The sequence below is a fragment of the Micromonospora sp. NPDC049359 genome (assembly GCF_044466585.1).
Taxonomy (GTDB): domain Bacteria; phylum Actinomycetota; class Actinomycetes; order Mycobacteriales; family Micromonosporaceae; genus Micromonospora.
In genome coordinates this window covers 1-56,687 of the sequence record NZ_JBITMW010000021.1, presented here as the reverse complement: position 1 = coordinate 56,687, position 56,687 = coordinate 1, and the positions used below count along the sequence as shown (strand labels likewise).

Below are 56,687 nucleotides of genomic sequence, written 5' to 3'. Positions count from 1 at the left end.
GGTGCTCGCCGTCGTCCCGGTTCAGCCCCTGCGAGGAAGCCATCAACAACCCGTCGGTGGAGAGCGCGACCGCATGCTCGGCCTGCTTCACCCGGCCCACCAGATCATCCAGCAACCACGTCAGGTCGGCACTCGAAGCCGTCTTCTGGGCCACTTCGTCGTCCTCTTCTCGCCCGGCAGTTGCGCCGTATTCGTCTTGGGCTTGACCGTCACACCACGCGGAACCCGCAGCGAAGGTGCTCGGTCAGGTGGCTTGCGGTTCCTCGTCGGTCGAGTCAGGCGTGGCGCCCGGCGCGCCGCCGAGCAGTCGCGCCGCGTCGGTCCGGCCGCGCCGGGTGCCGGTCTGATAGGAACTCATCATCCGGCGTACCTGCTCGGGTGGCCGTACCACGTCCTCCTCGTCGGACTCGGTCGCCGCCGGGTCGTCGCGCAGCTCGGGCACGATGTTCGCCTGGCGGACGCGGACCGGCAGTCCGGAGCCGGTGCGGTCCGTCTCGGTCCGCGCCGGGACCGGCCCGCCGTCGGTGCTCGGCTCGCTGCCACCGGTGCCGGCCCGCTCCACGGCGGGCAGGCCGGTCGGTACCGTCGGGCCCTCCAGGGCCGGCTGGCCCAGGACACGCCGGGCCCGGGTGGGCAGGTCCGCCGCCGCGGTCCGCTGGCGGGTGGGGAGTACGACGTCCTTGTCGCCCTCGTCCGTCTGCTCGGTGGTGGTACTGCTCTCGGCCAGCGCCGGGGCGACCGGGGTGACCGGCTGCGCCGCGCCGGGGGCGCTGGTGTCCGTCGCCGCGGTGGCGACCGCGACCGTCGAGAGGCTGGCGGGACGACCGCCCTCGACGGGGCCGGCGGCGGTCGGGCCGGCCGGCAGCGCGATGGCCGTCGGGCCGGCCGGGATCGCGCCGGAGTCCTCCGGGGCGGCGCCGTTCGCCGTGATCAGCTCCAGCGGGATGAGGACGACGGCGGTGGTGCCGCCGTACGCCGATTCCTTGAGGCGGACCCGCACGCCGTGCCGCTCGGTCAGCCGGCTCACCACGTAGAGGCCCAGGCGGGCGGCGTTGGCCAGGTTCAGCTCGGACTGGTCGACGATGCGGTGGTTCGCCGCCGCCAGGTCCTCCTCGCTCATGCCGAGGCCCCGGTCCTCGATCTCGATGGCGAAGCCGTTCGCCACGAGCTGGCCACGGACCTCCACGGTGGTGTGCGGTGGCGAGAACGACAGGCCGTTCTCGATCAGCTCGGCGAGCAGGTGGATGATGTCGCCGACCGCCCGGCCGGCGAGTGAGACGGCCCCCAGCGGCAGCACGTTGACCCGGGTGTAGTCCTCCACCTCGGCCACCGCGCCGCGTACGACGTCCACCATGGGGACGTTGCGCCGCCAGGCCCGGCCCGGGGTGGAGCCGGAGAGCACGATCAGGTTCTCCGCGTTGCGCCGCATCCGGGTGGCCAGGTGGTCGACCCGGAACAGGTCCTCCAACTCCTCCGCGTCGTGCTCGCGCCGCTCCATCGCGTCGAGCAGGGTGAGCTGGCGGTGAACCAGCGCCTGGGTTCGTCGGGCCAGGCTGAGGAAGACCTCGCGGACGTTGCGGCGCAGGTCGGCCTGCTCGACGGCGGTGCGCAGGGCGGTCTCCTGGACGGCGTTGAACGCCTTGCCGACCTGGCCGATCTCGTCGGTGCCGAACTCCAGCGGGGGCGCTTCGGTGGCGACGTCGACCTCCTCGCCTCGGCCGAGCCGGTCGACCACGCGGGGCAGCCGCTCGTCGGCGAGCTGCCAGGCGGCCTGCCGCAGCCGGTCGAGCTGGCGCAGGAGGGTGCGGGCCGTGGTGATCGAGACGACGACCGAGGCGATGACGGCGAGCAGACCCAGGCCGGTGGCGAGCACGAGTCGGACGACGACCATCACGGCCACGCCGGTGGCCCGGCCGACGATGTCGTCGCCGCCGTCGACGACGGCGTCGTTCACCTCGGCGAGCGCCGGCTCGACGGTGCCGCGCCACTGTTCGGAGCCGACCGGCAACTGGGTCGCCGGCCGGCCCTCGCGGATGATGCTGTCCTGGACGGCGCGCAGCCGGCTGAAGGCCTCACCCTCGACGAGCTCTTGGTAGCGCCGCTGATCGGCGTCGGCGAGCCGGGCGCGGGTCTCCTCGCCGAGGAACCGCTCGGCGCCGACCAGGCTGACGTAGCGGGCGTACTCGGGGCCGCTGATCCGACCGGTGCCGAAGAGGCCGCTGAGCAGCGCGTCCTCCTGCGAGATCAGCTCCTTCATCCGGTTGAGCTGGATCAGGGCGGCCGCGTCGGCGGCGATCTCCTTGTCGTCGAGGCTGCCGGTGACGTCGTAGATCCGGAAGATCGATTCGATGGCGTCCGTGTAGGCGTCCGCGGCGGAGATCCGGTCGACCTTGCGGCCCAGCACGTCGGCCCGGGTCTGTTTCAACTCGTTGATCTGCGCGATCGTGTCGTCGAGCTGGACGTCGAGGGCGGAGCTGCCGGCCACGTCGACCTGCCAGTTGCGGACCGAGTCGGCGAAGTCGTCCGCCAGTTGGGTGGCCTTGCGCTGCTCGGCCTCCAGGGCCGCGCGCTGCGCGGCGTCGGGGTTGCTGAGGTACGCCTGGGTCAGCCGCCGCTCAAGCTGAAGCTCCTGCAGCAGGGGTTCGCTGGGCGCGTAGACCCTGCTGTTGAGCAGCTGGACACCGAGCAGGTTGAAACCGTCCCGCAGGGTGACCCACGCCGCGAACATCCAGAGCGCGACCAGGGAGAGCAGCAGGGCGACAACCTTGGTGCGGATACTCGTACCGCGAGAACGCATTGAACCGTCCCAGGCAGGGCGTTGACTCAGCTCATCAACGGGTGATCATGGAGGACGACGTCCCGCCACGGCGGGGCGTACGGGGCTGAGGCTCTGCGTACGCTAGCAGTGTCCACACAACCCCTCAAGTCGCTGTTTTTGTTGCCTGGTAACCACAATCCACCACCGAACGGTCGACCCCGCCCAGATGGGCGGAGGCGAGCCGACAGGCAGCCAGGACAGCCGCGCGAACGATCGCGGTAGGACAGTACAGCTCTTTTCCGTACCACAGTGGAGGGTCCGACCGGTCGGACCGTTGGTGGAGATAGGCGTGGCCGCGCGCCACCGCGTCGTCGACCCGGGGCGCTCCGGTCGGCACGGCCACCAGCACCTGCAGGGCGTACGCGGTCTCCTCGACCGTGCCGTCCCACCGCCCCCACGACCCGTCGGCCCGCTGCCCGTCCAGCACCCAACCGGCCGCCCGGTCGAGCGCCTCGGCCGCCACGCCGCCGCGACCGAACTCCGCCAGGGCCAGCACGCAGCAGGCCGTCGCGTAGTACGGCGAGGCGTGCCACCGGTCCTGCCAGCGGCCGTCGGCGAGCTGGTGCGCCGGCAGCACGGCGCTGAGCCGGTCGACCGTCCGGTGGTACCGCGCGTCCGCGCCGGGGTGCCCGGTCACGTACTGGCCGAACGCGTCCAGCACGTGCGCGTTGGTGGTGACCGAGAAGCCGTCCTCACTCCCCGGCCAGGTGCAGAAACCGTCCGCCGTCTCGTACGCCCACAGGCCCGCCGGGTCGGCGAGGTGGCCGAGCCGGGCCAGCGCGTCCAACGTGACCGAGGTGGTGTCGGCGTCGGTCGGCAGCCCCTCGCCGGTGGCGATGCCCTCGGCGGCGGTGGCGGCGGCCAGGGTGCGCAGCACGGCCGCCGGCGGGTTGAGCGCGACACCGGCACGACGCAGGCCGCCGAGCACCCAGGCCCGCTCGAACACGGTGATCGGGGTCGGACAGGGCACCGGACCGTCGCCGTCGCGGATCAGCGTCCGCAGGAACGTGTACGCGGCGGGGCCGGCGTCCGGGCCGGCGGCGCTCAGCCAGGCGGCGGTCGCGGCGGGTGACGCGCCGACCGCGGTGAGGGTCGGCCCGGCGTCGGCCGGCGTCGCGCCCAGCACCTCGTAGAAGTGGGCCAGCTTCGCCGGCAGCGGCGCCCCGGCGGCGACCGCGCCGCGTACCGCCCGCAGCCGGTCGGGGCCGAGCCCGGCGGGCAGCGCGAGCGGCGGACGGGGCAACCGGTCGGCGACCGCCCGACCCAACCGGGTCAACCGCCCGTTGATCGACTCGACCAGGGCGGGAACGATGAGATCCAGCGCCGGGGTGTCGGGCAGCGCCCGCGCGTGCGTGGCGAGCAGGCGGCCGGTGAGCGCGTCCAGCCCGCGCCGCACCGGGGTGAGCAGGTGCGGACCGGCAGACTTTCCGTCGGCCAGCGCCGCGAGCAGGGCGTCGACGGCGCTGAGGGTGGGCACCAGGGCGTACCCCTCGGGTGGGCCCCACGCCCCGTCGGGGCGCTGCCCGCGCAGCAGGAACCCGATCCGCTGGTGGTGCCCCGGCAGCCAGGGCGCGTCGGCGACCAGCCGGCCGCTCTCGTACACCGAGGGGGCTACCTGCCCCCACGGGCGCAGCGCCAGGCCGGCGATCAGCTCGCGCGCGGCGTCGGTGGCGGGTTGGACCAGCACGTGCCCCGGGCCCTCACTCATCGCGTGCTCCCCAGAAGTCCGAGAGCTGGTAGAAGCCACCCGTGAAGGAGATCTGCCGGTGCAGGTAGTCCGCCTGGCGAGGGCAACGCTCGGCGAGGGCGGCGAGGTCGCCGCGGGACCGGGTGGTCAGCTCGGCGAGCCGGGCGTGCACCCGCGCCGGGTCGTCGACCAGCAGCAGGGCGTTCAGGTCGCCCCACTCGGCGTCCCGCTCGTGCGTGGCGAGGTCGTTGACCAGCCGCAGCACCCGCTGCACGCCACGGCCGGCGTCGAGCAGGTCGGTCAACTGGGCGAGGGTCCTGTCGTCGCCGGTGGCGATCCAGTGGGTGACGTTGACGAAGGAGCAGGCGAGGTTGTCGGCGTTGTCCAGGTAGCGGTCCAGGTCCGGCAGGCGCTGCCCGGTGGTCGGGTCGGTGGGCAGGTTCTTCCAGTCCCACTCCCGCGACACGGCGGCGAGCATCCGGGCCAGCTCCTCGCGCCAGATCGGGCGCAGCCGGCGGAACGCCGGCACGGCGGCCAGCTCGTCGCGCAGGTCGGCCAACAGTCGCGCGAGGTGCCGGCCGGGCGGCGGCGCGGCGCCGTCGGCGACCGCCAGGCAGTCGGTCACGATCGCCCGGACGTCGTCCGCCGACCGGGCGAGGTAGTCGACCTGCCAGTCGGCGGCGAAGACCCAGAGCAGGGTACGGGTGGTGAGCCGCAGTTCGGCGGCGGTGTGCCACGGCGCGGTGAACGCGATCGCGGTGGCCACCGAGCTGAGCAGCGCGGCGTCGAACGGCGCGGCGTCGAAGAGTTCCGGGTGGGCGGCGGTGACGCCCTGCAGGTCGCGGACGCCTCGTACGGCGAGCGCGCACACCCGGCCCTGCTCGGCGACGGCGTCGGGCCCGGCCTGCACCGGCCACGGCGCGCCGGTCACGAGACGACCGGGCGTTCGACCGGAGTGACGATCAGCTCGGCCCGCTGCTTGGGTTGCAGCGAGGCGCCGAGCCGGGGTGTCAGGCCGACGGGCTCGCGCAGCCGGAACCGGTAGCGGCTCAGCACGGTGCTGACGATGAGCTGCGCCTCCAGCAGGAACAGGTACTGCCCGAGGCACTGGTGCGGCCCACCACCGAACGGGAAGTACGAGTAGCGGTAGCGCCGGCGGGGCTTCTCCGGCGCGAAGCGCTCCGGATCGAACAGCGTCGGATCGTCCCAGAAGGTCGACATCCGCTGGGTGACGTACGGGCTGACCAGCACGGTGCCACCCGCCTTGATCCGCGCACCGCCCAGCACGTCGTCCGCGACGGCGGTACGGGGGATCATCCAACCGGCCGGGTAGAGCCGCAGCATCTCGTCGAGCACCATCCGGCCGTAGCGCAGTTGCGGCAGGTGCTCGCGGCCGACCCGTTCGGAGCCCACCACCCGCTCGATCTCGTCGGTCATCAGCTCCGCCACGTCGGGCCGGGACGCCAGCACCGGCCACAGCCAGGAGAGCAGCGCGATCGTGGTCTCGGTGGCGGTGGAGAACATCGCGACCACGTCGCCGCGGATCGCGTACTCGTCGGGCTCGCTGCCGTCGGCGCGCGGCCGGCAGAGGGTGGAGATGATGTCGTCGCCGTCGGTGGGCCGGGCGCGGGCCTCCCGGATGATCGGCAGCACCACCTCGTCGATGGTCCGCACCGCCTCGCGGAAGGGCCGGTCGCCGGGCATCGGCACCGCGTACGGCACGAACGGCACCAGCAGACGCGGGAGCATCGCGGTGGTGACGGTGTCCAGCGCGGCGCTGATCCGCAACGCGTCCGGCACCGAGATGCGGTCGGCGAAGAGCACCCGCATCGTGGTCCGCAGCACGATCCGGGTGAGTTCCGCGCCGCCGTCGATCGGGCGGCCGTCGCGGGCCGGCTCCAGCCACTCGTCGACGGCCTCGTTGATCGCCTCGGCCATCCGGTCGACGAGCGTCTCGGCGCGCTTGGCGGTGAACAGGGGTTGCAGCGCGCCGCGGCTGGACTCCCAGATCTCACCCTCGGCGACCAGGATGGCGTCGCCGACGATCCGCCGGACCGGCCGCCACAACAGGCCCTCCCCGTCGCGGGTGTAGTTGGCAACGTTGTCCCTCAGCACTCGTTGCAGGTGCTCGGGATGGCTGACCAGGTAGGGACGGAACGAGCCGAGGTTCAGCCGGACGACGTCGCCACCGGCGGCGTCCGCGAAGCCGACGAGCGCGCCGAGCGGATCGCGGACCAGCGCGGGCAGGGCACGACGGAGTGGGATCATCCGGGGTTCGGTGCTGACGGGGGCGGGGCCGGCATCGGACACCTGGGACATGCGCTGTCTCCTCGTCGCCCCGGCGGCCTGGGCGGTCCACTTCGGCCGGTCGGGACTGTGGAATTTTCACCTTCTGGGCGTCGGAAGCATCTCACCAAATCCGGGACACCTCCAGACCTGTGACCGGTGAGATTCGATCGTTGCCCTAGACGGGCATCGATGTCTGCGCCCTAGTCGGTCCTGAGTGGATTGTCAGGACCCGGCACCGGCGCAGGTCGCGCCCGTAGATCGATCCGCCGCCGCCGTCGGCCGGTCCGGACGACGACGGTTCCGCGGTCGGTCGTCCACCGGACCCGCCGGGGCGGGCCACGTCCGGGCAGTCCCAGAGGGCGGGCAGCGCAGTGAGCAAGGACGCACCGGTACCCCCGAATCCGGGCGATGACGGGCACCCTGTGCCAGGCTCTGTGGCATGGACGACAAGACCATCCTGAACCGGATCTCCGAGCTGGTCGACGAGGAGCACCGGCTGCGCGCGGAGGCCCAGGCCCACGAGTCCGGCACCGAGGGCGAGACCAGCGAGCGGCTGCGCGCCCTGGAGGAATCCCTCGACCAGTGCTGGGACCTGCTGCGCCGCCGCCGGGCCGCCCGATCCAGCCACGGCGACCCCGACTCGCAGGGCGAACGCCCCAAGCCCGAGGTGGAGCGCTACCTGCAGTGATCGACACGGGCGGGTCGGGCGGCCACCCCGGCCACCCGACCCGCTCCGGTCAGCGGATGCCCGCCTCGCGCAGCAACTCCCCCGTCAGCGCGCCGGGATCGGCCTGTTCGGCGCTCAACCCCCGGGCCACGAACCAGGCGCCGACCACCCGTACGTCGCGGGCCAGGAACTCGGGCCCCTGCGGGTTCGCCACCACGTCGACCACCTGCGGCAGATCGATCACGACCAGCCGCCCGGAGTGCACGAGCAGGTTGTACGGCGACAGGTCGCCGTGCGCGTAGCCCGCCCGGGCCAGCACGCGCAGCGCCTCGACCAGCTGGCCCCACAGGTCGCGCAGCTCGGCTGGGCCGGGCCGCAGCTGGGCCAGCCGGGGCGCCGCCAGGCCCGACCCGGCGTCGCCGACGAACTCCAACATCAGCTCGGTGCCCCGCAACTGCACGGGGTACGGCACGGCGATCCGGTCGTTCCCGGCGCCGATCTCCCAGAGCCGCGCCAGCGCCGCGAACTCGGCCGCCGCCCACTGCCCGGCGATCATCTGGCGGCCGAAGGCCGTCCGGCCGACCATCGCCCGCATCTCCCGGGAACGCCGCACGCGGCGGCCCTCCAGATAGCCGGCGTCGCGGTGGAACAGCCGATGCTCGGCGTCCCGGTACCGCTTCACCGCCAGCAGGCAGGACCGGTCCGTGTCCGGCACCGCCCGGCGGACCAGGTGGACGTCCGCCTCCTTGCCGGTCTTCAGCACACCCAGCTCGGTGTCCTTGGCGGCCAGTTCGGTGACCAACCAGTCCGGGTACGGCTGTGGCCCGTGCACCGCGTCGTCCCAGGACGACCAGCGTTCGCCGGTGTCGGGATCAGGCTCGGTGTCGGGATCGGCGGGCGACTCGGTGGGCCGGGCCCGCTTCAGAAACTGCGGTTCGTCGTCGTCGAAGCGGCGCTTGCCGCGGGTCCGGCGCTCCAGCGCCGGGAGGTCATGATCGCGCACTGTGGTGAGGTTCCCTTGGTCGAGGCTGAGATAGGCAGCGGAAAGCGACCTGCGAAGACGGCCATGACCGGCCTCCTCTCCTCGAACGGGCGGTATGCCCGGTGCACGATGCGCCGCCCATCCTCGCCGCGGCTCGGACAGCGGGTCAACCGAATTACGACGGTTTTCCGCGTCGGCCAGCGCCGGAAGCGTCAGCTCGACAGCGGTGGCCGCCGTCAGCCAGCGCCGGAAGTGTCAGCCAGCGGTGGCCGCGTCAGCTCGACTGCGGTGGCCGCGTCAGCTCGCGAGGACCGTGGCGACGGCGGCGATCAGCCCGTCCACCGTGCGGCTCGGCGCGAACCGGACGTCCGACCAGGTCCGCCCCCGGTGCAGCCAGACGCTGGGCAACCCCACCGCGGCGGCGCCGCCGATGTCCGCCTCCGGGCTGTCGCCGACCACCCACGCGCCACGCAGCGGCATCCGGACCCGCTGCGCGGCGAGCGCGAAGATCCGCGGGTTGGGCTTGCTGACCCCGGCCTCCTCGGAGATCACCCAGTCGGCGACGTAGCGGTCCAGGCCGGTACGACGGATCTTGGCGTCCTCCAGGCGTACCGTGCCGTTGCACACCACCACGGGCACCCACCCCGCGTCGTCGGCGATGCGCAGCGCGCAGGCGGTCAGCGGGTCGAGCCGGGTCTGCGCCACCACCCCGTCGTGCAGCTCCTCCACCAGGTCGATCGAGGGAATGCGCAGCTCGTAGCGGTCCCGGATCGCGTCGGCCAGGTCCCAGCGGTCGGTCAACCCGTCCGCGTCGAGCGAGACCAGCCAGTCGATGTCGGTGGAGGGCGCGCCGATGCGGTCCAGGAAGCGCTCACCCCAGCGGCGGAAGGGCCCGGCCCGGTCCAGCAGGGTGTTGTCCAGGTCCAGCAGGAGCAGTGGCACTCGGGCACCCTACGGGACCGACGTGTCCGCCAACAGACCCGCGTGTTTCGAGTTGACGATGGGCTTAACCGGTCAGCGACATCCGCGCGCCGCCCTGGCCCGGCAGCAGATCGGCGAGCATCGAATGGGCTGCCCGGGTGGCCGTCAGCACGGCCGGCTCGAGGGTCGCCACGAGCGTGTCCGTGCCCTCGTCGGCGCCCCGGGCGAGCGTACGTCCCTGCGGGTCGTAGATCGCCGCACCGCCGTTGAACCGCCACGGGTCGCTGCCGCCGACAGCGTTGGCGAAGACCACGAACATCGTGTTGTCCAGTGCCCGCGCCGCGTAGTACAGGTCCCGGCGGTGCTCCGAGCCGGCCAGGTAGCCGCTGGGACACAGGTAGGCGTGCGCGCCGTCGCGCGCGGCGGCCCGGCCGTGCTCCGGGAAGCAGCCGTCGTAGCAGATGCCCAGCCCGAGCCGCCAGTCGTCGACGAGCAGCGTGGCGCCCCGCCCGCCGGGGCTGAACAGGTCGCGCTCGTCGCCCCAGAGCTGCTGCTTGTCGTACCCGACCCGGACGGCGCCAGCGCGGTCGACCACGAGGGCGGCGATGGTCCGCCGGTCGTCCGGGTGCCGGACCGCGGCGCCGACCACCACGGTGACCCCGGCGGTCCGTGCCGCGGCGCGCAGCGGGTCGAGCCGACCGTCGGCGACCAGCCCGGCCGGGTCGGCCGCCACGTGGGTGCCGACCGGATCGGCGGCGAGGGTCGGCGGGTGGTACGCGCACAGGTACAGCTCGGGGAGGACGACCACCCGGGCGCCCTGCCCGGCGGCGAGCCGGACCAGCTCGGCGGCGGCCGCCGCGTTTCCGGCGACGTCACCGGGCGCCGGGGTGGCCTGGACGGTGGCGACGGTCAGCGGGCCGGACGGCGCGGGGTACGAGCGGGTCACCGCTGGATCGTAAACGTCGCGTTACCAAGCCGTACGTACGGTTTGCACCGCCCGAGGTGACCTGCGACGATCGAGGTGTGCCCAGAGTAAGTCAGGACCAGCTCGACGCGCGCCGGCAGGAGATCCTTGCCGCGGCCCGGGCGTGTTTCGCCCGACTCGGCTACGAGGGGGCCACCGTCCGCCGCCTCGAGGAGGCCACCGGCCTGTCCCGGGGCGCCATCTTCCACCACTTCCGCGACAAGGACTCGCTCTTCCTCGCCGTCGCCGAGGACGACGCCGCCGCCATGGTCGAAACGGTCGCCCGTAACGGTCTGGTGCAGGTGATGCGCGACCTGCTGGCCCGCGCCGTCTCGCCGGACACCACCGGCTGGCTGGGCAGTCAACTGGAGGTGTCCCGCCGGCTGCGCACCGATCCGGCGTTCGCCAAGCGCTGGGCCGAGCGGTCCGCCGCGATCGCCGAGGCGACCCGGGACCGGCTGGCCCGCCAGCGCGACGCCGGGGTGCTGCGCGAGGACGTACCGATCGACGTGCTGGCCCAGTTCCTGGAGCTGGCCTACGACGGCCTGGTGCTGCACCTGGCCATGGGCCGACCGGCCGGTGACCTGGGCCCGGTGCTGGACCTGGTCGAGGAGGCGGTCCGCCGCCGCTGAGCGGTGTTCGCGCCACCGCCGACGACGCGGGTGCCCCGGCCCGACCGGATGGCGACGGTGCTCCACAATGGGGCCGCCGACCCCTCCGGCGACAGGAGCAACCGATGATCGTCCACGCCGCCTCGGGCGACACCTGGGGTGTCCCCGGTCCGACCTTCCTGCGGCTCTACCTCGTGGCGGCCGTCGTGGTGGCCGCCGTCGCGGTGCTGCACCGGGTGCGTCTCGGCACCGGCGCGGAACCCCCCGTCGCCAAGCGGCTCGACCCCGAGGAGGTCGGCTACCTCAACGGTGGGCCGACCCTCGCGGTGCACGCCGCGCTGGGCGGCCTGCGGAGCAGCGGCGCGATCGACGTCGGCCCGGATCGTCACCTGCGCACCACCGGCCCGGCCCCGACCGGGCTCACCCCACTGAAGCAGGCGATCCACTGGGCCGCCCACCAGGGCGTCCGAGCCCGGGACCTGGCCCAGGACGAGCGGGTGGCCGCCGCGCTCGACCAGCTCGGGGCCCGCCTCGAAGAGCGGGGACTGCGAGTGAACCCGGCGCGGCGGGTCACCGCACAACAGTGGCGGCTGCTCCTCGCCGCCCTGCTGGTGTTCGGCGTCGTACGGCTGTTCGCCGGGCTGGCCAACGGCCGACCGGTGGGCTTCCTGCTGCTCACCCTGGTCGGCGTGGCGGTGGCGGTGCTGCTGCTCTGGCGGGTGCCGGAGACCACCCCGGCCGGTCGCAACGCGCTGCGCGACCTGCGGAACCGACACCGCCACCTCGCTCCCGACTCGTCCCCCGCGTACGCCACCTACGGCGCGGCCGGCGCGGCGATGGGCGTGGCGCTGTACGGCACGGTGTCGCTGTGGGCCATCGACCCGGGCTTCGCCGCGCAGGCCGAGATCCAGCGCCAGGCGATCGCCAGCAGCGGCTGGTCGTCGGGTGCCGGCACCGGGTCGTCGGGTACGACCGGCAGCTCCTGCGGCGGTGGCAGCTCCTGCGGTGGAGGCGGCGGGTGCGGCGGCGGTGGGTGCGGCGGGTGACCGGCCCGTACGGCGTCGGCATCGGCTGGCGTCCCGAGATCGCCGGTTTCGTGGCCGAGCTGCCCGGGTTGCGCTTCGTCGAGGTGGTGGCCGAGTCCGTGGCGTCGGCCGGGCCCCTTCCGGTCGGGCTGACGGGGCTGCGCGAGCGCGGTGTGACAGTCGTACCCCATGGGGTGCGGCTCTCCCTCGGCGGCGTCGAACCGGTCGACCCGGCCCGCATCGCCCACCTGGCCGCCGTCGCGCAGCGGGTGGACGCCCCGCTGGTCAGCGAGCACATCGCGTTCGTGCGGGCCGGTGGGCTGGAGGCCGGGCACCTGCTGCCGCTCCCTCGCAGCCGGGAGGCGGTCGACGCGGTCTGCGCGAACGTGGCCCGCGCGCAGGCCGAGCTGCCGGTGCCGATCGCGCTGGAACCGATCGCCGCCCTCTTCGACTGGCCCGACGACGAGCTGGACGAGGCGGACTTCCTCACCGAGATCCTGGACCGGACCGGCGCGCTGCTGCTGCTGGACGTCGCCAACGTGCACGCCAACGCCCGCAACCGGGGCACCGACCCGCTCGCGCTGCTCGACCGGCTGCCGCTGGACCGGATCGGCTACGTGCACGTGGCCGGCGGGGCCGAACACGGCGGCTTCTACCACGACACGCACACCCATCCCATGCCGCCGCAGGTGCTGGAGCTGGTCGGCGCGCTCTGTGCCCGGCGACGGCCGCCGGCGCTGCTGCTGGAGCGCGACGGCGGGTACCCGCCGGCCGCCGAGCTGCGCGCCGAACTGGACGCCCTGGCCGCGGCGTCCGGCTTCCCGGCCGTGACATGACCGGCGCTGCCGGCCGTGACCTGACCGGCGCCCCCGGCCGTGACCTGACCGGCGCTGCCGGCGGCGACCGGGACGGCGCACCCGAGGGGCCCGCACCGCGGCCCGGCCTGGCCGCGCGGCAGGCGGAGTTGGTCGCGGCGCTGGTCGCCGGAGGTCCGTCGCCGGCCGGATTCGCGGTGGGGCCGCTGGCCGCCGCCCGGGCGGCGCTGCTGAACAAGCGCGCCGGCGAGGTGGCCCGGCACTGGCCGCTGCTCGCCGCCGGCCTCGGCCCGGCGTGGCTGTCGACCTTCGTTGACTGGGCCGCCGGCCGCCCCACGGCCGGCTCGCTGCGCGACGGCTGGGATCTGGCCCGGACCCTACGCGGGCGGGCCGCGCTGCCGCCATCGGGCGCGGAGGAGCTGGCGGTCCGGGAGGCGGCCCTGCGCTACGACGGGCACACCGCGCCACGTCCGCGCCGGCTGCCGGCCGTCGCCCGCGTCGGCGGCGCCATCGCGGTGCAGGTCGCCGGTCGGGTACGTCTGCTGCGCCCCGCCGCCAACGTTGGCGGGGACGCTCCGGATCGGGCAGGATCGGCGTTATGGATCTCGGACTGACCGACCGCGTGTACGTGCTGACCGGCGCCTCCCGCGGCCTGGGTTACGCGACGGCGCAGTGCCTGGTCGCCGACGGTGCCCGGGTGGTGCTCTCGGCGCGGGACGCGGACGCGGTGGCCGCCGCCGCCGAGCAGCTGGGCGGTCCGGGCAAGGCGGTCGGCGTCGCCGCGGACCTGACCGACCCGCAGACCCCGGAGCGGCTCGTCGCGGCGGCCCGCACCCACTTCGGCCGGCTCGACGGCGCGCTGATCTCGGTCGGCGGCCCGCCCGCCGGCAACGCCGCGTCGATCACCGACGAGCAGTGGCGGAACTCCTTCGAGACCGTCTTCCTGGGCACCGTCCGCACCGCGCGCACCGTCGCCGGGGCGCTGCCCGACGGGGGCGCGATCGGGCTGGTGCTGTCCACGTCGGCCCGTGGGCCGGTGCCCGGCCTCGGCATCTCCAACGGCCTGCGGCCCGGCCTCGTCGGCGTCGCCAAGGACATCGCCGACGACTACGGCCCGCGCGGCGTACGCGTCGTCGGCCTGCTGCCCGGCCGGATCATGACGGACCGCAACCGGGAGCTGTTCGCCGCGACCGGCGACCCGGAGCGCGCCCGCGCCGAGGCGGAGGCCCTCATCCCGTTGCGACGCCTCGGCGACCCGGCCGAGTTCGGTCGGGTGGCCGCGTTCGTGCTCTCCCCCGCCGCGAGTTACCTGACCGGCCTCACCGTGCCGGTCGACGGCGGCGCGTTGCGGGGCCTGTGAAGCCTGACCGACCGCGAGCTTCCCGTGCGGTCACGCCGCACGGGCCGACCCAGCCCGGTCACCCGACCGTTGATCGACTCGGCTCGCCGGAAGTCGGGCCGTCGACGCGACCAGGACACCCCGACTTCCAAGAACCCGGGTCGATCAACACGCGGTCCCGTCCGACCAAGACGGACCTGGCCGCAGCCGCGGACCGGACCATCCCGGACGTGCTCGCGCCAGCGCTGTCGGTGCTCTTCGTCGGCATCAATCCCGGCCTCTGGTCGGCCGCGACCGGGTGGCACTTCGCCCGGCCCGGCAACCGGTTCTGGCCGGCGCTGCACCTGGGCGGGTTCACCCCCCGACTGCTGCACCCGAGCGAGCAGGTCGAGTTACCGGCCCTCGGCCTCGGCATCACCAACATGGCCGCCCGGGCCAGCGCCCGCGCCGACGAGCTGAGCGCCGCGGAACTGCTCGACGGCGCGGCGGTCCTGACCGACAAGGTGGCCCGATTCAAACCACGCTGGGTGGCCGTGGTGGGGGTGACCGCGTACCGGATCGGTTTCCAACGACCGAAGGCGGCCTTCGGGCCGCAACCGGAGTCGCTGGCCGGCTCCCGGCTCTGGGTGCTACCGAACCCGAGCGGGCTGAACGCCCACTTCACACCGGTCACGCTGGGCGCGGCGTTCGCCGAGCTGCGCGCGGCGACGGGCCTGCGGGTGCGCCGCCCGACCTGACCGTGTCGCCGTTGATCGACTCGACGTCAAGGAAGTCGGGCCGTCGACGCGACCGGGAGACCGCGACTTCCAGCAACCCGAGTCGATCAACCAAGGCGTCCGTCAGTTGGCGGCGGCCGGCGGCATCGCCTCGTCGGCGACGTACGTGCCCAGGGGCATGACCACCGGCTCGGGGCCGGTCGCGTCCACGAAGGGGCGGGGCGAGTCGGCGACCGCGAACTGGGTGCGGTACAGCTCGGCGTAGAGCCCGCCGACGGCGACCAGCTCGTCGTGCCGGCCCCGCTCGACGATCCGACCGCCGTCGAGCACGAGGATCTGGTCGGCGTCCCGGACGGTGGAGAGCCGGTGGGCGATCACCAGGGCGGTACGTCCGGCCAGCGCCACCGACAGCGCACGCTGCACCGCGGCCTCGCTCTCCGAGTCGAGGTGTGCGGTCGCCTCGTCGAGGATGACGATCGACGGGGCCTTGAGCAGCAGTCGGGCGATGGCGATGCGCTGCTTCTCGCCGCCGGAGAAGCGGTAGCCGCGCTCCCCCACCGTCGTGTCCAGACCGTCGGGCAGCGACCGGACCAGGTCGGCGACCTGGGCGCCGGCGAGCGCGGCCCAGATCTCGTCGTCGGTGGCGTCGGGCTTGGCGTAGCGCAGGTTCTCGGCGATGGTCTCGTGGAACAGGTGCGAGTCCTGGGTGACCACGCCGATCTCGTCGCGCAGGGAGCCGAGCGTCGCGTCGCGCACGTCCACCCCGCCGACCAGGACCTGGCCGTCGGAGACGTCGTAGATCCGGGAGACGAGCATCGACAGTGTCGACTTGCCCGCGCCCGACGGCCCCACCAGGGCGACCATCTGCCCCGGCTCGACGCTGAACGAGACGCCCTTGAGCACCGGCTCATTGACGGTGCGGTCGAGGGTGGCGACCTCCTCCAGCGAGGCGAGGGAAATCTCGGCCGCGCTGGGATAGCGGAAGCGCACGTCGCGGAAGTCGACCCGGCCGGCGCCCCGGGGCACCGGGACGGCGTCGGCCTTCTCCACGATGCCGGGCTTGAGGTCGAGCACCTCGAAGACCCGGTCGAAGGAGACCAGCGCGCTCATCACGTCCACGCGGACGTTGGAGAGCGCGGTGAGCGGCCCGTACAGGCGGGTGAGCAGCAGCGCGAGGGTCACGACGGTGCCCGCGCTGACGCCGCCGGTGACGGCGAGCCAGCCGCCGAGACCGTAGGTGAGCGCCTGCGCCAGCGAGGCGACCAGCAGCATCGCCACGAAGAATGTCCGGGAGTACATGGCGGACTGGATGCCGATGTCACGCACCCGCTCGGCCCGGTCGGCGAACCGGCGGGCCTCGATCTCGGGCTGCCCGAACAGCTTCACGAGCAGCGCGCCGGCCACCCCGAACCGCTCGGTCATCGTCGCGTTCATCTTGGCGTCGAGGTTGTACGCCTCGCGCGTGATGTCGGCCAGCCGCCGGCCCACCCGGCGTGCCGGGATGATGAAGATCGGCAGCAGCACCAGCGAGAGCGCGGTGATCTGCCAGGAGAGGGTGAACATCACCGCGGCGGTGAGCACCAGTTGGATGACGTTGCTGACCACGCCGGACAGGGTGGAGGTGAACGCGCGCTGGGCGCCGAGCACGTCGTTGTTGAGCCGGCTGACCAGGGCGCCGGTCTGGGTGCGGGTGAAGAACTGCAACGGCATCCGCTGCACGTGGTCGTAGACGCGGGTGCGCAGGTCGAGGATGATGCCCTCGCCGATGCGGGCGGAATACCACCGCTGGGCCAGGGACAGCAACGCGTCGGCGACCGCCAGCCCGGCGATGAACAGGGCCAACCGGACGATGAGCCGACCAGCCTCGGTGCCGCCCCGGTTGATCGCGTTGATCACGTCACCGGCGAGCACCGGCGTGGCGACGCCGATGATGGCGGCGAGCACGACCGTGGCCAGGAAGACGACGATGTCGCGCCGGTAGGGCTGGGCGAAGGCGACGATGCGGCGGGCCACCCCGCTCTTGAGCCGGTGGGTGGAGACTTCGTCGCGGTTGCGCATCGACCGGAGCATGCTCCACCCGGCCATGCCACCGCCGGACATCGGGCTGGACACCACTCACCTCCGGGTCGTCGGGCGGACCGCGCTGTCGGGTCAATTCTCCCGACAGGTGTGACAACCTCGGTCGTAACCCGGATCTTCCCGCGCGGTCCTTACTATTCGCCCCGGCCGGCGAGATCGCTCAGGCGGCGGGTCTGCGCCTCACGCTCGGCCCGCTGCTGGTCGGCGTGCGACCGCCCGGCCGCGCCGGCGAGCAGCGCCTTGATCTCCACCACCGCGTCCCGCGGGCCGGCCAACAGGCCCGCCGTGAGGTCGCGGACCGCGTCGTCCAGCTCTCCCGAGGGTACGACGAGAGTAGCCAGCCCGATCCGGTCGGCCTCGGCGGCGTCCAGCCGGCGGCCCGTGGCGCAGATCTCCAGCGCCCGGGAGTAGCCGACGAGCTCCACGAGACGCTTCGTGCCAGCCAGGTCGGGCACCAACCCGAGCGTCACCTCGGCCATCGAGAACCTCGCGTCGGCGGCGAGGACCCGCAGGTCGCAGGCGAGGGCAAGCTGGAAGCCGGCACCGATCGCGTGCCCCTGCACCGCCGCCACGGAGATGACGTCCGGCCGGTGCAGCCAGCTGAAGCCGCCCTGGAACTCGGCGATCCGGTCGGCGCACTCGTCCTCGGGCAGCGTGGCCAGCTCGGCGAACGACCCCGGGCCGGACGCACCGGCAACCGCGAGGTCGAGACCGGCGGAGAACGCACGCCCCTCGCCCCGGACCACCACCACCCGTACGTCACCGGGCAGGTCGCGCGAGAATTCGCTCATCGCGCGCCACATGGCCGGTGTCTGGGCATTGAGCACGTCGGGCCGGCACAACGTCACCGTGGCGACCGGCCCGTCGCAGGTCAGCCGAACCCCGGTCGCCTCGGCGGTCACCGGACTGCCCGGGGAGCGGCGTTGGTCAACGACGCTAAGGGGCGGGTCACGCCTTCTTGCGGCGCCGGGCACCGCCGCGCTGACGCAGCTGAACCCCGGACTCGGTGAGCACTCGGTGGATGAACCCGTAGGAACGGCCGGTCGAGGCCGCCAGCGCGCGGATGCTCTCCCCCGAGGTGTACCGCTTTACCAGGTCCTTGGCGAGCGTCTGACGCTCGGCTCCGACGATCCGGCGACCCTTCTCAGTGCTGGTGGCTGTGCCAGTGGCTGCCATGCTGTGTCCTCACGTCCCAGACTGTGCGGTTCGGATACGGTCCCACCTATTAGACCGCCTCGGACGATCATGCGCCAGATATCAACTCTTCGCCAACCGACACGCTATGCAATGTCAGGTTCCCGATAGAGTGATCCTCCCGAACCGTCCCGCTCTGCCACCCGAACGGTCCACCCGAGCGCGGTGACACCTCCACCCGTACGCTCCCGGACGTGATCGACCTGTTCGGCACCGCAGCCGGCGCGGCCGTCGTCTTCGCCGCCACCGACATCGACGACATCGTCATCCTCACGCTGTTCTTCGTCGCGGCCCGCACCACCGGCCGCCCGCGCACCGCGCAGATCGTCGCCGGCCAATATCTGGGCATCGGCGCGCTCGCGCTGGCCAGCGCGGTGGTCGCCGCCGGGTTGCTGGTCGTGCCGGACCCGTGGACCGGGCTGCTCGGCCTGCTGCCGATCGCGCTGGGCGTCCGCGCGCTGTGGCACCGGGACGACGACGAGCCGGCCACCGTGGTCACCGGCACGCTCGGCGTGGCCGGGGTGACGATCGCCAACGGGGCCGACAACGTCGCCGTCTACGTACCCGTGTTCCGGGCTCTCGGCCCCGGCGACAGCGCGGTGTTCCTGCTGATCTTCGTGGTGCTGATCGGCCTGTGGTGCGCCGCCGCGGCCTGGCTGGGCGGCCACCGGCGGGTGGTCGCCCTGGTGGAGCGTGCCGGGCACTGGCTGGTACCGGCGATCTTCGTCGGCATCGGTGTGGTGATCCTGGTCAGCTCCGGCGTGCTGGGCCGGCTCGTCGACCTGCTGGGCTGAGACCGGTCCGGCTGGTCGACCCTGCTGGGCTGAGGCCCGGCGGTCCGGCCACCCGACCGCCCGGCGCAGCGGTCAGGCCAGCTCGACCAGTTCGAGGAGGTCGTCGCTCCAGGCGTCCTCGTCACCGTCGGGCAGCAGGATCGCGCGGTCCGGCTTGAGCGCGAGCACCGCGCCCGGGTCGTGCGTGACCAGCACGATCGCGCCCGGGTAGTTGGCGATCGCGTCGAGCACCTGCTCGCGGCTGACCGGGTCGAGGTTGTTGGTCGGCTCGTCGAGCAGCAGCACGTTGGCGCCCGAGCAGACCAGCGTGGACAGGGCCAGCCGGGTCTTCTCGCCACCGGAGAGCACCCCGGCCGGCTTGTTCACGTCGTCGCCGGAGAAGAGGAACGCGCCGAGGATCTTGCGCAGGTCCGTGTCGGACTGCTCGATCGCGGCGGCGCGCATGTTCTCCAGCACCGTCCGCTCCACGTCCAGCGTCTCGTGCTCCTGCGCGTAGTAGCCCAACCGCAGGCCGTGCCCCGCGTGCACCTCGCCGGTGTCCGGGCTGAGCAGCCCGCCGAGCATCCGCAGCAGCGTCGTCTTGCCGGCGCCGTTGAGCCCGAGGATGGCCACCCGGGAACCCCGGTCCACCGCCACGTTGACGTCGGTGAAGATCTCCAACGAGCCGTACGACTTGGAGAGGCCGGTCGCCGTCAGCGGCGTCTTGCCGCACGGGGCGGGGCTGGGGAAGCGGACCTTTGCCACCCGGTCGGCGACGCGTACCTCCTCCAGGCCCGAGATCAGCTTCTCGGCGCGGCGGGCCATGTTCTGCGCGGCGACGGTCTTGGTGGCCTTGGCCCGCATCTTGTCGGCCTGCGCCATCAGCGCGCCGGCCTTCTTCTCGGCGTTGGCCCGCTCGCGGCGGCGACGTCGCTCGTCGGTCTCGCGGGCCTCCAGGTACGCCTTCCAGCCCAGGTTGTAGACGTCGATTACCGAGCGGGTGGCGTCGAGGAACCAGACCTTGTTGACCACCGACTCCAGCAGCGCGCCATCGTGGGAGATCACGATGAGCCCGCCCTTGTGGTTGGCGAGGAAGCCGCGCAGCCAGGTGATCGAGTCGGCGTCGAGGTGGTTGGTCGGCTCGTCGAGCAGCAGGATGCCGCCGCCGTTCTCACCGGCGTCCCGGAACAGGATCCGGGCCAGCTCGATGCGCCGGCGCTGACCGCCGGAGAGGGTGCCGATGGTCTGGGCGAGCGCGCGGTCCGGCAGCCCGAGGTTGGCGCAGATCCGGGCGGCCTCGGCCTCGGCGGCGTACCCGCCGAGGGCGGCGAACTGGTCCTCCAGCGCGCCGTAGCGGCGGACCAACTTGTCGCTGGCGTCCTCGGCCAGTTGGGCCTCGATCTCCTTCATCTGGGACATCAGCACGTCCAGGCCGCGGGCGGAGAGCACCCGGTCGCGGCCGGTGACCTCCAGGTCGCCGGTGCGGGGGTCCTGCGGGAGGTAGCCGATGGCGCTGCGCTGGTCGATCTGCCCGCCGTACGGCTGGCCCTCGCCGGCGAGCACCTTCAGGGTGGTGGTCTTGCCGGCGCCGTTGCGGCCGACCAGGCCGATCCGATCACCGGGCTGCACGCGCAGGGTGGTGTCGGACAGCAGGATCCGGGAGCCGGCGCGCAACTCCAGGCCGGTGGCAGTGATCATCTCGTGGGACTCGCTCTCGGGGTCTGGAAGGCTGACTCAGGGCACGCGAAAGCGCCGGCGGGCGGTGGGCCCGTCGGCGCGGGGCGGTTCAGCCTTCGCAGCGCGGCACGGCGACAAGTGTACCGGGGCGCGGTCGAGCAGCCGGGCCGGATTACCAATCAAGATCATCGGGTACCGAATCGCCGTCCGGACCCGGTCCGGCGCTGACGGCCTATCACAGGACATTTCACGCGATCGAGGTCATCATGGAGCTGAACGAGAACGCGCAGGTCGACACCAGTCAGGTAGAGGACATGCGTGGATCCGGCGGAGGCGGCGGGGGCGGAGGCCTCGGGATCCCGATCCCCGGGGGCGGCGGCCGGGGCGGCGGCCTGATCGGCATCATCATCGCCGTCGTGCTGGCGTTGGCCGGTGGCGGGTTCGGGCTCAGCCAGCTCGGCGGCGGAGGCGGCAGCGACCAGCCAGCCGACAACTCCAGCCTGGACGCCGAGTGCTCCGCGAGCGCGACCAAGACCGAGGACTGCCGCAACACCCTCTTCATCAATTCCATCCAGGCTTACTGGAAGGACGCCATGCCGAAGGCGTTCGGCGACCAGTACCAGCCGGTCACCACCCGGTTCTTCAGCAACAGCGTGAACACCGGCTGCGGTCAGGCCGACTCGGGTGTCGGCCCGTTCTACTGCCCGGCGGACAAGCATGTCTACATCGACCTGACCTTCTACGACACGCTCAAGTCCGAGTTCGGCGTCACTGGCGAATTCCCCCAGCCGTACGTTCTCGCGCACGAGTACGGCCACCACGTGCAGGACCTGCTCGGCACCGAGGCCAAGGCGCAGGACGGCAAGACCGGGGCCACCTCCGGCTCGGTCCGGCTGGAGTTGCAGGCGGACTGCTTCGCGGGCGCCTGGGCCAACCACGCCACCGAGACCAAGTCGAAGAACGACAAGGCGATCTTCAAGTCGATCAGCGAGCAGGACATTCAGGACGCGGTGGACACCGCTGGCGCGATCGGCGACGACGCCATTCAGCAGAAGTCCGGCCGGGGCAACGACCCGAGCTCGTACACCCACGGCACCGCCGCCCAGCGGCAGAAGTGGTTCGAGCAGGGCTACAACAGCGGCGACCCGAAGACCTGCGACACCTTCGGCACCAACCAGCTCTGACATCTCCACGCGATCGCGGCAGGCCCACCGAGCGGGCCTGCCGCGATCGTCGTTGGGTGGTCAGTCGAGCCGGGAGACCTGGTAGTGCCCGATCAACCAGGCGTCCCCGACCCGCCGGACGACCACACCGAGGTGCACGGTCAGCGCCGGTCGGTCGGTGAACCCGAACTCGACCTCCAGATAGCCGAGGACCACGTCGTCCGCGAGCCGCCGGGTCTCCCGGATCTCGTACGCGGCGGTCAGGCCCAGCGGCTGTGCCGCGTAGTACGCCGCGATGCCGTCCCGGCCGACGGCGTACGGGTGCAGGCCCTGGAAGATCGCGTCATCCGCGAAGACCGACGCGACGCGGTCCGGCTCGTGCGCGTCGACCGCCGACCTCCACCGGTTCAGGACCGCGCGCAGGATCTCCACCTCGTCACCGGCCACGGTCACCGCCCCGGCCGACCGGGGTCGTTCGGGTGCGGCGTCAACGGCGTGACGGTCTCCCGCCGCCAGGCGCGCAGCGGCATCGACGCGAGGACCGCCTCCAACTCGTCCGCGTCGGCAGCCTCGAAGAGCCCCCACGTACGCCACTCCCCCGGCGCCAGCGGCGGCCGCCACAGGCGCAGCAGACTGCCCCGCGCCGTCAACTCGGCCGAACGCGCCGCCTCACGCGCACGCATCTCGGCAACCCCGTCCTCCGAGGTGCCGGCGGGCACCGTCGTCACCATGTCCACCAGGAACTCCACGCGCCCATCCTCCGACGATGCGCGCCGCACCACGCCCCGAACCCCCGTTCGGGTGGCGGTCATCTCTGCTCCGGCTCGACGGGGCGGCCAGCCGAGAGCAGTCGCCGCCGCCGTGATCCGGCACGGGTAGCGTCGCCGCTGACCACACGCCGCCCGTTCGGGGCGGGGGTAGCGTCGCCGCGGACCAGACGCGGTCAGTCTGCGGCCGGGGCGGGGTCGCGCAACCGGATCCGTACCGCCCGGGCCGCGCTCACCGCCGCGACCAGGACCGCGTGTCGAGGCTCCGGCACGTCGAGCAGCCGCTCGGCCCGCAGCGGCAGCAGCGGGGCCAGCCGCCGGTCCGCGAGCACCGTGTCCACGGCCCGCCGGTCACCGCCGCAGACGAGGGCCGCCAGCTTCGCCGCCTCCGGCAGCAGCAGCCGTACGGCCAGGTCCGCCGCGTCACCCAGCGCCGCCTTGGCCTGGTTGTCACGCCGCCGGGCGAACCGGTGCTGCGACCACCCACCGGCCGCGGTGCGCCCCTGCACGTACCGGGTGTCCACCTTGGAGACCACCAGCTCGGCGCCGAGCGCCACGCCGATCGCCACCGCACCCTTGCGCGCCAACAAGAGACCGATCCGGTACGGCGTGCCGGCGGCGGCCACGAAGGCGGCCACGTCGCCGCTGGCGGGTGACCCGGGTGGCGTGTGCAACTCGGCGGTGGCTCCGTCGGGGGCGGTCAGCAGCAGCCCGTACTCCCGTGCGGTGGTGGTGGGCGGGCCGTGCCGGTCGGCGAAGCCCTCGACCCAGCGGCCGACGCGGGCCGGGTCGACCTCGACCCACCGGCCTCCCCCGGCAGCGGGTCGACTGGTCACCGCCCGACCGTACGCCACCGCCGGCGCACCCGGACCGTCAGCCCGGCACCACCGCGGCCACCGCCAGCGCGGCGATGAGGACGCTGGAGAGCACGCCCGTGACCAGCCGGCCGCGCGGGCCGGTCAGCGCACGGCCGACCACCGTGCCGCCACCGGCGATGAGCAGCTGCCAGCTCGCCGACGCCAGGAACACTCCGGCCACGAACAGGGCCGCCGGCACCGGTCCCGCGTCGGCCGTGTCCGGACGACCGAGGACCAACGCGACGAAGTAGAGCACCGTCGTCGGGTTCAGCAGGGTCAATCCGAGCAGCGCCGCGTAGGCGCGGCCCGGAGTATCCATCCCCCGACCGCCCCGCGCCGTCGGCGCGCGTCGGGAGCGGTGGGCAGCCCAGGTCCGCCAGAGCCCGTGCGCGGCCAGCCCTAACAGGACCACGGCGGCGGCCACCCGCAGCGGACCGGCGGCCGGCGCGATGACCCCGGCCAGGCTCGCGCCGCCCAGCGCGGCCACCGCCGCGTAGAGCCCGTCGGCCGTCGCCACCGCGAGGGCCGCTGCCGCGCCGACCCGGAACGAGGTACGGGCACTGAGCCCCAGGATGAGGATCGCGATCGCGCCGACCGGGATGGCGACGCCGTAGCCGGCCACCAGACCGGCGAGGAACGCCCCGCTCATGGCCGTCGACGCAGGATCGAGGCCCGCCCCGGTACCGGCCGCTGTCGACGACCGGCAGTCGTCGCAGGGACCAGAACCCGCATCGCGTACGCCTCGATCACATCGGCATCCTGCGCGCCGGCAGTCGTCCCCGCAACGGATTTCCCCGCAGCGCCGTCGCATCCGCCCGCCGATCTTGCACTTAGCGACGCCGAAATGTTCACCTTCGCGAATTAAGTCGGCACAGAAAGCGCAAGATCGGCGTCGTAGTCCGCCCCGCGCCCCGCGCCCCGCGCCCCGCGCCCCGCGCCCCGCGCCCCGCGCCCCGCGCCCCGCGCCCCGCGCCCCGCGCCCCGCGCCCCGCGCCCAAGATCCTCACAACTTCACCGATGTTGCTGCATCCGCCACGCGGGAAACCGCAACATCGGTGAAGTTGCGCAGATCTTGCCGGGATCGGGCGCCCGATCACTCCCACCCGGCGGGCGAGCCGCGGGCGCCAATCGAAGATCGTGCTCGCACCATGTTGTAGTGGCCTCGGCGAGACACCGAGGCCACTACAACAATGATCGAGCACGATCTTGGCGGATCGGGACCGGTCAGTGCCGCGACTCGGCCCACCGGGGGTCACGGCCGAGGTAGGAGAGCAGCGCGCTCACGTCGTCGGCTTCCGCTCCCGGGTCGAGCGCCGCCGCGTACGCGCCGTAGGACCGCAGCGGCTCGACGATCTGCCGCGCGACCTCGAACAGGGGGCGGGCCAGGTCGTCGTGGAGCGGGGACGGCTGACCGGTGGCCACCGCGATGTCCCAGGCGTGCACCGCCGCGTCGAGGGCGGCGGCGACGGCAGCCAGGTGGGCCGGCAGCGCGCCGTGCGGCAGCGGTGTCGGCACCTGCGGATCCTCGTCGGCGACGCCCACCCAGGCGAGGGCGGACGCGTCGAGGGCGGCGTACAGGCCGGTCAGCTTGTCCCCCTCGATCCGCCCGGAGGGCGCGAACGGGTCCTCCTCCGGCCCCGATCCGCCGGTGATCGCCGCGACGTAGGCGAGCTGGTCGCCGGTCGCGTGCTGGAGCACCTGGGTGACCGTCCACCGCTCGCAGGGGGTGGAGAGGTCCCAGGCCTCGGCCGGGATCCCCTCGGCGGTCGTCCGCAGCGCCCGGTGCGCCTCGTCGAGCACGATCCGCCACTGTCCCGCTGCCGTCTCGTTCATTGTCCCGACCCTCTCCGCTGATCCGCCGAGTTTCCCCGTGAAACGGAACGTTCCGCTCCGTGTCAAACTCAGCTTAGCAGACCGGAACGATCCGTTCCACAATAGATTTCACCTCTAAACACGACGAGCGCGGCACCCCGGAGGGCACCGCGCTCGAACGGAGAAGGTCGGGAGTCGGGGTCAGACGTTGAAGCCGAGGGAACGGAGCTGGTCCCGACCCTCGTCGGTGATCTTGTCCGGGCCCCACGGCGGGAGCCACACCCAGTTGATCCGGATGTCGTTGACCAGGCCGCCACCGGGGCCGGTGGTGAGGGCCTGCCGGGCCTGGTCCTCGATCACGTCGGTCAGCGGGCACGCCGCCGAGGTGAGCGTCATGTCCAGGGTCGCGACGTTCTCGTCGTCGACGTGCACCCCGTACACCAGGCCCAGGTCGACCACGTTGATGCCCAACTCCGGGTCGACGACGTCCTTCATCGCCTCCTCGATGTCGGCGATCATGGCCTTGCTGACGCCACCCGCCGGGGCGGCGGCGTCGCCACTCACCGCGCCGGTCTGCGCCGCGACGGTGTCGCCGGCCTCCGGCGTCGCCGCAGTAGCCGTATCCTCGCTGCTCATGCCTTCACCTCCGGGCTCACGCCCACACCGGCGCGTGCCGCGGCGTCCTTGAACGCCATCCACGGCAGCAGCGCGCACTTGACCCGGGCGGGATAGCGGGCCACGCCCGCGAAAGCGACCCCGTCACCGAGTACGTCCTCGTCCGGCGTGACCTGGCCACGTCCGGACATCAACTCGACGAACGCCTCGTGCACCTCGAATGCTTCCCCGGCGCCCCGACCGCGCAGCAGTTCGTGCAGGACGCTCGCCGAGGCCTGGCTGATCGAGCAACCCATGCCGTCGTACGAGATGTCGTGCAGAACGGTGCCGTCGGTGGCCACCCGGACGGTGACCTCGTCACCGCAGGTCGGGTTGACGTGGTGCGCCTCGGCGACCTGGTCGCCCGGGTCGTCGGCGTCACGCAGGCCCCGCCCGTGCGGGTGCTTGTAGTGATCCAGGATGATCTCCTGGTAGAGCTGGTCGAGCTGCACCATCAGTCGAACACCTTCCGTACCTGCTCCAGACCGCCCACCAGGGCGTCGATCTCCCCGGTGGTGGTGTAGAGGTAGAACGACGCCCGGGTCATCGCCGGAACGCCGAACCGGCTGCACACCGGCTTCGCGCAGTGGTGACCCACCCGCACCTGCACGCCCAGCGAGTCGAGCACCTGGCCCACATCGTGCGGGTGCACGTCACCGAGGGCGAACGAGATGGTGCCGCCCCGGCCGATCGGTACGGTCGGGCCGAAGATCCGCAGGTCGGGCACCGACCCGAGGGCGTCCAGCGCGTACGCCGTCAGCTCCTTCTCGTGCCACTGGATGGCCGGCATGCCGATCCCGGTGAGGTAGTCGACCGCCGCGCCGAGCGCGACCGCCTCGGCGATCGGCGGAGTTCCCGCCTCGAAGCGGGCCGGCGGGGCGGCGAACGTCGACCGGGCCATGGTCACCGTCTCGATCATCGAGCCGCCGCCCATCACCGGCGGCATGGCCGCCAGCAGCTCGCCCCGGCCCCAGAGCACGCCGATGCCGGTCGGACCGAGCATCTTGTGCCCGGTGAACACGATGTAGTCGGCGTCGAGGTCGACCACGTCGATGGGCAGGTGCGGCACCGACTGCGAGCAGTCCAGCAGCAGCAGCGCGCCCACCTCACGGACCCGCGCGGTGATCCGGGAGGTGGCGTTGACGGTGCCCAGGATGTTCGACATGTGCACCAGCGAGACGATCTTCGTCCGTTCGGTGACCAGATCTTCCAGGCCCGACTCGTCCAACCGGCCCTGGTCGGTGACCGGGAACCAGCGCAGGGTCGCGCCGGTGCGCTCGCAGAGCAGCTGCCACGGGACGATGTTCGAGTGGTGCTCCATCTCGGAGATCACCACCTCGTCCCCGGGGCCGAGCCGGAACCGCGGGTCGCCGTCCGGACGCAGCGAGGCGTTGGAGAAGGCGTACGCCACGATGTTGATCGCCTCGGTGGAGTTCTTGGTGAACACCACCTCGTCGACGCTCGGGGCGTTGATGAACGCGGCGAGCTTGGCCCGCGCCCCCTCGTACGCCTCGGTGGCCTCGGTGCCCAGCGTGTGCACCGAGCGCGAGACGTTGGCGTTGTGCCGCGCGTAGTGCTCGTCGAGCACGGCGAGCACCTGACGCGGTTTGTGCGAGGTGTTGGCGCTGTCGAGGTAGACCAGCGGGTGCCCGTTGATCTCCCGGTCGAGGATCGGGAAGTCGGCGCGCACCCGGGCCACGTCGAAACGCGGCACGTCGTCGTACTGCGGCATCCCCTCGGGGATCGCGATGCTGGTCATCTCGACAGCGCCTCTCGCACTCAGGCCTTGGCCGAACCGGCCCCGGCGGCGTACCGCTCGTAACCCTCGGCCTCGAGCTTGTCGGCAAGCTCCGGGCCGCCCTGCTCGACGATCCGACCGGCGACGAAGACGTGCACGTGGTCCGGCTTGATGTAGCGCAGGATCCGCGTGTAGTGGGTGATCAGCAGCACGCCGGTGTCGCCGGTGTCGCGGACCCGGTTGACGCCCTCGCTGACCACGCGCAGCGCGTCCACGTCGAGACCCGAGTCGGTCTCGTCGAGGATGGCGATCTTCGGCTTGAGCAGCTCCAGCTGGACGATCTCGTGCCGCTTCTTCTCACCGCCGGAGAAGCCCTCGTTGACGTTGCGCTGGGCGAACGCCGGATCCATCTGCAGGCGCTCCATCGCGCCGCGCAGCTCGCCGCCCCAGGTGCGCAGCTTCGGCGCCTCGCCGTCGATGGCGGTCTTCGCGGTGCGCAGGAAGTTCGCCACCGAGACGCCGGGGACCTCGACCGGGTACTGCATGGCCAGGAAGAGGCCGGCGCGAGCGCGCTCGTCGACGGTCATGGCGAGGACGTCCTCGCCGTCGAGGGTCACCGAGCCGCCGGTGATCTCGTACTTGGGGTGGCCGGCGATCGAGTACGCCAGGGTGGACTTGCCGGAGCCGTTGGGGCCCATGATGGCGTGGGTCTCACCGGACTTCACAGTCAGGTTGACGCCGGCCAGGATCGGCTTGAGCTCACCCTCGGGCAGCTTGACCGACACCTTCAGGTCGCGGATCTCCAGGGTGCTCATTATCGGGTCACTCCATTACTCGGCGTCAGGCTCAGGTAGATGTCGCCGTCGCGGACTTCGACGGGGTAGACGGGTACGGGTTCGGTGGCGGGCAGGCCGGTCGGCGCGCCGGTGCGCAGGTCGAAGCGCGAGCCGTGCAGCCAGCACTCCAGCGTGCAGCCGTCGACCTCACCCTCGGAGAGGGCGACGGCGGCGTGCGAGCACTCGTCGTACGCGGCGTAGAACTCGCCGTCCTCACCGTGCACCAGGGCGATCGGGGTGCCGTCGACGTCCGCTCTGATGGCGGTGCCCTTCGGCACGTCCTCGGTGGAGCAGATCCGGATCATCAGGCGCCGGCCTTGCTGAGCCGGGCCTCGATCGCGTCGCCCAGGCGCTCGCGCAGCGACTCCACCGGGATCTTGTTGATCACCTCGGCGAAGAAGCCACGGACCACCAGGCGACGGGCCTCACCCTCCGGGATACCCCGGGCCATCAGGTAGAACAACTGCTCGTCGTCGAAGCGGCCGGTCGCGCTGGCATGGCCAGCGCCGGCGATCTCGCCGGTCTCGATCTCCAGATTGGGTACGGAGTCCGCGCGCGCGCCATCGGTGAGCAGCAGGTTCCGGTTGATCTCGTACGTGTCGGTGCCGGTCGCCTCGGCCTGGATCAGCACGTCGCCGACCCAGACGGTGTGCGCGTCCGCGCCCTGCAGCGCGCCCCGGTAGCCGACGTAGCTGCGGCAGTCCGGCACGTTGTGGTCGACGAGCTGCCGGTGCTCCAGGTGCTGGCCGCCATCGGCGAAGTAGACGCCGTACAGCTCGGCCTCGCCGCCCCGACCGGTGTACTCCACCGAGGTGAACTGCCGGACCAGGTCCCCGCCCAGGGACACCTGGATGTGGATGACCTTGGCGTCCCGACCCAGCCTGACCTTCAGGTGCTGGGCCTGGACCGCGTCGTCGGCCCAGTCGGCGACGGTGACCAGGGTCAGCTTCGCGCCGTCGGCCACGACCACCTCGACGTTGTCGGCCAGGGTGGCCGATCCGACGTGCTCCAGCACCAGGGTCGCCTCGGCGAAGCGGCCGATCTCGACGAACGTGTGCCCGAACGCCGGCTGCCCCGCGCCCGTGCCGACCACCCGCAGGCCCACCGACTGGCCGAGCACCACGTCCGGGGCCACCCGCACCAACAGGGCCTCGGCGGCAGCGCCGTACGCCAGCGCGCTGACCCGGTCCACCGGAGTGAGCACGCTGCCGATCCGCTCGTCGTCGCGGCCGATCCGGCTGATGGCCACGCCCTCGGGCAGGTCGCCGTACTCGTGCCGGACCGTGCCGGTCTCGGCCGGCACGTCGCCCGAGAGGCCGCGGAGGCGCTTGAGCGGGGTGAAGCGCCAGTCCTCCTCCAGGCCGGTGAGGGCCGGGAAGTCGGCGACGTCGTACGAGCGCAGCGCCTGCGACTTGGTGCTGGGCGGCGGCGCGGAAGCCTGGGTAGTCATGTCTTCCTTGGTCTGTCTGTTCCGTGACGGCGAGGTTGGGCTTCGTGCGGGCGGGCCGGCGTCGCCGGCCCGCCACGCGGGGAACGGCGGCGTCAGCCGACCGCGCCCTCCATCTGGAGTTCGATCAGGCGGTTCAGCTCCAGGGCGTACTCCATCGGGAGTTCCTTGGCGATCGGCTCGATGAAGCCGCGCACGATCATCGCCATCGCCTCGTCCTCGCTCAGGCCCCGGCTCATCAGGTAGAAGAGCTGGTCGTCGCTGATCTTGGAGACGGTCGCCTCGTGGCCCATCGACACGTCGTCCTCGCGGATGTCGACGTACGGGTACGTGTCGGAGCGGGAGATGGTGTCGACCAGCAGCGCGTCGCACTTGACCGTGCTGCGGCTGTGGTGCGAGCCCTCCAGCACCTGCACCAGACCCCGGTACGAGGTGCGGCCGCCGCCCCGGGCGATCGACTTGGAGATGATGCTCGAAGAGGTGTGCGGAGCCGCGTGCACCATCTTGGCGCCGGCGTCCTGGTGCTGACCCTCGCCGGCCATCGCCACCGAGAGCACCTCGCCCTTGGCGTGCTCGCCGGTCATGTAGACCGCCGGGTACTTCATGGTCACCTTGGAGCCGATGTTGCCGTCGACCCACTCCATGGTCGCGCCCTCGTGGCAGACGGCGCGCTTGGTGACCAGGTTGTAGACGTTGTTCGACCAGTTCTGGATGGTCGTGTAGCGGCAGCGCGCGTTCTTCTTGACGATGATCTCCACTACCGCGCTGTGCAGCGAGTCGGAGGAGTAGAGCGGCGCGGTGCAGCCCTCGACGTAGTGCACGTACGCGCCCTCGTCGACGATGATCAGCGTCCGCTCGAACTGGCCCATGTTCTCCGTGTTGATCCGGAAGTAGGCCTGCAGCGGGATCTCCACGTGCACGCCCTTCGGCACGTAGATGAACGAGCCACCGGACCACACGGAGGTGTTCAGCGCGGCGAACTTGTTGTCGCCGACCGGGATCACCGTGCCGAAGTACTCCTTGAAGACGTCCTCGTGCTCCCGCAGCGCGGTGTCGGTGTCCAGGAAGATGACGCCCTGCTCCTCAAGGTCCTCACGGATCTTGTGGTAGACGACCTCCGACTCGTACTGCGCCGCGACACCCGCGACCAGCCGCTGCTTCTCGGCCTCCGGGATGCCCAGCCGGTCGTACGTGTTCTTGATGTCCTCGGGCAGGTCCTCCCAGCTGGTGGCCTGCTTCTCGGTGGACCGCACGAAGTACTTGATGTTGTCGAAGTCGATGCCGGTGAGGTCCGCGCCCCAGGCCGGCATCGGCTTGCGGCCGAACAGCCGCAGGCCCTTCAGGCGCAGGTCGAGCATCCAGGCCGGCTCGTTCTTCTTGGCCGAGATGTCCCGCACCACCGCCTCGTTGATGCCGCGCTGGGCAACCGCCCCGGCGGCGTCCGGGTCGGACCAGCCGTACTCGTAGCGACCCAGGGCGGCGAGCTGCTCTTCCTGGGTCAGGGGCTGGACGATCTGCTCGGTCATCTATCTGTCCTCACAGTGGTGACGGGATTACCGGATGAAGCACGGCCCGGCTGGGTCGGGATGTGCGTGGTGCACACCCCGTCGCCGTGCGCGATGGTGGCCAGGCGCTGCACGTGGGTGCCGACCAGACGGGAGATAACCGCGGTCTCGGCCTCGCACAGCTGAGGAAACTCGGCGGCCACGTGCGCCACCGGGCAGTGGTGCTGACAGAGCTGGCCGCCGGAGGCGATCGTGGTCGCGTTGGCAGCGTAACCCTCGGCGGTCAGCGCTCCGGCGAGCGCCTCGGCCCGCGCGAGAGGGTCGTCGCCGGCGTCCTCCATGGCGGCGCGACAGCGCGACTCGAGCGCGGAGACCTGCTCGGCCGCGAACGTCTCGACCGCGTCCGCACCACCGTTGCGGGCGATCCAGCGCAGCGCCGCTGTGGCCATGTTGTCGTAGTGGTGTGTGCCACAGCGAACCCGAGCCGCCTCGGTCAGGACGAACACCTTGGCCGGACGACCCCGACCCCGGCTGCCCTGCACCGCCTGCTCGCGGGCGACGACGTCACCGTCGGCGAGCATCGCGTCCAGGTGCCGGCGGATCGCCGCCGGGCTGAGGCCGAGCGCGAGACCGAGCTGCGCGGCGGTCGTCGCGCCCCGCTCCAGGAGCAACTGGGTGACGCGGTCCCGGGTGGAGGTCTCCGTCGCGGAGCCACCCAGTACGGACGGCGAGGCCCCGACGAGGGCGGACGCGGACGCGCCGACGGCCGGGACAGCCGCCGGCTGGTGCCCGGAGAGCGCCGCCGCGTTTTTCACAACGCCAACGTTACGTAATTGCCCGGAGGGTCGCAAACCCGGGCCCCGGTGATCCGAACCACCGAGCCGACGGAGTCGGACGGACCTCGATCACTACAGTGCGTAGGATTTGCGCCGTGAACCGATTCGTCCGTCCGGTATCCAGCGTCCTGCTGCGCCGCCTCGCGCTCGCCTCGATCATCGCGAACGTGGCCATCGTCGTCACCGGCGGGGCGGTCCGGCTGACCGCATCGGGCCTCGGCTGCCCCACCTGGCCCCGGTGCACCGACGACTCGTACGTCACCACACCCGAAATGGGCGTGTACGGCGTGATCGAGTTCAGCAACCGGATGCTGACCTTCGCGGTCGGTCTCATCGCGCTGGCCACCGTGCTGGCAGTGCTGATCCACCGGCCCCGCCGGCCCGGGCTCCTCGCGCTGTCCGTCGCCGTGTTCCTGGGCATCCCCGCCCAGGCGGTGATCGGCGGCATCACGGTGCTCACCAACCTCAACCCGTGGGTGGTGGGGCTGCATTTCCTCTCCTCGATGGCGGTGATCGCCGCCGCGTACGCCCTCTGGCGGCGGATCGGCGACCCGGACGGCCCGACGGTCGCCGCGGTGCCCACTCCCCTGCGCGCGCTCGCCCGGATCACCACCGGCGTCACCGTCGCGGTACTGGTGATCGGCACCTGGGTCACCGGCAGCGGCCCACACGCCGGCGACCACGGCGCGGCCCGCAACGGCCTGGACCCGGAGGCCATCTCCCAGGTCCACGCCGACGGGGTATTCCTGTTGATCGGCCTGTCGGTGGCGCTCATCTTCGCGTTCCGCGCGGCGGAGGCGCGGCGGGCCACCCGGGCCGCCGTCGTCCTGGTCGCGGTGGAGTTGGGTCAGGGACTCATCGGCTTCGTGCAGTACTTCACCCACGTGCCGGCGCTCCTGGTCGGCGCGCACATGCTGGGCTCGTGCCTGGTGCTACTGGCCGCCCTGTCCGTCCAGTGGTCCACCCGCGAACGCCACCCGGTCCCCCCGGCACCCCAGCCCACCCCAGCGCCAGAAGCCCAACCCGTCCCCGCCTGACCCCCGCGCCCCGGCCCACCCCCGCGCCCCGCCCCGCGCGCCTCGCCGGGCCCCGCGCCAAGCACGCCCCGCCCTACACGCGTCGATCTTGCACTTACGAACGCCGAAGTGCCCATATTCGCGCGATAGGTCGGGACAGAAAGTGCAAGATCGGCGCGATGGGCGAGACGTGCGGGGCGCAGCCCTTGCGTCCTGCGCCCGCCGGTGTCCCCTCTCGGGTGCACGCCTGCGCCTCGCGCGCTGTCGTGCGTCCGCGCCTGCGCGCCGCCCCGCCTGCGCTATCGCGTCTGCACGCCTGCCCAAGATTTACGCAAGTTCAGGGTTGTTGCTGCCTCCGGGACGCGGGAGGCAGCAACATCCCCGAAGTTGCGCGGATCTTGACGAGGGGCGAGAGGGGCGAGGACCGAGAGGTGGGAGGGGCGAAGGGCGATAGGTGCGCGGGTGCGCGGGTGCGCGGGTGCGCGGGTGCGCGGGTGCGCGGGTGCGCGGGTGCGCGGGTGCGCGGGTGCGCGGGTGCGCGGGTGCGCGAGGACTGGCGGGCGTCGCGACAGAGCCGGCGCGGCGGCGGGGCACCCCGCAGGGCTCATGGTCACGCTCGAACCAGGATGTAGTGGCATCGACGTGTCCGCGATACCACTACATCCTGGATGCAGCGCGACCTTGCGGGCGCCGCCGCCGTCGAGGCGGTGCTGGGCCAGCCGCCAACGTCGAGGCAGCGCCGCATCGGCGCCCCGCCCGGCATCCGCGCACCTCCAGGGCGGTCACCGCCTCGCCACGCCACGACACGGCACGACACGACACGGCACGGCACCCACGCCACGGCACGGCACCCACGCCAGGGCACGGCACGGCACGCCACGGCACGCCACGACGCGGCACGGCACGCCACGACGCGGCACGCCACGGCACGGCACGGCACGGCACGCCACGGCACGGCACGGCACGCCACGGCAGGGCGCGACACGGCACGGCGCGACACGCCACGCCACGGAGCTCGTAGGGGGCACGCCGGGACACCGCCCTACCTCGACGTGGTCAGGCCGGGTGGGTCAGGTGGGTGGCGATCGCGGTGGCCAGGCGGTCGGGGGCGTTCTCGGCGTACCCGAGGAAGAGCGACGGCTCGGTCAGCTCCAACTCGACCAGGACCGGGTCGCCGGCCGGGCCGGAGATCAGATCCACGCGGGCGTAGAGCAACTGCCGGGTGCCGCCGGGGACCGCCGCTAGGGTCCGGTCCGCGACGGCCAACTGCTCGACCGCGGCGGTGCGGGCGGTGATCTCCTCGGCCTTGTACAGCTCGTCCGGACCGAGGTCGGGGCCGGTCAACATGGCGCCCTTGCGGATGGCGTGGCTGAACGCGAGACCGTCCGGGCCGGCCAGGAAGAGCAGCGCGGTCTCGCCCTCGGTGTCGACGGCGCTCAGGTACGGCTGGACCATCGTCGTCCGGCCGGCGGCCGAGAGGCGACGTACGTGCGCGTCGGCGAGGGCCCGGTGCTCCGGGTCGGCCAGGTCGTAACGGCCGGTGTCCTGGCTACCGGAGCTGACCGCCGGTTTGATCACGTACTCGCCGGTGTCGGCGGGCGGCGACCAGCTCGCGCCCGGCTCGACCCAGGCGGTCGGCACGGTGGGTACGCCGGCGGCGCTCAGCTCGCCGAGGTAGCGCTTGTCGGTGTTCCACCGCACCACGTCGGCGGGGTTGACCAGGGTGGGCACCGTGGCGGCCCAGGCGACGAACTCGTCGCGGCGCAGCGCGTAGTCCCACGGCGAGCGGAGCACGACAAGGTCGTACGCGGACCAGTCGACGTCCGGGTCGTCCCAGACCGCCGCTTCGGCGATGATCCCCCGCGCGGCGAGCGGGTCGAGGACGAGGCGGTCGTCGGGGTCAAGGTCGACCAGGCGGGAGCAGGTAACGAGAGCGACCCGGGGTTCCCCCCGGGTCGACTGGTGGTGGTTGGTCAATCCAGCTAGCTATCTCAGCGGGCCATCGTGCGCCGGGCCATCGACCGCCAGAGGTCGTTGCTCGGTCGCATCTGGTCCATCAGTTCACGCTCCCAGGCGTTCTCGACGGTGACTCCCGCCTTGGCGCACGCCTCCCGGGCCGTGACGGTGTCCTCGGCGAACTGGTCGCCCCACTCACCGTCGGCGCCCACGAGGACGATCCGCGCGCCGCGCTTACCGACGTACTCGATGACGGCCTTCGCGCCGCCGTGCCCGGCGGCGAACGACTTGAGACCCGCGACCAGACCCTGCGGGGCCTGCTCGCCGGAGCTCTGCTCGGCCGTCAGCGTCGTATCGGAACCATCTGCCATGACGCGAAGCCTAAGCAGAGTTCCACTCGCGCGGGCGAGAACCATGAAGCTTTTGTGATGCCAATTACCTAGAGGTTTAAGGAACAGCAGGGACACTTTGTCCGCTTAAATCAGGACTTTCCCGCCTCAACTTCCGGAGCAAACCAGGCTGCAACTCCCGCAGGTTGAGCCGATCCGACTCATGCCGAAAGTTACTCTGATGTGACGTTAAAGCGGGACAACTCATCCATGACGGTGACTGTTCGCAGGATTGGCGGCGAAACGCGGGCCGCGCGCCGGGCGGCGTCAGATCAGCGCGTCGAGCGCGACGGCCACGAACACGATCGTCAGGTACGTCGTGGACCAGTGGAACAGCCGCATCGGCTTGACCGCTTCGCCGCGCGTCGCCCGCCGGCAGAGCTTGTGCGCCTCAAGGATGAAGATGGCGCCCACCACCAGGGTCGGCACGCCGTAGATCGCGCTGAGCCCCAGCGGCCAGACCGCCAGGGAGGTGAGCACCGTGAGCCAGGCGAAGATCAGAATCTCGGCGTTCACCCGACGGGTCGAGGCCACCACGGGCAGCATCGGGATGCCGGCGCGGGCGTAGTCGTCCTTGTACTTCATGGCGAGCGGGTAGAAGTGCGGCATCTGCCAGAAGAAGACCACCGCGAACAGCGCCCAGGCCGCCGGAGCGAGCCCACCGGTGACCGCCGCCCAGCCGATGAGCACCGGCGCCGCGCCGCAGGCCCCACCCCAGAACGTGTTCGTCGGGGTGGAGCGCTTGAGCCACATGGTGTAGACGACGTCGTAGTAGACGATCGCGGCGAGCGTCAGCCCCGCGGCGAGCAGATTGGTGAACGCCGCCATCAGGACGATCGAGACCGCCGCCAGCACCAGACCGAAGACCAGCGCGTTACGGGGCGACACGGTGTGCGCCGGCAGCGGACGCCGCTTGGTGCGCCGCATCAACTGGTCGATGTCGCGGTCGATGTAGCAGTTGAGGACGCTGGCCGCCCCGGCCGCGAGCGAGCCACCGACGAGCACGACAGCCATCAGCCACAGCGACGGCAGGCCGCCCTCGGCGAGCATCATCGCCGGGACGGTGGTGACCAACAGCAGTTCGACGATGCGCGGCTTGGTCAGCGCCACGTACGACGACACGATCGCGCGCACGTCCCGCCGCGCCACCGGACCCTCGGCCGCCCGTGCCGGGGGCTGCCCGGCGGGGTTGCTCGCGGGGCGCTCGGTGATCATGCTCACGGATTGCCACCTTCCGGCATCGGCACGGGGAGATCGGATCGGCGGGGCCCCGCTCGGGCACCGCACACCGACCCACACACTACGCGTCGTCGTTTTGGCTGCCCGGCCGACCCGACAACGGTGCGGGCCGTCACACCACCGGGTTGAACGACCTGGGCCGCCGTCACGTACCGCACACCATGCGAGATCCCCGGGCGGACGTTTAGTCACGCTCGATAGGGTCACCAGTGAGGGTTCCGCCCATCTGCCGAGGAGCACAACCATCGTGGCTGCCAACCGACCCGAGCACTCCGCACTCAACTGGTCCGACCTCGATCGCCGGGCCGTCGACACCGTCCGCGTGCTGGCCATGGATGCCGTGGAGAAATCCGGCAACGGCCACCCGGGCACCGCGATGAGCCTCGCGCCCGCGGCCTATCTTCTCTTCAACCGGGTCATGCGGCACAACCCGGCCGACCCGAACTGGCCCGGCCGGGACCGGTTCGTGCTCTCCGCCGGCCACTCCAGCCTGACGCTCTACATCCAGCTCTTCCTCTCCGGCTACCCGCTGAGCCTGGACGACCTGAAGTCGCTGCGCCAGTGGGGCTCGATGACCCCGGGCCACCCGGAGCACGGCCACACGCCGGGCGTCGAGACCACCACCGGCCCGCTCGGGCAGGGTCTGGGCAACGCCGTCGGCATGGCCATGGCGGCCCGCCGCGAGCGGGGCCTATTCGACCCGGAGGCCGAGCCGGGCACGTCGGTCTTCGACCACAACATCTGGTGCATCGCCTCCGACGGCGACATCGAGGAGGGCATCAGCCACGAGGCCAGCGCCCTCGCCGGGCACCAGCAGCTGGGCAGCCTCACGCTGATCTACGACGACAACGAGATCTCGATCGAGGACGACACCCGGATCGCCAAGAGCGAGGACGTGGCGGCCCGCTACGAGGCGTACGGCTGGCACGTGCAGACCGTCGACTGGCGCAGCGGGGACGCCGACCAGGGCGACTACCACGAGAACGTCGAGGCGCTGTACGACGCGCTGGTGGCCGCCAAGGCGGAGACCACCCGCCCCTCGTTCATCGCGCTGCGCACCATCATCGGTTGGCCCGCGCCCAACAAGCAGAACACCGGCAAGATCCACGGCTCCGCGCTCGGCGCCGACGAGGTCAAGGCCACCAAGCGCATCCTCGGCTTCGACCCGGAGCAGACCTTCCAGGTCGACGAGGAGGTGCTGGGTCACGCCCGCACGGTGATGGGTCGCGGCTCGGACGCCGAGCAGGCGTGGACCGCGTCGTTCGACGCCTGGAAGAAGGCCAACCCCGAGCGCACCGCGCTCTACGAGCGGCTCGCCGGCCGGGTGCTGCCCGACGGCTGGACCGACGCGCTGCCGGTCTTCCCCGCCGACGCCAAGGGTGTGGCCACCCGGGCCGCGTCCGGCAAGGTGCTGGAGGCGCTCGCGCCGGTGCTGCCGGAGCTGTGGGGCGGCTCGGCCGACCTGGCCGAGAGCAACAACACCACCATGAAGGGCGAGCCGTCGTTCATCCCGGCCTCGCACGCCACCAAGGACTTCCCGGGCCACGAGTACGGCCGCACGCTGCACTTCGGCATCCGTGAGCACGCCATGGGCGCGATCCTGAACGGCATCGCCCTGCACGGCGGCACCCGCCCGTACGGCGGCACGTTCCTGGTGTTCAGCGACTACATGCGCCCCTCGGTGCGGCTGGCCGCGCTGATGAAGCTGCCCGTGACGTACGTCTGGACGCACGACTCGATCGGTCTGGGCGAGGACGGCCCGACCCACCAGCCGGTGGAGCACCTGACCGCGCTGCGCGCCATCCCGGGCCTGGACGTGGTCCGCCCGGCGGACGGCAACGAGACGGTGTGGGCCTGGCGGCAGGCGCTGGAGCACACCGACCGACCGACCGCGCTGGCGCTGAGCCGCCAGGCCCTGCCGACCCTGGACCGGGAGGTTCTGGGCGATGCGTCAGGTGTGGCCAAGGGCGGTTACGTGCTGGCCGAGGCGTCCAACGGCAAGCCCCAGGTGATCATCATCGGCACCGGGTCCGAGGTGCAGCTCGCCCTGACCGCCCGGGAGCGGCTGGAGGCCGACGGCACCCCGACCCGGGTGGTCTCGATGCCCTGCCAGGAGTGGTTCTACGAGCAGGATGAGGCGTACCGGGAGTCGGTGCTCCCGCGTGGGGTAAAGGCACGGGTGAGCGTGGAGGCGGGCATCGCGATGTCCTGGCGCGGGATCGTCGGCGACCTGGGCGAGAGCGTCAGCATCGAGCACTACGGCGCGAGCGCCCCGCACACCGTGCTCTTCGAGCAGTTCGGGTTCACCCCCGACCGGATCGTGGCGGCGGCGCACGCCTCGCTGGCCCGGGTGGGCGACATCACCGGTTTCACCACCGGCAACTGAGGGAGCGTAAACGGCATGACCGACAAGCTGAATGAGCTCACCGCCGCGGGTGTGGCGGTCTGGCTCGACGATCTCTCCCGGGTGCGTCTGAGCTCCGGCGGGCTGGACCAGCTCCGCCGCGAGAAGCACGTGGCCGGGGTCACCACCAACCCGACGATCTTCGCAAAGGCGCTCAGCGACGCCGACGAGTACAACTGGCAGCTTCGCGACCTGGCCACCCGTGGCGTGGACGTCGAAGAGGCCGTCCGGATGCTCACCACGTACGACGTACGGTGGGCGTGCGACGTGATGCGCCCGTCCTACGACGGCAGCGCCGGCGTGGACGGCCGGGTCTCCATCGAGGTGGACCCGCGCAGCGCGCACGACGCCGACAAGACGGTCGCCGAGGCCAAGGCGCTGTGGTGGCTGGTCGACCGGCCCAACCTCTTCATCAAGATCCCGGCCACCGAGGAGGGCCTGTCGGCGATCGCCGACACGCTCGCCGAGGGGATCAGCGTCAACGTGACGCTGATCTTCGGCCTGGACCGCTACTCGGCGGTGATGGAGGCGTTCCTGGCCGGCCTGGAGCGGGCCAAGGCCAACGGTCACGACCTGTCCACCATCGGCTCGGTCGCGTCGTTCTTCGTCTCCCGGGTGGATTCCGAGGTCGACAAGAGGCTCGAGAAGATCGGCTCGGACCAGGCCAAGGCGCTGCGCGGCAAGGCCGCCGTGGCCAACGCGCAGCTCGCGTACGAGCGGTACACCGAGGTCTTCTCCTCGGACCGCTGGAAGGCGCTCGAGGCCGCCGGCGCGCACCCGCAGCGGCCGCTGTGGGCCTCCACCTCGACGAAGAACCCGGACTACCGGGACGTCATCTACGTCGAGGAGCTGATCGCCGCCGGAACGGTCAACACCATGCCGGAGTCGGTCATCCACGCGTACGCCGATCACGGCGAGACCCGCGGCGACACCGTCACCGGGTCCTACGACGCGGCCCGGAAGGTCTTCGCGGACCTGGAGTCGGTCGGGGTGGACATGGCGGACGTGATCGTCACCCTGGAGCGCGAGGGCGTGGAGAAGTTCGAGGCGAGCTGGCAGGAGCTGCTCGACGGCGTCAGCAAGTCGCTGAAGGCCGCGGCGAAGGGCCAGGGTGCGCCGAACAAGGCCGCCGAAGGCAACGCCAAGGCCGCCGAGAAGGCCGGTGGCGCGTGAGCGAGCCGATCAGCACCCAGCGAAGTGGAGTGGCGGCATGAGCGAGCGCAGCGAGCGAATCGGCAAGCCCAGCGTGAAGGCGCCTCATGACGGCACGGAACGAAGTGGAGTGGCGGCATGAGTGATCTTCTTGCCGGGCCGGCGGAGGCCGCCGCCGGGCTCGCCGTCTACGGCGCGGACGCGGTCGACAAGGCCGCGCCCGCCTCGACCCGGGAGGCGCTGGTCAAGGCCGGCGTCCCCGGGCGGCTGGCCGCCAAGGACACGACCCTGTGGGGTTCGGACGCCGAGGCCGAGGCGAAGATCCGGCTCGGTTGGGTGGATACCCACCAGCGCAGCCGGGAGCTGCTGGCGCAGCTCGCCGAGCTGAAGGCGGAGCTGGCCGACCTGGACCACGTCGTGCTCGCCGGCATGGGTGGCTCGTCGCTCGCCCCCGAGGTCATCACGCGGACCCTGGGCCGGCCGTTGACGGTGCTGGACACCACCGACCCGGGCCAGGTCCGGGCGGCCCTCGGTGACCGGCTGGAACGCACCGTGGTGGTGGTCGCCAGCAAGTCCGGCTCGACGGTGGAGACCGACAGCCACCGCCGCGCCTACTGGCAGGCGTTCCTGGACGCCGGGATGACCGAGGCGGAGGCCGGCCGGCACTTCGTCATCGTCACCGACCCGGGCTCGCCGCTGGAGGCGACCGCGACCGAGATGGGCGCGTTCACCGTGCTCGCCGACCCGAACGTGGGCGGCCGGTACTCGGCGCTGACCGCGTTCGGGCTGGTGCCGTCCGCGCTGGCCGGCGTCGACGTGTCGGAGCTGATCGACCAGGCCGACGCGTTGGCCCGGTCGCTCGCCGCCGACAGCGACAACCCGGCGCTGGCGCTGGGCGCCGCGCTGGGCGCCGCCGCCACGCTGGCCCGCGACAAGGTCGCCCTGGTGTCCGACGGCACCGGCATCGACGGTCTGGGCGACTGGGCCGAGCAGCTCATCGCCGAGTCGACCGGCAAGGCCGGCGTGGGCATCCTGCCGGTGGTCGTGGAGTCACCGCAGAGCCCCGGCGCGACCGGCCCCGACGTGCTGACCGTCAGCTACGGCGGCGCGCTGGCCGCCGGTGACGTGCCCGGCGGCGGCGCCGACCCGGACGTGGCCGTCAACGGCCCGCTCGGCGCGCAGTTCCTGGCCTGGGAGTACGCCACCGCGGTGGCCGGCGTGGTGCTCGGCATCGACCCGTTCAACCAGCCGAACGTCACCGAGTCCAAGGAGAACACCAACAAGATCCTGGCCTCGGGGCTGCCGACGGAGGAGCCGTCGTTCACCGAGGGCGCGATCGAGGTGTACGCGCCGCAGGGCGCCCCGGGTGACCTGGCCGGGGTGCTGCGGTGGCTGCTCGACGGGCTGGGCGACGACGGTTACCTCGCGGTGATGGCGTACCTCGACCGGTTCGCCGACGCCGACACGGCCGGGTTGCGGCCGTTGCTGGCCGGCGCGTCCGGCCGGCCGGTCACCTTCGGCTGGGGGCCGCGGTTCCTGCACTCCACCGGCCAATACCACAAGGGCGGCCCGCAGGTGGGCAGCTACCTGCAGGTGACCGGCGCGGTCGCGGAGGACCTGGACGTGCCGGGCAAGCCGTACACCTTCGGCGAGTTGCAGGCGGCGCAGGCCGCCGGCGACCGGCAGGCCCTCGCCGGCCGGGACCGGCCGGTGCTGCGACTGCACCTGACCGACCGGGCCGCCGGGGTCGCCCAACTGCTCGACGCGGCCGGTCAGCTGCGCACGTGAGGATGGACGACGTGACCCAAGGCGTGAACCCGCTACGCGACCCGCAGGACCGCCGGTTGCCCCGGATCCCCGAGCCGTGCGCTCTGGTGATCTTCGGGGTGACCGGCGACCTGGCCCGCAAGAAGTTGCTGCCGGCGGTCTACGACCTGGCGAACCGGGGGCTGCTGCCGCCCGGTTTCGTGGTGCTCGGCTTCGCGCGCCGCGACTGGGGCGACGGTGACTTCGAGACCCTGGCCTGCGAGGCGGCCAAGAAGCACGCCCGTACGCCGTGGCGGGACGAGGTCTGGGCGCGGCTGGCCGGCAACATCAAGTTCGTGGGCGGCTCGTTCGACGACGACGCCGCCTTCGACCAGCTCGCCTCGACCTTGGACGACCTGCGCCAGACCCACGGCATCGCCGGTAACGCGGCGTTCTACTTCTCCATCCCCCCGGCCGCCTTCCCCGTCGTGCTCAAGCAGTTGGCCCGCACCGGGATGGCCGACAACGACAAGTCCGGCGGTTGGCGGCGGGTCGTGGTGGAGAAGCCGTTCGGCAACGACCTGCCGTCGGCGAAGGCGCTCAACGACCTGGTCGACGACGTGTTCACCCGGCAGGACGTCTTCCGGATCGACCACTACCTGGGCAAGGAGACCGTCCAGAACATCCTGGCCCTGCGGTTCGCCAACAACCTGTTCGAGCCGCTGTGGAACTCCAAGTACGTGGACTCGGTGCAGATCACCATGGCCGAGGACGTCGGCATCGGCACCCGGGCCGGCTTCTACGACACCGTCGGCACCGCCCGCGACGTGCTGCAGAACCACTTGCTCCAACTCCTGGCCCTGGTGGCGATGGAGGAGCCGACCAGCTTCGACGCCGACGAGATCCGGGCCGAGAAGCTGAAGGTGCTCAAGGCGATCACCCTGCCGAAGGACGTGGCCCGGGACACCGTCCGGGGCCAGTACCTGCCCGGCTGGGTGGGCGGCGAGCGCGCGGTCGGCTACCGGGAGGAGCGGGACGTGCCCGCCGACTCCACCACGGAGACGTACGTGGCGGTGCGCCTCGGCATCCAGAACCGGCGCTGGGCCGAGGTGCCGTTCTACATCCGGGCCGGCAAGCGACTCCCCCGGCGGGTCACCGAAGTCGCCATCATGTTCAAGAAGGCGCCGCACCTGCCGTTCAACGACGCCGACATGGAGTCGCTGGGCAACAACCAGTTGGTCATCCGGGTGCAGCCGGACGAGGGCGTGGTGCTCAAGTTCGGCTCGAAGGTACCGGGCACCACCATGGAGGTCCGCGACATCGCCATGGACTTCCAGTACGGCGAGGCGTTCACCGAGTCCAGCCCGGAGGCGTACGAGCGGCTCGTCCTGGACGTGCTGATCGGGGACCGCACGCTGTTCCCGGACGCCGCCGAGGTCGAGCAGAGCTGGCAGGTCATCGACCCGCTGGAGCACGCCTGGGTGGGCACCACCCCGGAGCCGTACCGGGCCGGCGAGTGGGGTCCACGGGCGGCTGACGAGATGCTGGCCCGTGAGGGCCGCGCTTGGAGAAGAGCATGATCGGGCTGTGGGACACCACCGGCAACGAGGTGGTCAAGGCGCTGGCCGCCGAGCGGCGTAGCGCCGGTGGTGTGGCCAGCGGCATGGCGCTCACCCTCATCGTGGTGGTGGACGAGAAGCGCGTGCGCGAGGCGGAGGCGGCGGCGACCATCGCCGCCGCCGCCCACCCGTGCCGGCTGGTGGTCGTGGTCCGCTCCGACATCGAGCGGGACCGGAACCGGCTGGACGCGGAGATCGTGGTCGGCGGTCGTCTCGGCCCGTGCGAGGCCGTGGTCACTCGGATGTACGGGCGGCTCGCCCTGCACGCCGAGTCGGTGGTCATGCCGCTGCTGGTGCCGGACGTACCGGTGGTGACCTGGTGGCACGGTGAGCCGCCCGCGGAGATCGCCACCGACTTCCTCGGTGTGGTCGCGGACCGGCGGATCACCGACTCCGCGCAGGCCGCCGACCCGGTGGAGGCGCTGCGCCAGCGGGCCCGGGACTACGCCCCGGGCGACACCGACCTGGCGTGGACCCGGATCACCCCGTGGCGGACCCTGGTCGCCGGGGCGTTCGACACCACCAGCGAGCAGGTCACCGAGGCGACCGTCGTCGCGCCACCCAGCGACCCGACGGCGGCCCTGATGGTCGGTTGGCTGTCCAGCCGGCTCGGCATCACCCCGCGCCGGGTGGACACCGACGAGTTCCCCCGAATGCGCGAGGTGCAGTTGACCTGCGCCAACGGCGACAAGCTGACGCTGACCCGCGAGGACAGCCTGGCGGTGTTCCGGCGGACCGGTCAGGAGGATCGGGCGCTGCCGCTGGTCCGTCGGCCGCTCGGCGACGAGCTGGCCGAGGAGCTGCGCCGCCTCGACGCCGACCAGGTGTACGCGGAGGCGTTGGGCGCGACCGCCGGCCTGCGCGGTCTGGAGCAGCGCCCGCCGCAGCGGGTGCACGTCTGGAAGGATCCGGCCACGGCCCAGCGCGCCGAGGCCGGGGTCACCGCGCACACCGGCACGAGCGGCGAGAGCTGAGCAGTACGACACCGGCAGGGCCGGGACGCACCGTCCCGGCCCCGCACCGCCACCTCCGGACGCTCGGCGTCCGGGCACGACGCGACAGCGACCGCCCAGCGGTCCGGAAACGAAGGCACAACCCATGAGTGAGGCGAGTGTCGCCGTCCACGCCGACGCCGATCTGCTGGCGCAGGCCGTGGCGGCCCGACTGCTGGTGAAGGTGCTCGACGCCCAGGCCGACCGGGGCGAGGCCGCGGTGGTCCTCACCGGTGGTCGGGTCGCCGCCGCCGTCTACCGGGCGGTGGCGCAGCTGCCGGCCCGCGACGCGGTCGACTGGTCCCGGGTCGACGTGTGGTGGGGCGACGAGCGGTTCCTGCCGTCCGGTGACCCGGAGCGCAACGAGACCCAGGCGCGGGCCGCCCTGCTGGACTCGGTGCCGCTGGACCCGGCCCGGGTGCACGCCATGCCGGCCTCCGACGGCCCGGCCGGCAACGACCCCGAGGCGGCCGCCGCCGCGTACGCCGAGGAGCTGGCCCGCGCCGCCCGGCCGGGGCACGCCGCGCTGCCGCACTTCGACGTGCTGATGCTCGGTGTGGGCGAGGACGGGCACGTCGCCTCGGTCTTCCCGGAGCACCCGGTGCACCACGACACGCGGCCGGTCAGCGCGGTGCGGGGCAGCCCGAAGCCGCCGCCGGTGCGGACCACCCTCACCCTGGGGGCGATCAACACCGCCGAGGAGGTCTGGCTGGTGGCCGCCGGCGCCGACAAGGCACGCGCGGTGGGCATGGCTCTGGCCGGCGCGGGGCCGGTGCAGCTCCCGGCCGCCGGGGTGCACGGCGTGGACCGTACCCGCTGGTTGCTGGACCGCGCGGCCGCCGCGGACGTGCCGGCCCGCCTGCGCAGCCTGCGCTGAGTGAAAGGAAGGGCCCCTTATTACCGCCTGGCGTTGAATAAGGGGCCCTTCCTTTCACTCGCCGCGTCGGCGGCGCAGCGCGGCGAGGGCCTCGGCCAGCAACGCCTCCCCCTCCTCGGCGGTACGCCGCTCCTTCACGTACGCCAGGTGGCTCTTGTAGGGCTCGGCGCGGACCCGTCCGGGCGGGTTCTCGGCGTCCAGGCCGGCGGGGAGCCCGCAGCGGGGGCAGTCCCACAGCGGCGGCGCCGTGGCGTCGGCCGCGATCCTGATGTCGGTCTGGTGATCGTTGCGGCACCAGTAGGTGACGGCCTGTCGGGGGGCCGGCTGGTGCCGCTCGTCCGGGCGCATGGGCGCGGACCCGACGCGGGCGCCACGGATGACATTGCCACTGGGCACGGCTGCTCGCTCCTGTCGTCGGAGGGGACCCGCCGCCGTCGGGGATGGGCGGCGGGCGACGCGGTGCAGCGGAGAAAATACTGCGCGCGGCCCGTCGAGTGACGGACCGCGCGCAGATTGTACGACTTGGCGGGCTTGCTCAGGTGCCGCTGTTCATCTGGAGACGGAGCCAGAGACCCAGCCCGACGATTGCCGCGAACCAGACGACACCCACCAGAACGGTGTACCGATCCAGGTTCTTCTCGGCCACCGAGGAGCCGGCGAGGCTGGAGCTGACACCGCCGCCGAACATGCTCGACAACCCGCCGCCCTTACCGCGGTGCAGCAGGATGAGCAGGGTGAGCAGAATGCTCGTGATGACCAGCAACACGATCAACGTGTATGCGAACCAGATCGGCATGGCTGGGGGCAGTCCTCTCGTAGCGATCCTCGCCCGGACAGGTCGGGCACTCCGGCACCGGCCGGTGGACGGGCGGTGTCCAGAATAGCGAGCGATCAGCGAGCGATGTGCTCGGGGAAGCGGCAGATCTGCGCGAATTCCTCCGCGTCCAGGCTCGCGCCGCCCACCAGGCCGCCGTCCACGTCCGGCTGGGCCATGATCGAGGCGACGTTTGACGCCTTGACCGAGCCGCCGTAGAGGACCCGGACGGCGTCAGCGGTCTCGGCGTCGAAGCGCTCTGCCAGCCGCTGGCGGACCGCGCCGCAGACCTCCTGGGCGTCCTCCGGCGTGGCCGTCTTGCCGGTGCCGATCGCCCAGACCGGCTCGTACGCGATGACGACCTGGCGTACCTGCTCGGGCGTGAGCCCGGCGAGGCCCCCGTCGAGCTGGTCGGAGCAGTGCGCCACGTGGGTGCCCTGCTCGCGCACGTCCAGCCCCTCCCCCACGCAGAGGATGGGGGTCAGGCCGTGCGTGAGCGCCGCCTTCACCTTCGCGTTGACGACCGAGTCGTCCTCGTGGTGGTAGGCCCGCCGCTCGGAGTGCCCGACCACCACGTACGTGCAGCCGAGCTTGGCCAGCAGCGGCCCGGAGATGTCACCGGTGTACGCGCCGGAGGCGTGCGGGGACAGGTCCTGCCCGCCGTAGCCGATCAGCAGCTTGTCGCCGTCCACCGCCGTCTGCACGGTACGCAGGTCAGTGAACGGCGGCAGCACCACCGTCTCGACCTCGGTGAGCTGCTTCTCGGTGAGGCTCGCGGCCAGCTTCTGCACGAGCAGGTTGGCTTCGAGGTGGTTGAGGTTCATCTTCCAGTTGCCGGCCATCAACGGCCGGCGGGTCGTGCTCGCCATGCTCAGTTCTCCAGGGCCGCGATGCCGGGGAGGGTCTTGCCCTCCAGGTACTCCAGGGAGGCGCCGCCACCGGTGGAGATGTGACCGAAGCTCGACTCGTCCAGGCCCAACGCCCGCACGGCCGCCGCGCTGTCACCGCCGCCGACGACGCTGAACGCGTCGGCCTTGGTGATCGCCTCGGCGATACCCCGGGTGCCGGCCGCGAAGGCGGCCATCTCGAACACGCCCATCGGCCCGTTCCAGAAGATCGTCTTCGCCTGGGACAGGGCGGCGGCGAAGCCGGCGACCGTCTCCGGGCCGATGTCCAGGCCGAGCCGGTGGCTCGGGATGCCGTCGACGCGGACCGTGTCGTGCGCGGCATCCGGCGCGAACGCGTCCGCGACCACCACGTCGACCGGGAGCAGGATCTTGCCGTCGGCCCGCTCCAGCAGGTTGCGGCAGGTCTCGACCATGTCCTTCTCCAGCAGCGACGTGCCCACCTCCAGGCCCTGGGCCTTGAGGAAGGTGAAGCACATCCCGCCGCCGATGAGCAGCCGGTCGACCGTCGGCAGCAGCGCCTCGATCACGGCCAGCTTGTCGGAGACCTTGGACCCGCCGAGCACCACCACGTACGGCCGCTCGGGCTCGCTGGTCAGCTTGGAGAGCACCTCGACCTCGCGCAGCACCAGCCGGCCGGCCACGTGCGGCAGCCGCGCCGGCACGTCGTACACGCTGGCGTGCTTGCGGTGCACGGCGCCGAACGCGTCGTCGACGTACGCGTCGCCGAACGCGGCGAGCTGGTCGGCGAACGCGCCCCGCTCGGCCTCGTCCTTGCTGGTCTCACCGGCGTTGAAGCGCAGGTTCTCCAGCAGGGCGACCTGGCCGTCGGCCAGGTCGGCGACGGTCGAGCGGGCGGAGTCACCGACGGTGTCGGTGGCGAAGTGCACCGGCGCGCCGAGCAGCTCACCGAGCCGGTCGGCGACCGGGCTCAGGCTGAACTGCGGGTCGGGCGCGCCCTTCGGCCGGCCCAGGTGCGAGCAGACGACCACCTTCGCGCCGGCCTCGACCAGCGCGCCCAGGGTCGGCAGCACCGCGCGGATGCGGCCGTCGTCGGTGATGGCACCGGACTGCTTGTCGAGCGGGACGTTCAGGTCGGCGCGCACCAGCACGCGCCGACCCGACACCCCCTCGGCGAGCAGGTCGTCGAGGGTCCGGATGCTCACAGCGACGAACCGACCAGCTTGACGAGGTCGACGAGGCGGTTCGAGTAGCCCCACTCGTTGTCGTACCAGCCGACGACCTTGACCTGGTTGCCGATGACCTTGGTCAGCGGCGCGTCGAAGATGCACGACGCCGGGTCGGTGACGATGTCGGAGGAGACGATCGGGTCCTCGTTGTAAACCAGGATGCCCTTGAGCGGGCCCTCCGCGGCGGCCTTCAGCGCGGCGTTGACCTCGTCCACGGTGGTCTCCCGGCCGACCTCGACGGTCAGGTCGGTGGCCGAGCCGGTCGGGATCGGCACCCGCAGCGCGTACCCGTCGAGCTTGCCCTTCAGCTCCGGCAGCACCAGGCCGATGGCCTTCGCGGCGCCGGTGGAGGTCGGGACGATGTTCAGCGCGGCGGCGCGCGCCCGGCGCAGGTCCTTGTGCGGCGCGTCCTGCAGGTTCTGGTCCTGGGTGTACGCGTGGATCGTCGTCATCAGACCCTTGGTGATGCCGAACGTGTCCTGCAGGACCTTCGCCATCGGGGCGAGGCAGTTCGTCGTGCACGAGGCGTTGGAGATGATGGTGTGCTTCGCCGGGTCGTAGGTGTCGTGGTTGACACCCATGACCACGGTGACGTCCTCGTTCTTCGCCGGGGCGGAGATGATGACCTTCTTGGCGCCGCCGTCGATGTGCGCCTTGGCCTTGGTGCCGTCGGTGAAGAAGCCCGTCGACTCGATGACGACGTCGGCGCCGACCTCGCCCCACGCCAGCGCCGCCGGGTCCTTCTCGGCGAACGCCTTGATGGTCTTGCCACCGACGGTGATCTCGTCGGCGGTGGCCTTCACCTCGTACGGCAGGCGACCCAGGATGCTGTCGTACTTGAGCAGGTGGGCGAGCGTGCCGTTGTCGGTCAGGTCGTTGACCGCCACGACCTCGATGTCGGCGTCGGACGCCAGCACTGCCCGGAAGAAGTTACGGCCGATTCGGCCAAAGCCGTTGATGCCAACCCGGATGGTCACAGGTCCCATCTCCTCGCGTTCTGGTCCGCCGGCTTGACTCAACGGGCCGGCGGGAATGGTGTGCGCCGACCGTTGGAGCCGGCCGTCGACGGTTCATCTCGGCCACCCCGCCGCGCGGTCTGAGGACCTGACCGCCCGAGGCGGTGGGCACGACGAGAGGTGCCGATGTCGGCCCCCTTGCCGTACTCAGCGACCCTATCCGAGCGTGCGGGAGCACGCCGCGCCGGGGCGTGCTCCCGGCGCACCGTACGGGCCCACCGTCCTATCAGACCACGAGCATGTCGGGTGTGACGGCTGCTTCCGTATCCGGGATGCCGAGGTCCCGGGCCCGCTTGTCGGCCAGCGCCAGCAGGCGGCGGATCCGCCCGGCGATGGCGTCCTTGGTCAGCGGCGGGTCGGCCAGCGCCCCCAGCTCCTCCAGCGACGCCTGCCGGTGCTCCAGGCGCAGCCTCCCCGCGTCGGTGAGGTGGTTGGGGGCCTCGTCGGCCAGGATCTCCAGGGCGCGGGTGACCCGGGCGGCGGCGGCCACCGCGGCGCGCGCCGAGCGGCGCAGGTTCGCGTCGTCGAAGTTGGCCAGCCGGTTGGCGGTGGCCCGCACCTCCCGGCGTACCCGACGTTCCTCCCAGGCCAGCACGCTGGAGTGCGCGCCGATGCGGGTGAGCAGCGCGGCGATCGCGTCGCCGTCCTTGACGACGACCCGGTCCACCCCGCGTACCTCACGGTTCTTGGCCGTGATGCCGATCCGGCGGGCCGCGCCGACCAGCGCGAGCGCCGACTCCGGCCCCGGGCAGGTGATCTCCAACGCGCTGGAGCGGCCGGGCTCGGTGAGCGAGCCGTGCGCCATGAACGCGCCCCGCCACGCCGAGACCGCGCAGCAGACGTTCGCCGCCACCACGTGCGGGGGCAGCCCCCGCACCGGCCGGCCGCGCACGTCCAGCAGGCCGGTCTGCCGCGCGAGCGCCTCGCCGTCCTTGACCACCCGGACGATGAAGTGGCTGCCCTTGCGCAGCCCGCCGGAGGCGAGCACGTGGATCTCGCTCGGGTAGCCGTAGACCTCGGCGATTTCCCGGCGCAGCCGACGCGCCACCGCGCCGGTGTCCAGCTCCGCCTCCACCACCACCCGGCCGGAGACGATGTGCAGCCCTCCGGCGAAGCGCAGCAGCGCGGCCATCTCCGCCCGCCGACAGCAGGGCTTGGGCACGTCGACCCGACTCAGCTCGTCCTTGACCGCAGCCGTCATCGCCATTGTGCGTCCCCTCACGGACCTGTTCCGGCGTGTCGCCGGTGATTACGTACGTGTCTAACGATCGGCGCCCAGGACAGGCACCAGCGCGGCGCCCAGGGCAGCCGGATCATGGCGGGGAGTGCCGTCGGTGACGGCGACGGGGGCTAGGACCAGGCGGGCACCCAGCGATTCTGCCGCACGTTCGACCGGTTCCGGGTCACCCACCGCCTTGGCGTCCGCCAGCACGAGATCAACCTTCAGCTCCGGCAGGTACCAGTGCAGCGCCGCCAGATGATCGGCGACCGAGAGGCCGAGGGTCTCCTTCTCCGCGGCCAGGTTCAGCGTGACCAGGCGTCGGGCCGAGCTGGACACGATCGCGTCGGCCAACTGCGGCACCAGCAGGTGCGGCAGCACGCTCGTGTACCAGCTACCCGGCCCGAAGATCAACCAGTCCGCCGCGCCGATCGCGGCCAGGGCCTCGGCGCAGGCCGCCGGGGCGGCCGGCGTCAGGCGCAGCGACTCGACCCGCCCGGTCGTGACCGCCACCTGGTGCTGACCGCGCACGGTCCGCACCTCGTCCGGGGCGTCCGGGTCGACCCCGCGCACCCGCGCCTCGATGTCGACCGGCTGGCGCGACATCGGCAGCACCCGCCCGACCGCGCCGAGCATCGCCCCGGCGTGCTCCAGCGCCGCCACCGGGTCGCCGAGCAGCTCCATGAGGCCGCTGAGCACCAGGTTGCCCACCGCGTGCCCGGCCAGGCCGTCCGCGCGGGCCCCGTCACCCGCCGCCGGGTCCGCGTCTGTCGGCTTTCGGGCAACCGGGTCCGCGTCCGTCCGCAGCGCGTCGCCGGCTGCCGGGGTCGCGTGCGCTCGGGCAACCGGGTCCGCGCCCACGCCGGGCGCGTCGCGCGCCGCCGGGGCCGCGTCGGTCCCGGCATGCTGGGGTACGCGGACAGCCTGCGCCGCCGCGAAGCGGTGCTGGAAGAGCCCGGCGCTGCGTCGGGTGGCCGGATGGTCGCCGGCCAGCGCGACCAGGGCCTGCCGCAGGTCACCCGGGGGCAGGCCACCCCGTTCGGCGCGCAGCCGGCCACTGGAACCGCCGTCGTCGCCGACCGTCACCACGGCGGTGATGTCCAGGTCGAGTTCGGGGGCGCAGTGCCGCAGCGCGCGCAGCGACGCCGACAGGCCGTGCCCGCCGCCGAACGCCACCACCCGGCGCGTCGTCATTCCCGCCCCAGGTCGCGGTGCTGGGCGTTCGCCGCCAGCCCCGACTGACGCAGCCGGCCGGCCAGCTCCTCGGCGATGGCCACGCTGCGGTGCTTGCCGCCGGTGCAGCCCACGGCCACGGTCAGGTACCGCTTGCCCTCCCGCTCGAACCCCGTGGTGGTGGCGTTGACCAGGTCGGCGTACGAGGCCACGAAGGCGTCCGCGCCCTCCTGCCCCAGCACGTACGCGCTGACCGCCTCCTCCCGGCCGGTGTGCTCGCGCAGCTCCGGCACCCAGTACGGGTTGGGCAGAAACCGGGCGTCCAGCACGAAGTCGGCGTCCGGCGGCAGGCCGTACTTGAAGCCGAACGAGAGCACGGTCACCCGCAGCCGCCGGGCGTCCTCGCCGCCGAACAGCTCCTCGATGCGCCGGCGGAGCTGGTTGACGTTCAGGTGGCTGGTGTCGATGATCACGTCGGCCTGGTCGCGGGCCTCCTCCAGCAGCCCGCGCTCGACGGCGATACCGTCGGCGAGCCGCCCGTCACCCTGCAACGGGTGCGAGCGCCGGACACTCTCGAACCGACGGATCAGCACCTCGTCGTCGGCGTCGACGAACACCACCCGGGGCGAGAAGCCGCGCTCCTTCAGCTCCCGGATCGCCCCCGCCAGGTCGGTGGAGAAGGCGCGCGAGCGCACGTCCAGGACCATCGCCGTACGCCGGGCGGCGCCGCCGGCCTTGAACGCCAGCTCGGCCATGTCGAGCATGAGCGCCTGCGGCAGGTTGTCCACGACGTAGTAGCCGACGTTCTCCAACGCGCGGGCGACGGTGCTGCGACCGCCACCGGACAGCCCGGTGACCACCACCAGGGTGGTCTCCGACTCGGCCGTCGGCTGCCCGTCACCGACAGTGTGCGCCTCGCTCACCCGTACCCCCAAGACGTGGCGCCGCGGCCGCCATCGGCCGCGATTGGTCAATCAGCGACTCTATCCCGCCGGTCGGGGTGGGCACGGGCACGCCCGCCGCCGCGCGCCGCGGGCGGGCCGGGGGCGTGGTAGCGCCGCCCTCCGGCGACGGAACGTTCAGCCGCGCGGATCGCGTCGCAGGCCGGTCACGAACGACGACCAGGCGTCCCGGCCGAAGACGAGCGCCGGGCCGCCCGGGTCCTTGGAGTCCCGCACCGCCAGCCCCTCGGGGAGTACGGCCACCTCGACGCAGTTCGAGCCGCTTGCACTGCTTCGGCTGCTCTTACACCACGTGGCCGTGGGAGTGTCCGGAGCCGTCATCGGTCAAACCCCTTGCGTCCCGGTCAGTAGTCACCCGCCACCCGTGCCAGGAAGCCAGCCGACTCGTCAGGGTCGAGCGCCTTGGCCATGAGGTGATCGAACATGAGTCTATATCGGGCGACGTGCCTCTCCTCTTCGAGCAGGAGCGTGCTGGAGTCGTTGTCGAGATAGACGACGGTGGGGTCCAGGCTCGGATCGGCATAGTCGAGCAGGGTGAACGGGCCGCCCATTCCCGCGTGCGCGCCGGCGGCGAACGGCAAGATCTGGATCTCGACAGTAGGCAGCTCACATGCCTCGATCAGGCGGGCGAGCTGCGCTCGCATCACGTCCCTGCCACCCACGACGCGACGGACAGCCGCCTCATCAAGCACCATCCACAGCTTCGGCGGCACGTCGCGCGAGAGCATGGCCTTGCGGGCGAGTCGGGCTGCCACCCGCCGGTCGGTCTCGTCCTGGTCGGCGGTGCTGCGACCCGCTCTGACGATGGCGCGGACGTACTGCTCCGTCTGCAACAGGCCGGGAACGTACAGACACTCGAACGCGCTGATCGACGTCGCCTCCGCCTCGAAGCCGACGAAGTCGTCCGGCAGCACGTCGCCGTACGCGCTCCACCACCCCTTCTGCCGGGACTGCCGCAGCAGCGCGTTCAGCGACTCCCGCTCGCCCTCGGATGCGTCGTAGAGGTCGAGCAGCGGGGGCAGGTCCTTGGGCATCACCCGCGAGTGTCCGAGTTCGAAGCGGATGACCTTCGTCCGGTGCCAGCCCAGGATCTTGGCGACCTCCTCGGCGGTGTGCCCGGTGCGGTCCCGCAGGCGGCGCAACTCGCGCCGCAGCCGGCGGGCTCTGATCGTCGGACTGGGCACCTGTGCCATCGCCGCCGTCACCTCCACTGTGAGTGATCGATTCTTACCCAAGAGCGACGACACCTCAAGCATCTGTTTCCAAAGAATGGCGACGTTGCATTTTTGCCTCGCCTGGTCCAGGCTCTTGACGAGGATCCGCTACGGAGAGGCAGGGCATCGTGACGGACAATCGATCGTCTCGTTGGGATGGTGAGTCCCGGCGGCCCCGTGACGGCCAGGACGACCTGACCGACCTGCTCGACCGGGCCGACGTGTCCGAGCGGGTCCGGGCCGCCATCGAATTCGCGTTGGCAACGCCGGAGACACTGTCGTCGTACCTCATCGCTCTGGGTCCGACGGAGCGCGAGCGGCCGGCGGCCCGGCGCTGGACGCTGCACCTGTCCTACCTGGCGACGGACCTGACGGAGGCCCGCGACCAGGCCGTCGTCTACACGGAGGGGGTGACCGCCCTGCGCCCCGAGGTGGCCGCCGGGGCCGCGCTGCTGTCCCGGGCCGACGCCTGGCACCACGTCGAGCCGGTGTTCTGCGGCCGGAGCGGCCCCGACAACGAAGTCTGCATGGACGTCAACGGACACCCCGGCTTCCACAGCGCGGCCGGCATCGGTGGGCTCTGCTGGGGCGACGGAGACGGCACGTCGGCGCAGTGACCGTCGCGGCGCGGCGGACGCGCCGGCCGCCGTGCGGGCGATGCTGTCGGGGAGGGCTCGTAGACTCCCCGGATGGCTTCCCCGACCGAGCTGCGGACCGACGACGCGCTGGCGGCGCTGCGCCGGGTGTTCGGCTACGACGCCTTCCGCGGCTTCCAGCAGCAGGTCATCGACCATGTCGTCGCCGGCGGCGACGCGCTGGTGCTGATGCCCACCGGTGGCGGCAAATCGCTGTGCTACCAGATCCCGGCCCTGGTCCGCGACGGCGTCGCGGTCGTCGTGTCGCCGCTGATCGCGCTCATGCAGGACCAGGTGGACGCGCTCACCGCGGTCGGCGTACGCGCCGGCTTCCTCAACTCGACGCAGACCCTCGACGCCCGCCGCCGGGTCGAGGCGGCCTTCGTGGCCGGCGAGCTGGACCTGCTCTACCTGGCGCCGGAGGCGCTCGGCGTCCGGTCCACCCTCGCCCTGCTCGACCGGGGGCGCATCTCCCTGTTCGCGATCGACGAGGCGCACTGCGTGTCGCAGTGGGGGCACGACTTCCGGCCCGACTACCTGGCCCTGTCGATGCTGCACGAGCGGTGGCCGCAGGTCCCCCGCATCGCGTTGACCGCCACCGCGACGAGCGCCACCCGCCGCGAGATCGCCAGCAGGCTGGGCCTCGACGACGCGCGACACTTCGTGGCCAGCTTCGACCGGCCCAACATCCAGTACCGGATCGTGCCCAAGCGGGAGCCCCGCAAGCAACTGCTCGCCCTGCTGCGCGACGAGCATCCCGGTGACGCGGGCATCGTCTACTGCCTGTCCCGCGCCTCGGTCGACAAGACCGCCGAGTTCCTGACCGCCAACGGCATCGCCGCGCTGCCCTACCACGCCGGCCTCGACGCGGCGACCCGCGCCGCCAACCAGCACCGCTTCCTGCGCGAGGACGGCCTGGTCATGGTGGCCACCATCGCCTTCGGCATGGGCATCGACAAGCCCGACGTCCGCTTCGTGGCCCACCTCGACCTGCCCAAGTCGGTCGAGGGCTACTACCAGGAGACCGGCCGCGCCGGCCGCGACGGGCTGCCGTCCACCGCCTGGCTGGCGTACGGCCTGCAGGACGTGGTGCAGCAGCGCAAGCTGATCGAGACGTCCGACGGCGACCTGGCCCATCGCCGCAACCTCGCCGCGCACCTCGACGCGATGCTCGCGCTCTGCGAGACGGTCCGGTGCCGCCGGGTGCAGCTACTCGAATACTTCGGCGAGAGCGAAACCTCGGCCTGCGGCAACTGCGACACCTGCCTCAACCCACCGGAGTCCTGGGACGGCACGGTCGCCGCCCAGAAGCTGCTGTCCACCGTGTTCCGCCTCGACCGCGAACGCAACCAGCGGTTCGGCGCCGGGCACTGCGTCGACATCCTGCTCGGCAAGCAGACCGACAAGATCAGCCAGTACGGTCACGACGCGCTGACCGTCTTCGGTATCGGCACGGAGTTGAGCGAGGCCGAGTGGCGGGGCGTGGTCCGGCAGCTCCTCGCCGAAGGGCTGCTCGCCGTCGAGGGCGACTACGGCACGCTCGCGCTGACCGAGGCGAGCGCCGACGTGCTGGGCCGTCGTCGTACCGTCACCATGCGCCGCGAACCGGAGAAGCCGGCGTCGAGCCGCTCGTCGAAGCCGCGCGGCTCGTCCACCGTCGCGGCCGAGCTGACCCCGGCCGCCGCGTCCGTCTTCGAACGGCTGCGCGCCTGGCGGGCGGCCACCGCCAAGGAGCAGGGCGTGCCGGCGTACGTCATCTTCCACGACGCGACGCTGCGCCAGATCGCGAGCGACGAGCCCACCTCGCTGGCCGAACTGTCCCGCGTCAACGGCGTCGGCGAGAACAAACTCGCCAAGTACGGCGAGCAGATCCTGGCCGTCCTCGCTGGCGAGTGACCTTATGCCGAAAGGGCCGGACCCCGTGGGGTCCGGCCCTTTGCGGTGTGGTTGTCAGCTGGTGGCGTAGCCGCGGGTGGCGATCCAGTCGGCGAGGTGTT

The 56,687-nt window shown here is 72.2% G+C and carries 56 protein-coding genes (1 of these 56 running past the window's edge); 18 read left to right on the top strand and 38 right to left on the bottom strand.

The window, feature by feature from the left end; genetic code table 11:
* The 5 genes from ACIBTX_RS32195 to ACIBTX_RS32175 all read right to left on the bottom strand — a co-directional run.
* Nucleotides 1–154, bottom strand: partial view of a roadblock/LC7 domain-containing protein gene (locus tag ACIBTX_RS32195; protein WP_357134351.1) — the start only. Its footprint begins 269 nt before the window's first position; the window shows 154 of its 423 coding nt (coding positions 1–154); the start codon lies at nt 152–154; its stop codon lies off the left edge, out of view.
* A gap of 90 nt (nt 155–244) precedes the next feature.
* Nucleotides 245–2,797 (bottom strand): nitrate- and nitrite sensing domain-containing protein, encoded by a 2,553-nt coding sequence (locus ACIBTX_RS32190; protein ID WP_357398653.1) that lies wholly within the window; start codon nt 2,795–2,797, stop codon nt 245–247.
* A gap of 124 nt (nt 2,798–2,921) precedes the next feature.
* On the bottom strand, nt 2,922–4,526 hold the full coding sequence (locus tag ACIBTX_RS32185) for a prenyltransferase (RefSeq protein ID WP_357398651.1): 1,605 nt from the start codon (nt 4,524–4,526) through the stop codon (nt 2,922–2,924).
* Nucleotides 4,519–5,436, bottom strand: coding sequence for a terpene synthase family protein (locus ACIBTX_RS32180; RefSeq protein WP_357134347.1), 918 nt, complete (start codon nt 5,434–5,436; stop codon nt 4,519–4,521). The genes ACIBTX_RS32185 and ACIBTX_RS32180 overlap by 8 nt, the downstream gene beginning before the upstream one ends.
* Nucleotides 5,433–6,770 (bottom strand): cytochrome P450, encoded by a 1,338-nt coding sequence (locus tag ACIBTX_RS32175; protein ID WP_357134376.1) that lies wholly within the window; start codon nt 6,768–6,770, stop codon nt 5,433–5,435. Before ACIBTX_RS32175 ends, ACIBTX_RS32180 begins: the two co-directional genes overlap by 4 nt.
* A 463-nt stretch (nt 6,771–7,233) precedes the next feature.
* On the opposite strand from ACIBTX_RS32175, the gene ACIBTX_RS32170 reads away from it, so the two are divergent.
* Nucleotides 7,234–7,482, top strand: a complete 249-nt coding sequence (locus tag ACIBTX_RS32170) for a DUF2630 family protein (RefSeq protein ID WP_355053546.1) — start codon at nt 7,234–7,236, stop codon at nt 7,480–7,482.
* A gap of 49 nt (nt 7,483–7,531) precedes the next feature.
* Here ACIBTX_RS32170 and ACIBTX_RS32165 read toward each other — a convergent pair whose 3' ends face one another.
* The 3 genes from ACIBTX_RS32165 to ACIBTX_RS32155 all read right to left on the bottom strand — a co-directional run bounded on the left by ACIBTX_RS32165 (nt 7,532) and on the right by ACIBTX_RS32155 (nt 10,310).
* A complete protein-coding gene (locus ACIBTX_RS32165; protein ID WP_357170869.1) occupies nt 7,532–8,464 on the bottom strand; it encodes an RIO1 family regulatory kinase/ATPase in 933 nt (310 codons plus the stop codon).
* A gap of 276 nt (nt 8,465–8,740) precedes the next feature.
* A complete protein-coding gene (locus ACIBTX_RS32160; RefSeq protein ID WP_357134343.1) occupies nt 8,741–9,385 on the bottom strand; it encodes an HAD family hydrolase in 645 nt (214 codons plus the stop codon).
* 64 nt (nt 9,386–9,449) lie between these two features.
* Nucleotides 9,450–10,310, bottom strand: a complete 861-nt coding sequence (locus ACIBTX_RS32155) for a carbon-nitrogen hydrolase family protein (RefSeq protein ID WP_357134341.1) — start codon at nt 10,308–10,310, stop codon at nt 9,450–9,452.
* Nucleotides 10,311–10,387: 77 nt separating this feature from the next.
* On the opposite strand from ACIBTX_RS32155, the gene ACIBTX_RS32150 reads away from it, so the two are divergent.
* The 6 genes from ACIBTX_RS32150 (at nt 10,388) to mug (ending at nt 14,855) form a co-directional block, all read left to right on the top strand.
* Complete coding sequence (locus tag ACIBTX_RS32150; protein WP_234591495.1) at nt 10,388–10,960, top strand: TetR/AcrR family transcriptional regulator; 573 nt, start codon at nt 10,388–10,390, stop codon at nt 10,958–10,960.
* 104 nt (nt 10,961–11,064) lie between these two features.
* On the top strand, nt 11,065–11,985 hold the full coding sequence (locus tag ACIBTX_RS32145; RefSeq protein WP_396833393.1) for a TIGR04222 domain-containing membrane protein: 921 nt from the start codon (nt 11,065–11,067) through the stop codon (nt 11,983–11,985).
* The gene (locus ACIBTX_RS32140; protein WP_363661439.1) at nt 11,982–12,800 is read left to right on the top strand and encodes a DUF692 domain-containing protein; all 819 of its coding nucleotides are present in this window, start codon (nt 11,982–11,984) and stop codon (nt 12,798–12,800) included. The genes ACIBTX_RS32145 and ACIBTX_RS32140 overlap by 4 nt, the downstream gene beginning before the upstream one ends.
* Nucleotides 12,797–13,393 (top strand): hypothetical protein, encoded by a 597-nt coding sequence (locus ACIBTX_RS32135; protein WP_396833392.1) that lies wholly within the window; start codon nt 12,797–12,799, stop codon nt 13,391–13,393. Before ACIBTX_RS32140 ends, ACIBTX_RS32135 begins: the two co-directional genes overlap by 4 nt.
* A complete protein-coding gene (locus ACIBTX_RS32130) occupies nt 13,378–14,139 on the top strand; it encodes an SDR family oxidoreductase (protein WP_357134335.1) in 762 nt (253 codons plus the stop codon). The genes ACIBTX_RS32135 and ACIBTX_RS32130 overlap by 16 nt, the downstream gene beginning before the upstream one ends.
* A 143-nt stretch (nt 14,140–14,282) precedes the next feature.
* Nucleotides 14,283–14,855, top strand: coding sequence for a G/U mismatch-specific DNA glycosylase (mug, locus tag ACIBTX_RS32125; RefSeq protein WP_396833396.1), 573 nt, complete (start codon nt 14,283–14,285; stop codon nt 14,853–14,855).
* Nucleotides 14,856–14,957: 102 nt separating this feature from the next.
* Here the strand turns inward: mug and ACIBTX_RS32120 are convergent, their stop codons facing one another.
* From ACIBTX_RS32120 to ACIBTX_RS32110, 3 genes are all read right to left on the bottom strand, one after another.
* Nucleotides 14,958–16,934 (bottom strand): ABC transporter ATP-binding protein, encoded by a 1,977-nt coding sequence (locus ACIBTX_RS32120; protein WP_357398050.1) that lies wholly within the window; start codon nt 16,932–16,934, stop codon nt 14,958–14,960.
* 113 nt (nt 16,935–17,047) lie between these two features.
* Nucleotides 17,048–17,815: an enoyl-CoA hydratase/isomerase family protein gene (locus tag ACIBTX_RS32115; protein ID WP_396833391.1), complete on the bottom strand. Its 768-nt coding sequence runs from the start codon at nt 17,813–17,815 to the stop codon at nt 17,048–17,050.
* Nucleotides 17,816–17,861: 46 nt separating this feature from the next.
* On the bottom strand, nt 17,862–18,089 hold the full coding sequence (locus ACIBTX_RS32110; protein WP_007462679.1) for a helix-turn-helix domain-containing protein: 228 nt from the start codon (nt 18,087–18,089) through the stop codon (nt 17,862–17,864).
* A gap of 212 nt (nt 18,090–18,301) precedes the next feature.
* On the opposite strand from ACIBTX_RS32110, the gene ACIBTX_RS32105 reads away from it, so the two are divergent.
* Nucleotides 18,302–18,901 (top strand): cadmium resistance transporter, encoded by a 600-nt coding sequence (locus ACIBTX_RS32105; protein WP_396833390.1) that lies wholly within the window; start codon nt 18,302–18,304, stop codon nt 18,899–18,901.
* A gap of 72 nt (nt 18,902–18,973) precedes the next feature.
* On the opposite strand, the gene ACIBTX_RS32100 is transcribed toward ACIBTX_RS32105, so the two are convergent.
* Nucleotides 18,974–20,578, bottom strand: coding sequence for an ABC-F family ATP-binding cassette domain-containing protein (locus tag ACIBTX_RS32100; protein WP_357134329.1), 1,605 nt, complete (start codon nt 20,576–20,578; stop codon nt 18,974–18,976).
* 245 nt (nt 20,579–20,823) lie between these two features.
* Between ACIBTX_RS32100 and ACIBTX_RS32095 the strand changes: the two genes are divergently transcribed.
* Nucleotides 20,824–21,741: a neutral zinc metallopeptidase gene (locus tag ACIBTX_RS32095; RefSeq protein ID WP_396833389.1), complete on the top strand. Its 918-nt coding sequence runs from the start codon at nt 20,824–20,826 to the stop codon at nt 21,739–21,741.
* Nucleotides 21,742–21,801: 60 nt separating this feature from the next.
* Here ACIBTX_RS32095 and ACIBTX_RS32090 read toward each other — a convergent pair whose 3' ends face one another.
* From ACIBTX_RS32090 to ACIBTX_RS32030, 13 genes are all read right to left on the bottom strand, one after another.
* Nucleotides 21,802–22,167 carry an SgcJ/EcaC family oxidoreductase gene (locus ACIBTX_RS32090; protein ID WP_396833388.1) on the bottom strand — a complete coding sequence of 122 codons (366 nt, stop codon included), beginning with the start codon at nt 22,165–22,167 and terminating at the stop codon, nt 21,802–21,804.
* A gap of 2 nt (nt 22,168–22,169) precedes the next feature.
* Entirely contained in the window at nt 22,170–22,469 is a 300-nt protein-coding gene (locus tag ACIBTX_RS32085) for a muconolactone Delta-isomerase family protein (RefSeq protein WP_357134323.1), read from the bottom strand.
* A gap of 194 nt (nt 22,470–22,663) precedes the next feature.
* Nucleotides 22,664–23,323 carry an acVLRF1 family peptidyl-tRNA hydrolase gene (locus ACIBTX_RS32080; RefSeq protein WP_357134321.1) on the bottom strand — a complete coding sequence of 220 codons (660 nt, stop codon included), beginning with the start codon at nt 23,321–23,323 and terminating at the stop codon, nt 22,664–22,666.
* 37 nt (nt 23,324–23,360) lie between these two features.
* Nucleotides 23,361–23,993, bottom strand: a complete 633-nt coding sequence (locus ACIBTX_RS32075) for a LysE family transporter (RefSeq protein ID WP_357170856.1) — start codon at nt 23,991–23,993, stop codon at nt 23,361–23,363.
* A gap of 575 nt (nt 23,994–24,568) precedes the next feature.
* Nucleotides 24,569–25,177, bottom strand: a complete 609-nt coding sequence (locus tag ACIBTX_RS32070; protein ID WP_357134316.1) for a TIGR03086 family metal-binding protein — start codon at nt 25,175–25,177, stop codon at nt 24,569–24,571.
* 180 nt (nt 25,178–25,357) lie between these two features.
* Complete coding sequence (locus ACIBTX_RS32065) at nt 25,358–25,792, bottom strand: metal-sulfur cluster assembly factor (RefSeq protein WP_357134314.1); 435 nt, start codon at nt 25,790–25,792, stop codon at nt 25,358–25,360.
* The gene (gene sufU / locus ACIBTX_RS32060; protein ID WP_355049630.1) at nt 25,789–26,262 is read right to left on the bottom strand and encodes a Fe-S cluster assembly sulfur transfer protein SufU; all 474 of its coding nucleotides are present in this window, start codon (nt 26,260–26,262) and stop codon (nt 25,789–25,791) included. Before sufU ends, ACIBTX_RS32065 begins: the two co-directional genes overlap by 4 nt.
* Nucleotides 26,263–26,264: 2 nt before the next feature.
* Nucleotides 26,265–27,569, bottom strand: coding sequence for a cysteine desulfurase (locus tag ACIBTX_RS32055; RefSeq protein ID WP_357134312.1), 1,305 nt, complete (start codon nt 27,567–27,569; stop codon nt 26,265–26,267).
* A gap of 20 nt (nt 27,570–27,589) precedes the next feature.
* Nucleotides 27,590–28,363, bottom strand: a complete 774-nt coding sequence (sufC, locus tag ACIBTX_RS32050) for a Fe-S cluster assembly ATPase SufC (RefSeq protein ID WP_357134310.1) — start codon at nt 28,361–28,363, stop codon at nt 27,590–27,592.
* On the bottom strand, nt 28,363–28,689 hold the full coding sequence (locus ACIBTX_RS32045; RefSeq protein WP_357134308.1) for a non-heme iron oxygenase ferredoxin subunit: 327 nt from the start codon (nt 28,687–28,689) through the stop codon (nt 28,363–28,365). The genes sufC and ACIBTX_RS32045 overlap by 1 nt, the downstream gene beginning before the upstream one ends.
* Nucleotides 28,689–29,834, bottom strand: coding sequence for a Fe-S cluster assembly protein SufD (gene sufD / locus ACIBTX_RS32040; RefSeq protein WP_357170852.1), 1,146 nt, complete (start codon nt 29,832–29,834; stop codon nt 28,689–28,691). The genes ACIBTX_RS32045 and sufD overlap by 1 nt, the downstream gene beginning before the upstream one ends.
* A gap of 92 nt (nt 29,835–29,926) precedes the next feature.
* Nucleotides 29,927–31,357, bottom strand: coding sequence for a Fe-S cluster assembly protein SufB (gene sufB / locus ACIBTX_RS32035; protein ID WP_357134304.1), 1,431 nt, complete (start codon nt 31,355–31,357; stop codon nt 29,927–29,929).
* Nucleotides 31,354–32,055, bottom strand: a complete 702-nt coding sequence (locus ACIBTX_RS32030; RefSeq protein ID WP_396833395.1) for a helix-turn-helix transcriptional regulator — start codon at nt 32,053–32,055, stop codon at nt 31,354–31,356. Before ACIBTX_RS32030 ends, sufB begins: the two co-directional genes overlap by 4 nt.
* A 212-nt stretch (nt 32,056–32,267) precedes the next feature.
* On the opposite strand from ACIBTX_RS32030, the gene ACIBTX_RS32025 reads away from it, so the two are divergent.
* Nucleotides 32,268–33,209, top strand: a complete 942-nt coding sequence (locus tag ACIBTX_RS32025) for a heme A synthase (RefSeq protein WP_396833387.1) — start codon at nt 32,268–32,270, stop codon at nt 33,207–33,209.
* Between the two features lie 1,035 nt (nt 33,210–34,244).
* Here ACIBTX_RS32025 and ACIBTX_RS32020 read toward each other — a convergent pair.
* The 3 genes from ACIBTX_RS32020 to ACIBTX_RS32010 form a co-directional block, all read right to left on the bottom strand.
* Entirely contained in the window at nt 34,245–35,165 is a 921-nt protein-coding gene (locus ACIBTX_RS32020) for a hypothetical protein (protein ID WP_357134298.1), read from the bottom strand.
* A gap of 14 nt (nt 35,166–35,179) precedes the next feature.
* On the bottom strand, nt 35,180–35,515 hold the full coding sequence (locus ACIBTX_RS32015) for a hypothetical protein (RefSeq protein ID WP_357134296.1): 336 nt from the start codon (nt 35,513–35,515) through the stop codon (nt 35,180–35,182).
* Between the two features lie 285 nt (nt 35,516–35,800).
* On the bottom strand, nt 35,801–36,754 hold the full coding sequence (locus ACIBTX_RS32010; protein ID WP_357134294.1) for a heme o synthase: 954 nt from the start codon (nt 36,752–36,754) through the stop codon (nt 35,801–35,803).
* Between the two features lie 265 nt (nt 36,755–37,019).
* Here ACIBTX_RS32010 and tkt point away from each other — a divergent pair, with 265 nt between their 5' ends.
* From tkt to pgl, 6 genes are all read left to right on the top strand, one after another.
* A complete protein-coding gene (gene tkt, locus ACIBTX_RS32005) occupies nt 37,020–39,158 on the top strand; it encodes a transketolase (protein WP_357134292.1) in 2,139 nt (712 codons plus the stop codon).
* A 15-nt stretch (nt 39,159–39,173) separates the two neighbouring features.
* Complete coding sequence (tal, locus tag ACIBTX_RS32000) at nt 39,174–40,349, top strand: transaldolase (protein WP_357134290.1); 1,176 nt, start codon at nt 39,174–39,176, stop codon at nt 40,347–40,349.
* A gap of 117 nt (nt 40,350–40,466) precedes the next feature.
* Nucleotides 40,467–42,116, top strand: a complete 1,650-nt coding sequence (locus ACIBTX_RS31995) for a glucose-6-phosphate isomerase (protein ID WP_357134288.1) — start codon at nt 40,467–40,469, stop codon at nt 42,114–42,116.
* Nucleotides 42,117–42,139: 23 nt separating this feature from the next.
* Nucleotides 42,140–43,654: a glucose-6-phosphate dehydrogenase gene (gene zwf / locus ACIBTX_RS31990; RefSeq protein WP_357134368.1), complete on the top strand. Its 1,515-nt coding sequence runs from the start codon at nt 42,140–42,142 to the stop codon at nt 43,652–43,654.
* A complete protein-coding gene (locus ACIBTX_RS31985) occupies nt 43,651–44,667 on the top strand; it encodes a glucose-6-phosphate dehydrogenase assembly protein OpcA (protein ID WP_357134286.1) in 1,017 nt (338 codons plus the stop codon). The genes zwf and ACIBTX_RS31985 overlap by 4 nt, the downstream gene beginning before the upstream one ends.
* 124 nt (nt 44,668–44,791) lie before the next feature.
* Complete coding sequence (gene pgl, locus ACIBTX_RS31980; RefSeq protein ID WP_357134284.1) at nt 44,792–45,562, top strand: 6-phosphogluconolactonase; 771 nt, start codon at nt 44,792–44,794, stop codon at nt 45,560–45,562.
* 54 nt (nt 45,563–45,616) lie between these two features.
* Here pgl and ACIBTX_RS31975 read toward each other — a convergent pair whose 3' ends face one another.
* The 10 genes from ACIBTX_RS31975 to ACIBTX_RS31930 form a co-directional block, all read right to left on the bottom strand.
* Complete coding sequence (locus ACIBTX_RS31975; protein ID WP_357134282.1) at nt 45,617–45,958, bottom strand: RNA polymerase-binding protein RbpA; 342 nt, start codon at nt 45,956–45,958, stop codon at nt 45,617–45,619.
* A gap of 139 nt (nt 45,959–46,097) precedes the next feature.
* Entirely contained in the window at nt 46,098–46,358 is a 261-nt protein-coding gene (secG, locus tag ACIBTX_RS31970) for a preprotein translocase subunit SecG (protein WP_357134280.1), read from the bottom strand.
* 95 nt (nt 46,359–46,453) lie between these two features.
* On the bottom strand, nt 46,454–47,245 hold the full coding sequence (gene tpiA, locus ACIBTX_RS31965) for a triose-phosphate isomerase (RefSeq protein WP_357134278.1): 792 nt from the start codon (nt 47,243–47,245) through the stop codon (nt 46,454–46,456).
* 2 nt (nt 47,246–47,247) lie between these two features.
* The gene (locus ACIBTX_RS31960; RefSeq protein WP_357397932.1) at nt 47,248–48,447 is read right to left on the bottom strand and encodes a phosphoglycerate kinase; all 1,200 of its coding nucleotides are present in this window, start codon (nt 48,445–48,447) and stop codon (nt 47,248–47,250) included.
* Nucleotides 48,444–49,448, bottom strand: coding sequence for a type I glyceraldehyde-3-phosphate dehydrogenase (gene gap, locus ACIBTX_RS31955; protein WP_357134274.1), 1,005 nt, complete (start codon nt 49,446–49,448; stop codon nt 48,444–48,446). The genes ACIBTX_RS31960 and gap overlap by 4 nt, the downstream gene beginning before the upstream one ends.
* 265 nt (nt 49,449–49,713) lie before the next feature.
* Nucleotides 49,714–50,694 carry a DNA-binding protein WhiA gene (whiA, locus tag ACIBTX_RS31950; RefSeq protein WP_030337350.1) on the bottom strand — a complete coding sequence of 327 codons (981 nt, stop codon included), beginning with the start codon at nt 50,692–50,694 and terminating at the stop codon, nt 49,714–49,716.
* A 54-nt stretch (nt 50,695–50,748) separates the two neighbouring features.
* A complete protein-coding gene (locus ACIBTX_RS31945; protein ID WP_357134272.1) occupies nt 50,749–51,900 on the bottom strand; it encodes a 2-phospho-L-lactate transferase CofD family protein in 1,152 nt (383 codons plus the stop codon).
* Nucleotides 51,897–52,802 carry an RNase adapter RapZ gene (gene rapZ / locus ACIBTX_RS31940; RefSeq protein WP_357170844.1) on the bottom strand — a complete coding sequence of 302 codons (906 nt, stop codon included), beginning with the start codon at nt 52,800–52,802 and terminating at the stop codon, nt 51,897–51,899. The genes ACIBTX_RS31945 and rapZ overlap by 4 nt, the downstream gene beginning before the upstream one ends.
* 156 nt (nt 52,803–52,958) lie before the next feature.
* On the bottom strand, nt 52,959–53,162 hold the full coding sequence (locus ACIBTX_RS31935) for a DUF397 domain-containing protein (RefSeq protein WP_357134270.1): 204 nt from the start codon (nt 53,160–53,162) through the stop codon (nt 52,959–52,961).
* Nucleotides 53,163–53,185: 23 nt separating this feature from the next.
* Entirely contained in the window at nt 53,186–54,034 is an 849-nt protein-coding gene (locus ACIBTX_RS31930; RefSeq protein ID WP_357170842.1) for a DUF5753 domain-containing protein, read from the bottom strand.
* 149 nt (nt 54,035–54,183) lie between these two features.
* Between ACIBTX_RS31930 and ACIBTX_RS31925 the strand changes: the two genes are divergently transcribed.
* Both ACIBTX_RS31925 and recQ read left to right on the top strand, forming a co-directional pair.
* On the top strand, nt 54,184–54,672 hold the full coding sequence (locus tag ACIBTX_RS31925) for a hypothetical protein (protein ID WP_396833386.1): 489 nt from the start codon (nt 54,184–54,186) through the stop codon (nt 54,670–54,672).
* A 72-nt stretch (nt 54,673–54,744) separates the two neighbouring features.
* Nucleotides 54,745–56,586, top strand: coding sequence for a DNA helicase RecQ (gene recQ, locus ACIBTX_RS31920; RefSeq protein ID WP_357170838.1), 1,842 nt, complete (start codon nt 54,745–54,747; stop codon nt 56,584–56,586).
* Nucleotides 56,587–56,687 lie beyond the last annotated feature (101 nt).

Bases quoted from the DNA above. Each gene is read 5' to 3' on its own strand.
- ACIBTX_RS32190 (WP_357398653.1), bottom strand. From the start codon at position 2,797: ATGCGTTCTCGCGGTACGAGTATCCGCACCAAGGTTGTCGCCCTGCTG.
- ACIBTX_RS32185 (WP_357398651.1), bottom strand. From the start codon at position 4,526: ATGAGTGAGGGCCCGGGGCACGTGCTGGTCCAACCCGCCACCGACGCC.
- ACIBTX_RS32170 (WP_355053546.1), top strand. From the start codon at position 7,234: ATGGACGACAAGACCATCCTGAACCGGATCTCCGAGCTGGTCGACGAG.
- ACIBTX_RS32145 (WP_396833393.1), top strand. From the start codon at position 11,065: ATGATCGTCCACGCCGCCTCGGGCGACACCTGGGGTGTCCCCGGTCCG.
- ACIBTX_RS32135 (WP_396833392.1), top strand. From the start codon at position 12,797: ATGACCGGCGCTGCCGGCCGTGACCTGACCGGCGCCCCCGGCCGTGAC.
- ACIBTX_RS32130 (WP_357134335.1), top strand. From the start codon at position 13,378: ATGGATCTCGGACTGACCGACCGCGTGTACGTGCTGACCGGCGCCTCC.
- ACIBTX_RS32120 (WP_357398050.1), bottom strand. From the start codon at position 16,934: ATGTCCGGCGGTGGCATGGCCGGGTGGAGCATGCTCCGGTCGATGCGC.
- ACIBTX_RS32110 (WP_007462679.1), bottom strand. From the start codon at position 18,089: ATGGCAGCCACTGGCACAGCCACCAGCACTGAGAAGGGTCGCCGGATC.
- ACIBTX_RS32100 (WP_357134329.1), bottom strand. From the start codon at position 20,578: ATGATCACTGCCACCGGCCTGGAGTTGCGCGCCGGCTCCCGGATCCTG.
- ACIBTX_RS32095 (WP_396833389.1), top strand. From the start codon at position 20,824: ATGGAGCTGAACGAGAACGCGCAGGTCGACACCAGTCAGGTAGAGGAC.
- ACIBTX_RS32075 (WP_357170856.1), bottom strand. From the start codon at position 23,993: ATGAGCGGGGCGTTCCTCGCCGGTCTGGTGGCCGGCTACGGCGTCGCC.
- ACIBTX_RS32070 (WP_357134316.1), bottom strand. From the start codon at position 25,177: ATGAACGAGACGGCAGCGGGACAGTGGCGGATCGTGCTCGACGAGGCG.
- ACIBTX_RS32065 (WP_357134314.1), bottom strand. From the start codon at position 25,792: ATGAGCAGCGAGGATACGGCTACTGCGGCGACGCCGGAGGCCGGCGAC.
- ACIBTX_RS32055 (WP_357134312.1), bottom strand. From the start codon at position 27,569: ATGACCAGCATCGCGATCCCCGAGGGGATGCCGCAGTACGACGACGTG.
- sufC (WP_357134310.1), bottom strand. From the start codon at position 28,363: ATGAGCACCCTGGAGATCCGCGACCTGAAGGTGTCGGTCAAGCTGCCC.
- ACIBTX_RS32045 (WP_357134308.1), bottom strand. From the start codon at position 28,689: ATGATCCGGATCTGCTCCACCGAGGACGTGCCGAAGGGCACCGCCATC.
- sufD (WP_357170852.1), bottom strand. From the start codon at position 29,834: ATGACTACCCAGGCTTCCGCGCCGCCGCCCAGCACCAAGTCGCAGGCG.
- sufB (WP_357134304.1), bottom strand. From the start codon at position 31,357: ATGACCGAGCAGATCGTCCAGCCCCTGACCCAGGAAGAGCAGCTCGCC.
- ACIBTX_RS32015 (WP_357134296.1), bottom strand. From the start codon at position 35,515: ATGGCAGATGGTTCCGATACGACGCTGACGGCCGAGCAGAGCTCCGGC.
- tal (WP_357134290.1), top strand. From the start codon at position 39,174: ATGACCGACAAGCTGAATGAGCTCACCGCCGCGGGTGTGGCGGTCTGG.
- ACIBTX_RS31995 (WP_357134288.1), top strand. From the start codon at position 40,467: ATGAGTGATCTTCTTGCCGGGCCGGCGGAGGCCGCCGCCGGGCTCGCC.
- ACIBTX_RS31985 (WP_357134286.1), top strand. From the start codon at position 43,651: ATGATCGGGCTGTGGGACACCACCGGCAACGAGGTGGTCAAGGCGCTG.
- pgl (WP_357134284.1), top strand. From the start codon at position 44,792: ATGAGTGAGGCGAGTGTCGCCGTCCACGCCGACGCCGATCTGCTGGCG.
- secG (WP_357134280.1), bottom strand. From the start codon at position 46,358: ATGCCGATCTGGTTCGCATACACGTTGATCGTGTTGCTGGTCATCACG.
- tpiA (WP_357134278.1), bottom strand. From the start codon at position 47,245: ATGGCGAGCACGACCCGCCGGCCGTTGATGGCCGGCAACTGGAAGATG.
- whiA (WP_030337350.1), bottom strand. From the start codon at position 50,694: ATGGCGATGACGGCTGCGGTCAAGGACGAGCTGAGTCGGGTCGACGTG.
- ACIBTX_RS31945 (WP_357134272.1), bottom strand. From the start codon at position 51,900: ATGACGACGCGCCGGGTGGTGGCGTTCGGCGGCGGGCACGGCCTGTCG.
- ACIBTX_RS31935 (WP_357134270.1), bottom strand. From the start codon at position 53,162: ATGACGGCTCCGGACACTCCCACGGCCACGTGGTGTAAGAGCAGCCGA.
- ACIBTX_RS31930 (WP_357170842.1), bottom strand. From the start codon at position 54,034: ATGGCACAGGTGCCCAGTCCGACGATCAGAGCCCGCCGGCTGCGGCGC.
- recQ (WP_357170838.1), top strand. From the start codon at position 54,745: ATGGCTTCCCCGACCGAGCTGCGGACCGACGACGCGCTGGCGGCGCTG.